Genomic DNA, 56,009 nt, shown 5'->3' with positions numbered 1-56,009 from the left:
TCAGCGCACCGATCCGCATCATCAGCCCGCGGTCGTGGCCGCCGACGAAGAAGCCGGATGCCAGGCCGACCAGGACGGTCACGACGGCGAGGATGAAGATCGTCGCTCCGGACGACACGTTGAGCAGCCCCTGCAGCGCGAAGTAGCAGATGATCGCGACGAGGACGTTGATCCCGGCGACCAGCCACGCGCGGCGGTTCTTCGTGCCGGCGAGCAGCGCGACCATGGCGAGGCCGATGCCGGCGCTGAACAGGATCACGAAGACCGGGCCGAGCGACGGGTTGGTGAACCAGCCCGTGGCCTGCATGAGGAGCAGCATGCCCGCGGTCACGACGGCGCTGATCGCGCCGACCATGAGCCGTCGCTTGAGGACGCCGCCCACGATGAGCTGGATGACGAGGCCGACGATGACCGCGATGAGCACCAGCGTCACCGGTGGGATCTTCGGGTCGACCAGGAAGTTGTTGTAGTCCAGCGCGATGAACGACTTCAGGAGCACGGCCATCAGGAAGGACGGCAGCGAGTACAGGAAGAAGCTGACCAGCGTGATCGAGTAGTCGAAGCCCGAGTAGACGCGGAGGGCCGTGACGACGCCGAGGCCGATGCCGAAGACGATCGCCAGGATGAACGAGAACGTCACCAGCTGGATCGTCGAACCGACGGCCTGCGGGAGGAGCTCCGCGACGGGCTGGTTGCTGAACGTGGTGCCGAGGTCGCACTGGCCGATCACGCACTTGCCGACGCCGGTGATCCAGATGCCCCAGCGGAGCGGCGGGATGACGTCGAGGTGCTGTGCCGCGGTCCGTGCAGCGATGAGCTGGTCACGGTTCGGCGAGTTGCTGCTCTGGAGGTCCTGCAGGGGGTTCCCCGCGATCGCCGCCAGGTTGTACATGATGAACGACGCGGCGATGAGGATGAGGACCGAGACGAGGATCCGTCTCGCGATGAAACTCACCATGGGCGATGGGTGCCTCTCCGGTGTGGTGGATCGTACTGCTGGTCGTCCGATCGGGCGGCCCGAGCAGCAAGAGTACTGGGTCCCGCGTTGCGGTCTTCTTCGACATCGCACAGCGGTGGGTGCCGGGGTCTCCGGCGATGGAGGGTGCCGGACAGGGTCCCGGCTCACGGGAGGGCGCCGGACTCGTCGAGTCCGGCGCCCCCTCGTGTGTGGTGCTGATCAGCGACCGGTCAGGATCACTTGGTCCAGTCCCAGACGTTCCAGAAGATGCCCGTCTGGCCGCCGAAGTAGTCGACGCCCTTCAGGTTCGCACCGGTGGCGAACAGCCCCGGGCTCTGGAACAGCGGGAGCCCGTAGGCCTGGTCGAAGGCGATCTTGTCGATCTGCTGCTTCATGTCGTCGAGCTTCGACGCGTCCAGCGTGGTCTGCGTGTCCACAGCCAGCTTCGAGGCCTGCTCGTTGGCGAACTTGTTGTAGTTGCCCGAGTTGTTGGTCTGGAAGAGCTGCGGGATCGCGGCGTTGCCGGCACCCGGGTTGACCCAGCCGAAGATCGACGCGTCGTAGTCGCCGCCCGCGAGGAGCGAGGACCAGTCCGGCGAACCGCCGTCGACGACCTTGATGCCGGCCTTCTTGGCCGAGGCCTGGATCGCCTGGAACGTGTCCACGCGGTTCGGGTTCTCGGTGTTGTAGAGGATCTTGATCGACGGGGTGGCGCCCTTCAGGAGCTGCTTCGCCTTGTCGATGTCGACCTTCGAGTACTCGTCGGAGTCGTTCGCCTTGACGGCGTCCTCGTAGCCTTCCTGGCCCGGCAGGTAGAGCTGCGAGTCGAGAACCTTGGCGTCCTTGTTGATCGGGGTGACGATCGACTGGAGGATCTGGTCGCGCGGGATGGTGAGGAGGAACGCCTTGCGGACGTTCTCGTCCTTGAACACGGACGCGCCGAAGTTCAGGTCGAGGTGGTCGTAGGCGACCTGTGCACCCTCGATGACCTTCACGCCGGAGGCCGCGTCGAGCGCCTTCACCGTGTCGGCGGAGGCCTGCGGCTGGATCGCGTCGACCTCACCGTTCTGGAGGGCCGTGACCTGGGCGTTCGCGTCACCGATGAAGCGGACGACGAGCTTGCCGAACTTGACCTTGTGGTCGCCCGTGTACTCGGGGTTCGGAACGAGGGTCATCGACTGCTTCGGGGTCCACGCGGAGACCATGAGCGGACCGCCGGAGACGAGGAGCTTCTTGTCGCTCGGCAGGCTGGTCTTGTCGTAGCCGGTGTTGACGAAGTCGGCGACCTTCTTGAGGGTCTCGTTCGCCGCGGCGGGCTTGGCCGGGTCACCAGCGGGGGTGTCCTTGAGCGCCTTCAGCAGGTCGTCGGTGGTCGTGCCCGCCTCGTCCGCGACGACGTGCGCCGGGAACTGGATCGGGTTGACGAGGTTCCAGTCGACGTACGGGTCCTTGTACTTGAGCGTGATCGACGTCTTGGTGATGTCGCTCGGGTAGTCCGTCTTGAACGGCGAGGCCGAGGCGAGGGAGAAGTACTGCGTCCCGCTCGTGACCTTGCCGTCGGCGTCCTGCGTGGCCGAGTCGTAGTAGCCGGACGCCTGCGCCCAGCCGAGGAGGAGGTCGTCAGAGGTGATCGCCTTGCCGTCGGACCACTTCGCGTCCTTGTTCAGCGTGTACTTGACCGTCAGCGGGTCGTCGCTGATCTTCTTCATCGTGCCGAGGTCGGTGTTCGGCGTGATCTTGTAGTCCGACCCCAGCGTCACGAACTGCGGCTGGGTCATGTAGTTGATCATGCCGTTCATGTCCAGGTTGCCCTGGGGGGTGTTGTAGTTGAACGACGTGACTTCGTTGACCTGCGCGACGGTGACGGTCTTGTTCGACGCCGAACCGGACTCGTTGGCACTCGGAGAGGTGGTGCAGCCGGCGAGGGCGATCGCTGCCGCCCCGGCCAGGGCGACGGCGCCGAGCAGCTGGCGTCCCCGCTTCTTGGTGATGTTCACTCTGTGATCCTCCTGATGGAATGTGATCGAACGTGCAGGAGGCAGGACCCACGGCGCGTTCCCCAGAACCATAGGTGCGGGTCGGAAGGCGCTCAAAATCTCCGACGAAGTTGTTACACATCGGAAACGTGTGCGGCGGATCGTTGCGTGAGACTGTGGATACTTGCGCCACGAAGGTGCCATGCGCAACGCGTGCGCTTGACCCCGCAACGGATTCTGAACAGTCTTGCGGCAGGCCCCCAAGCCGATGAACGCTCGGGAAACGCCGCGAGGCGATCTGCACCGGCGTCGACCGGTGTCTGGCCGTAGCGTGAACACGTGCTCGCGAACGACATCCACCACCTCCACGTCCCTTCTTCCCCGACCGTCAGCGGCGATCTCCGGCGGGGCGGTGCAGCCTTCGTTGCGGTGTCCCGTCCCGACCTCGAGGCCGATGCCTACCGCAGCACCATCGAGCGGGTGACCGCCGACGGCGCCGTGCGCTGGACGGCCGGCGACCGGGACTCCGCCCCGGTCCTCTCCCCCGACGGCCGCTCGCTCGCCTTCCTCCGCTCCGTCGACGACGAACACGGCGCCGCGCACCCGCAGCTCGCCGTCGCGCCCGTGGACGGCGGCGAGGCCCGTGTCGTCACTGCACTGCCGCTCGGCGCCGGCTCCCCCGTCTGGTCGCCCGACTCCACGCGCGTCGCGGTGACGGCACGCTTCCCCGAGCCCGGCCGCTCCGGCACCGCCGTCCCCGGCGGCGACCGTCGTCCCGCCCCGAGCGCCGAGGCGCCGCGGCTCATCACGCGGCTCGACTTCCACGTCGACGGCACCGGCTACCTGCTCGACAAGCCGCAGCAGCTCGTCGTGGTCGACGTCACGGACCGCGCGGCCTCCCCGGTCGACACCGCCCTGACGAGCGCACCGTGCTCGCTGGCCGCGCCGGCCTGGTACCCGGAGGGCGACGCCCTGCTCGTCGTCGCGCCGCGGGACCTCGGCGAGCGGGAGACCCACGACGACGACCTGTACCGGGTCGACGCCACGGACGGCACGATCTCCCTCGCCGTCCGGACCGAGGGGTCCGTCAGCTCGAGCACGATCGCGGTCGACGGCTCGATCCACTACGTCGGGGCTTCCCACCTCGACGGGCGACTCGTGGGCGAACCCGAGGGCCTCTGGTCGGTCACGGACGGCGCAGCCCCCGTCCGGCGCACCGCCCGCGAGACCGTCGACGTCGCCAGCGCTCCGGTGCTGCACGGCGACGACGTCCTGGTGTCCGTGCTCGACCGCGGCACCGTGACCGTCCGGCGCGTCCCCGCGGGCACGACCACCGCGCTGCAGCTCGACGAGCTCCCGACGGTCCTCGGCGGCCACGTGGTCGTCTCCGGCTTCGACGTCGACGGCGACGTGCTGGTCGCCACCGCGGCCACGACGGACTCCCCCGGCGAGGTGCACGTGGTCGACCTGACCTCCGGCACCGACGACGCGGCGATCCTCACCGACTTCGCGGCCCCGCTCCGCGACCACGCGGCCGCCCCCGGCGTCCGCCGCATCGAGGAACTCACCGGCACCTCGGCCGACGGCACCCCGGTCCACGGCTGGGTCGTCCTCCCCGAGGGCGACGGCCCGCACCCGGTCCTCCGGGTCGTGCACGGCGGCCCGTTCGGACAGGACACCTGGGCGTTCTTCGACGAGGCGCAGGTCTACGCGAGCGCCGGCTACGCCGTCGTCATCGGCAACCCCCGCGGTTCCGGCGGGTACGGCCTCGAGCACGGCCGGGCCGTCATCGGGGCGATGGGGACCGTGGACGTGGACGACGTGCTGGCACTGCTCGACGCGGCCCTCGAACGGCCTGACCTCGACGCCTCCCGTGTCGGCATCATGGGCGGCTCGTACGGCGGGTTCATGACGAGCTGGGTCGCCGCGCACCACGGCGACCGCTTCGTCGCGGCCTGGAGCGAGCGCGCCGTCAACGCGTGGGACTCCTTCGCGGGCAGCTCGGACATCGGCTGGTTCTTCGCGGACGCCTACGTGGGCGCCGACCCGGAGGAGCAGCGTCGCCGCAGCCCGCTGACGTACGCCGACCAGGTCACGATCCCGTTCATGGTGGCGCACTCGGAAGAGGACTGGCGCTGCCCGATCGAGCAGGGTCAGCGGCAGTTCGTCGCGCTCAAGCGCGCGGGCGTCGACGCGTCGTTCCTGGTGTTCCCGGGTGAGGGGCACGAACTGTCCCGATCGGGTCGCCCCTGGCACCGCGTGCAGCGGTTCGAGCACGTGCTCGCATGGTGGGCGAAGCACCTGCCCGTCACGCCGGTCGCCTGACCGGACTGACGACGGACGGGAGGCGCGGTGCCAGCTGGCACCGCGCCTCCTGTCTGCTCGTTCGTCGCGTCGAGGACGCGAATCGCTACGCGAACGCCTCGACCGGCGGGCAGGCGCAGACCAGGTTGCGGTCCCCGTACGCCTGGTCGATCCGCCGCACCGGCGGCCAGTACTTCCGCGCGCTGATGCCCGGCAGCGGGTACACGGCCTGCTCCCGCGTGTAGGCGTGCGTCCACTCGCCCGAGATCACCGACGACGCCGTGTGCGGGGCGTGCACGAGCGGGTTGTCGTCCGCCGGCCACTCCCCCCGCTCGACGGCCGAGGCCTCGGCCCGGATGGCGAGCATCGCGTCGACGAACCGGTCGAGCTCGGCCAGGTCCTCGCTCTCGGTCGGCTCCACCATCAGGGTGCCGGCGACCGGGAAGGACATCGTCGGGGCGTGGAAGCCGTAGTCGACCAGGCGCTTGGCCACGTCGTCCACCGTGATCCCCGTGCTGTCGCGGAGGGGACGGAGGTCGAGGATGCACTCGTGCGCGACCAGGCCGGACTCGCCCGTGTAGAGCACCGGGAACGAGTCGCGCAGGCGGGCCGCGATGTAGTTCGCGCCGAGCACGGCGGCCTCGGTCGCGCGGGTGAGTCCCTCGAGTCCCATCATCCGGACGTAGGTCCAGGTGATCGGCAGGATGCTCGGGCTGCCGTACGGCGCGGCGCTGACCGGGCCACCGGCGTGTGCGTCGCGCTCGGCACCGGGCTCCGTGACGGAGCCGGGTCGGCGGTCGGCGTCCTGTGCGAACGGGTGTCCGGGCAAGAACGGCGCGAGGTGCGACTTCGCCGCGACCGGGCCGACACCGGGGCCGCCGCCGCCGTGCGGGATGCAGAACGTCTTGTGCAGGTTGAGGTGCGAGACGTCCCCGCCGAAGTCGCCGAAGCGGGCGTGCCCGAGCAGCGCGTTGAGGTTCGCGCCGTCGACGTAGACCTGTCCGCCGGCGTCGTGCACGGCGTCGCAGATCTCACGGATGTCGTGCTCGTACACGCCGTGCGTCGACGGGTAGGTGATCATCAGCGCGGCGAGCTGGTCGCCGTGCTGCGTCGTCTTCGCCCGGAGGTCGTCGAGGTCGACGTTGCCGTTCTCGTCGCACGCCACGACCACGACCTTCATGCCGGCGAGGACCGCCGACGCCGCGTTCGTGCCGTGTGCGCTGGACGGGATGAGGCAGACCGTGCGGGCGTCGTCGCCGTGCGCCAGGTGGTACCCGCGGATGGCGAGGAGCCCGGCGAGTTCCCCCTGGCTGCCGGCGTTCGGCTGCAGCGAGACGGTGTCGTACCCGGTGACCTCGGCCAGCCAGGTCTCGAGGTCGCCGATCATGTCGAGGTAGCCGACGACGTCCTCGCGCGGCGCGAAGGGGTGCACGTTCGCGAACTCCGGCCAGGTGACCGCCGCCATCTCGGTCGCCGCGTTGAGCTTCATCGTGCAGCTGCCGAGCGGGATCATGCCGCGGTCGAGCGCGTAGTCCTTGTCGGCGAGGTGCTTGAGGTACCGCATCATGCGGGTCTCGCTGCGGTGCGCGCTGAACACGGGGTGCGTCAGGTAGTCGCTCTCGCGCTGCAGGGCGGACGGGAGGCCCGTGGCCGCGTCGCGCACGGCGGTCTCGGTCGCGGGGACGGTCACGTCCACGGCGCCGAACACGCCCGCCAGGGCGGCGACGTCGTCCGGCGTGGTCGTCTCGTCGACGGACAGCTGGAACGTGTCCTCGTCGACCTGGCGCAGCAGGTAGTCGGCGTCCTGCGCGGCGGCGACGATCGCCCCGGCGCGGCCGGCTGCCCGCAGGGTCAGCGTGTCGAAGTAGGCGTCGTGGACGAGCTCGAGTCCGGCGTCCTGCGCAGCCGCGGCGAGCGCACCGGTCGTGCGTGCGACGCGTCCGGCGATGAAGCGCAGGCCCTCGGGCCCGTGGTAGACCGCGTACATCGAGGCCATGACGGCGAGCAGGACCTGCGCGGTGCAGATGTTGCTCGTCGCCTTCTCGCGACGGATGTGCTGCTCGCGGGTCTGCAGGCTGAGGCGGTAGGCCATCTGCCCGTCGGCGTCGAAGGACACCCCGACGAGCCGGCCGGGCAGCTGGCGCTCGAGTCCGGCGCGGACGGCGAGGTACCCGGCGTGCGGGCCGCCGAAGCCGAGCGGGACGCCGAAGCGCTGGCTCGTCCCCACGGCGACGTCGGCACCGAGGTCACCCGGGCTGGCGAGGAGCGTCATCGCGAGCAGGTCGGCGGCGACGACCGCGATGCCGCCGCCGGCGTGGACCCGCTCGATGACGGACGACGGGTCGACGATGCTGCCCGAGGCGCCCGGGTACTGCACGATGACGCCGAACGCACCGTCGAGCTGGTCGTCGCTCGGGCCGTCGGCAGCGTCGAACGCGCGCAGCGTGATGCCCACGGCGTCGGCACGGTGGTCGAGCAGCGCGCGGGTCTGCGGCAGGAGGTCGGCGTCGATGAGGAACGCGTCGCCCTTGACCTTCGACGCGCGGCGGGCGAGGAGCATGCCCTCGACCACGGCCGTGCCCTCATCGAGCATCGATGCGCCGGCGGTCGCCATGCCGGTCAGGTCGGACACCATCGTCTGGAAGTTGATGAGCGCTTCGAGCCGGCCCTGCGAGATCTCCGGCTGGTACGGCGTGTAGGCCGTGTACCAGCTCGGGTTCTCGAGCACGTTCCGCTGGATCACGGCCGGGGTGTGGGTGCCGTGGTAGCCGAGGCCGATCATGGCGCGACGGACGGTGTTGCGGCCGGCCTTGGCACGGAGTTCGGCGAGCGCCTCGGTCTCGCCCACGGCAGCGGGGATCGACGACCGGGTCGCCGGAGCGGCGTGGATCGACTCCGGGATGGCCGCGCGGACCAGGGCGTCGAGCGTGGGCTGCCCGACGGCGTCGAGCATCGTCTGCTGGTCGGCCGGGGTCGTGCCGATGTGACGGTCGGCGAAGGTGGTCTGCAGGTTCTCGTGCCCCTGGGGCGTGGTCGAGCCGGTCATGCGATGGACGCCCGGTACGCGTCGTGGTCCATCAGGTCCTCGGGGAAGGAGGTGCCCTCGACCTTGATCTTCACGAGCCAGCCGGTGCCGAACGGGTCCTGGTTGACGGTGTCGGGCGCGTCGACGACGGCGTCGTTGATCGCGACGACCTCGCCCTCGATCGGGGCGAACAGCTCGCCGACGCTCTTGGTCGACTCGATCTCGCCGATCTGCTCGCCGGCGGTCGTGGCGGTCCCCACCGCGGGGAGCTCGACGTAGACGACGTCCCCGAGCTGCTCGGCGGCGTGGTCCGTGATGCCGACGGTGACGGTGTCGCCCTCGACGAGCAGCCACTCGTGGTCGGCGGTGTACTGGAGTGCGGTCTGGTCGGTCACGGGATCAGCCTTTCGGAGTGCGGCGGTAGAAGGGGAACGCGGTGACGGTGCTGGGGATGGCCGTGCCGCGGACGTCGATGTGGAGGAGTTGCCCCTCGGTGGCGAGTGACGGGTCGACGAAGGCCATGGCGACGGGGTGACCGAGCGTCGGCGAGAGGGCGCCGGAGGTGATGGAGCCGACGACGACGCCGTCGTGCACGACGTCGTAGCCGGCACGCGGCGCACGACGGCCCTCGGTGACCAGGCCGATCAGCACGCGGGCGTCCTCTGCCGGAGTGACCCCCTCCGCCCCGACGAAGTCGCCGTCCTTCGCGACGACGCGGCCGAGCCCGGCCTGCGCCGGACGGACGTCGGTGCCGAGCTCGTGCCCGTAGAGGGGCATGCCGGCTTCGAGCCGCAGAGTGTCACGCGCCGCGAGTCCGGCCGGCACGACGCCACGGTCGGCCCCGGCCTCGAGGATCGCGTCCCAGATCTCGGTGGCGACCGCGGGGTCGCTGTAGACCTCGAAGCCGTCCTCGCCGGTGTAGCCGGTGCGTGCCACCAGGACGTCGGCGCCGTCGAACAGCGCGTGCAGGACCCGGTAGTAGCCGAGTTCGTCGAGCGGGGTCTCGGGCTGCAACCGGTCCGCGACGACGAGGGCGTCGAGCGTGCCGGCGGCGGCGGGGCCCTGCACGGCGACCAGCGCCGTGGTGTCGGAGTCGTCCGAGACCTCGACGTCGAACCCGTCGGCGCGAGCGGTCAGGGCGTCGACCGCGACCTGTCGGTTCGACGCGTTCGCGACGACGAGGAAGACGTCCTCCTCCGTGCGGTAGACGACGAGGTCGTCCAGGATCCCGCCGTCCTCGGCGAGCAGCAGGGAGTACTTAGCACGGCCGACCGGCATGGCGCCGAACGAGCCGGCGAGCGCGTGGTCGAGGTACGGCACGGCGCCCGGGCCGGTGACGCCGATCTCGGCCATGTGCGACAGGTCGAACACCCCGGCGGCCTGGCGCACCGCGTGGTGTTCGGCCAGGTCGGACGAGTACCGCACCGGCATGCGGTAGCCGGCGAAGTCGGTGAACGTGGCACCGGCGGCTTCGTGCGCGGCTTCGAGGGGGGACGAACGCATGGCGGAGTTCTCCTGGCATCGACAGGACCCGACGACCGTCGTCGGGCGGAACTCCCCCTCTGTCATGTGCCTGAGAGTTTCACCGCGGCCCGTGAGGTCCGGCGGCTTTCACCGTGGGCGAGACGCACTGCGTCTGCTTTTCAGAGTGGCCTGCCCGTGGCGGTGTTGGACCTGAGAGATTGACGGGGAGGTTGCTCCTTCGGTGCCGTGCGTGTGCCGGGGCACTGCACGACGTCTCCCGCGACGGATGGTCGGCCGGTGTTCAGTTGTCCGCGCACGAGCATACCCAGCCCGCGTTACGGGCATGTGTCGTGTGCCACGGTTCGACGTCTCGTAGAATGCCCGGGTGGCAGGACAGCGATCGCGCCCCCGTGGCCAGCTCGAGCAGGCGGTGCTCGACGCGCTCTGGTCCGCCGCCGAGACCTCGGACGCGGGGCTCACGGCCCGCCAGGTGCTCGACGCCTTCCCCGAGCCCCGCCCCGCGCTGACGACCGTCCTCACCGTGCTCGACCGCCTCGGCCGCAAGGGCCAGGTGGACCGCCAGGAGCACGACGACGCCCCGCTGACGTTCCGGGCGTCGAACAGCCGCGAGGAACAGACGGCGTCCCTCATGTCGAACGCGCTCGCCGCGGCGACCGACCGCGAGGCCGCCCTGCTGCAGTTCACCGGGTCCCTCGCCTCCGACGACCTCGACGTGCTCCGCCGCGCGCTCGACGCCCGGTCGCGCTCCTGACGGACCGGTCGCCGTGGTCGTCACCGGAGTCGTCCTCATCGCGCTCGCCCTCGCGGTCGTGGTCCTCGCGCCCCGGTTCCTGACCCGCTCCGCCTGGACCATCGACCGACCGCGCACGGCCCTCGTGTCCTGGTCGGTCGCCGTCCTGCTCGGTGTCGTCGGCTTCATCGCCGGCATCACGCTCGTCGTCCTGGCGAACCGGCCGATCGCCGATCCGTTCGGGCTCGGGGACTCCCCCACGCACGGGCTCAACATCGGGGTCGCCCTGCTCGCCGTCCTCGCCTTCGTCATCGCCGTCCGGGTCCGTCCGGGCCCCGAGCACGAAGCCGTGCGCGAGGCGATGCGCTCCGGCGCGGCACCCCACCGCGAGATCGACGGTACCCCGGTGGCCGTCGTCGAGGCCGAGCACGCACTGGCGTGCGCCGTCCCCGGTCGGTCCGGCGGGGTGCTCGTCAGCACAGGGCTCGCGGACCGTCTGCGGACCGACGAACTGGAGGCCGTGGTCGCCCACGAACGAGCGCACCTGACCCAGCGCCACGCGGTCGCGGTCGGCATCGCCGAGTCGATCGAGCGTGCGGTCCCGTGGGTCCCCGGTGCGCGCGCCATGGCGCGCTCGACGCGCGTGCTCGTGGAGTTCGCGGCCGACGACGCGGCGGCCCGCCGGGTGGGGCGGGACGCCCTGCGTCGAGCGGTGCTCGTGGCGGACGAGACCAGCGCGCTCGGGGCGATCCGCGCCTCCCGTCTGTCGTCCTGAGTAGCCCGTGTCGGAGGCGAGGCATAGGGTGAACGGACCGTGAAGCCACTGACCGAATCAGACATCCGTTCGTCGTTCGTCAACGCCACCCCGGACGAGCTCGCCCAGCTGCCCATCCCCGGCCTGCACGAGACGCTGTGGGACGAACGCGAGTTCCTCGGCTGGCGTGACCCGCAGGCCGCCCGCCGCGGCTACATCGTGTCGTGGATCGACGAGCGCCCGGTCGGCATCGTCGTGCGCTCCGCCGGCGGATCGCTCCGTCCCGGCATCGCCGCGATGTGCTCGTTCTGCCACTCCCCGCAGCCCGCCACGCAGGTGCGGTTGTTCTCGGCGTCACGCGCTGGCGAGTCCGGGCGGAACGGCAACACGATCGGCACCTACATCTGCGAGGACCTCGGCTGCCCGATGCTCATCCGCACGGCGCCGCCGCACCTCAACCCGCCCGCCACCATCGCCATGCGCGGCGAGGCGCTGCTGGGACGCATCCGCAACTTCACCGCGGACATCATGAAGACGGCGTGAGCCGGTTCGGCAGTGCCCGCTGGGCCGTGGTCGAGGAGCTCGGCGACGGACGGTGGCGGCTCACCCTGCGCGACGAGGCCGACGACGAACTCGGCGCCTTCGGTCTCGGGGTCGAGGGGCCGTGGGACCCCGACGTCGAACCGCACGTGGGGTTCGTGCTCGCACAGCTCGGCCTGACCCTGCGCGGATCGCGACCCTGGCGCGAGGACGAGCTCGGGGACCAGCGCGCGCCGGTGCTGCCGCTCAGCTGAGCAGCGCGCGCGTGAGCCGCGCGCGCGACCGCGTCACTCGGTCGCGGCGACGAAGTTCCGCAGGATCTCGCGGTCGTCTCCGGCACGGGACGCCCAGGCCAGCTCGCTCCGGTGTTCGTCGCCGTCGAGCGGGAGGAGCACCACGGTGTCGGGCGCCGCGAGCGTGGCGCTCTCGGGCGCGACCGTGACACCGAGGCCGGCACCGACCAGGTGCAGGACGGTCGCCCACGTGGTGGCCTCCTGCACGACCACGGGCCGACGACCGCCGGACACCACGGGCGCGAGGTTCCGCTCGGTCGCGACGGCACCGGCCTCGGGCGGGAAGAACACGAACGGGTCGTCGAGCAGCTCCGCACCGCGGATCGACGCCCGGCCGGCGAGCCGGTGACCGCGTGGGACGGCCGCGACGAACCGTTCGGTCCGGAACGGCAGGAGCCGGACGGCCGGGTCCGGATCGGGGTCGCGCACGACCGCCAGGTCGAGCTCACCGCGGACGATGCGGGCGAGCAGCTGCGACGAGTACCCCTCGGTGAGTTCGACCCGGACGAGCGGGTAGCGCTCCCGGAAGGCCTGCACGCGCTCGATCGGACCGAGCGGCAGCGCGGACACCACGAAGCCGACGTCGAGCCGACCGACCTCGCCCCGACCGACCCGGACGGTCTCGTCGAGGTCGCGCCGCGCCTGGGCGAGCAGCGAGCGTGCTCGACCCTGCAGCACCCGACCGGCCGGCGTGAGCGCGACGCTCCGGGAGGTCCGGACGAACAGGTCGACGCCGAGTGCCCGTTCGGTGCGGCGGATCTGCTGCGAGAGCGCCGGCTGTGCGATGCGGAGGGACTCGGCGGCTCGACCGAAGTGCAGTTCGTCGGCGACGGCGAGGAACGCCCGCAGCTGCCGGAGGTCGACCTCGGGTGCACGATCCATGCACGCAGCGTATCGATCTGCGCGAACGAGTATTGGACGGAGTACGAACGGCGCTCGAAGATGGGACCATGCCCGACGCCACTGCCTCTGACTCGCTCACCATCGAAGACATCGCCTCCGCCGCCGACGCCGACGCCTTCCGGGCCCTCAACGAGGACTGGATCAGCCGCTTCTTCACCCTCGAGGACGCCGACCGCGCGCTCCTCGGCGACCCGGTCGGCCAGATCGTCGAACCGGGTGGCGCCGCCTTCGTCGCCCGCCTCGGCGACGACGGCCCGGTCATCGGGTGCATCGGGATCGCCCTGGTCGCCCCCGGCGTGTTCGAGCTCGTGAAGATGGCCGTCTCGCCCGACCACCAGGGCCACGGCACCGGCCGGAAGCTCATCGCCGCCGCACTCGACCGGGCCCGCGCGCTCGGGGCGCACCGGGTCGTGCTCGAGAGCAACGCGCGACTCGCCAGCGCCGTGCACCTGTACGAGGCGTTCGGCTTCCGGCACCTCGGCCACGACGAGGTCGCACCGAGCCCCTACGTCCGCGCCGACGTGCACATGGCGCTGGATCTCTGAGCACCCGTCTCGCCGGACACTGACCATCCGGCGCCGCCGTCCGATAGCGTCCGACGAGATGCGGATCCACGAGCGCGCCGAGACCGACCTCGACCCCCTGGTCGAGGTCCTCCGGCGCGCGTACGGCGTCGGCTACCCGACCGACTGGCCGGAGGCCCCGCGCGACTGGATCTCCCCCGACGGACTCCTCGCCGCCTGGGTCGCGACCGACGACGACCGGGTGGTCGGACACGTCGGCGTCGCGGTGCCCGCCCCCGGGCGCATGCCCGAGGTGACCCGGCTGTTCGTCGACCCGGCACACCGGGGCAAGGGCATCGCCGACGCCCTGCTCGACGCCGCCGAGCGGGGCGCCCCCGGCACCCACGTCCGCCTCGACGTGGCCGAGGAGTCGCCGGCGGCCTGGCGGCTCTACGAGCGTCGCGGCTGGTGCCTCACCGGACGCGGACCCGCCGACTGGTGCACCCCGTCGGGCGACTTCCCCACGCTGCGGTACTACGCCAAGCGGGTCGGCTGAGCCGGTACGCTCGCGACATGGCGACACACGAGGTGCAGGCCGTCCGCGAGAGCGGCGCGTGGCAGGTGTTCATCGACGGCTTCCTGGTGACCGAGGTCACGCGGTGGCCGTCCGTCGGGTTCGTCGCCCGCGAGTGGATCGCCCTGACTGAGGAGATCTCCGTGCGGGACGTCGACCTGTCCATCCGTGTCGTCGGACGCAACCAGTACATCGCCTGACACCCCGCCGTCTCAGCGCGCCGCAGCGACCAGGTGCTGCGTCGAGTCCCGACTTCGCCCGTCACCTCACGCGACGTGCCAGACCAACCCCTCCTGCGCGCTCGACGGGTAGGCCGCCGCGATCCGCAGGACCGCCTCGCGCAGGGTCTCGGGTGAGCACGCCAGGTTGAGCCGCGCGAACCCGCGCCCCTGCGACCCGAACCCGAGCCCGGAGTTGAGGGCGACGTAGGCGTGCTCCCGGAGCGGCACGGCGGGGTCGTCGCCGAGCCCGATGCCCCGGAAGTCCAACCACGCGAGGTACCCGGCCCGCGGGCGGGAGTAGACGACCCCCGGCAGGTGCTCGGCCAGGAGCTTGGCGAGCAGCCGCTCGTTCGCGACGATCCGGGCGACCACGTCGTCCAGCCAGTGCGTCGCCACGGTGAAGGCCGCGAGGTTCGCGTGCAGCCCGAGGATGCTCGTGCGGCAGGCGACCTCCTCCCACAGGGTGTCGAGCAGCGTCGCCGTGCGGGGGTCACCGGCGACGATGATCGAGCACTTCACGCCGGCGAGGTTCCAGCCCTTGCTCGCGCTCGTCACGCAGACGCTCCGGGCCCCGGCCGACTCGGCCACCGCCGCGAAGGGCGTGAACGTCACACCGGGGTGGGTCAGGGGTGCGTGGATCTCGTCGCTGATGACGAGGACGTCGTACCGCGCCGCCAGCTCGGCGATCGCGACGAGGTCGGCCCGGTCGTGGACGAGCCCGACGGGGTTGTGCGGGTTGCAGAGCAGGAACACCCCGACACCGTCGGCGAAGGCCCGCTCGAGGCCTTCGAGGTCCAGCCGGTACTGCCCCCACTGCTCACGCAGCGGGACTTCCTCGACCTGACATCGGGCCTCTTCGACGAGCTCGAAGAACGGCGGGTACACCGGCGGCGTGATCGCGACCCGGCCACCGTCGGGCAGTGCGAGCCGCAGTGACTCCACGATCCCGACGCTGACGTCGGTCGCCAGGTGGATCCGCGCGGGGTCGATCTCCCAACCCCAGCGGTCGAGCGCGAACTGCGCGAACGCGGGCGCGAGCGGCCCCGGACCGTCGAGGTACCCGAGGTCCGACTGCTGCACCCGCTCGATGAGCGCCTGCCGGATCTCCGGCGCGACGTCGTGGTCCATCTCGGCGACGAACAGGGGCAGCACGTCGGGCGCGTACCGCGTCCACTTGATGCTCGTCCGGACCCCTCGGAGCGTGCCGACCGGGTCCTGCTCGTCGCTCGCCATGCGTCCCAGCATGCCCCGGACGGGAGGCGCGGCGCGAGTACGGACGTCATCCCGCGTCGTCCACGGGTCCCGCTGCGGCCGGGGGCCGCCCCGTCGGCCTACTGTCGGCTGCATGAGCACGAGCACCGCCGACAAGGCCGTCACCCTCAAGCAACTGCACGAAGCCCCCGAGATCCTCCGGGTCGTGAACGTCTGGGACGCGATCAGCGCGAAGGTCGTCAGCGACCTGCCGGAGACGAAGGCGATCGCGACCGCCGGGCACTCGATCGCCGCCTCGTACGGCTACGAGGACGGCGGGATGCCCCTCGACCTGGCCCTCTCCGGCGCGGCCACCGTCGCCGCCGCCACCGACCTGCCCGTCACTGCCGACCTGGACGACGGCTACGCGGACCCGGCGGAGACGATCCGGCGTGCGATCGCCGCCGGGATCGTCGGCGCCAACGTCGAGGACCGCCTCCGTCCCTTCGACGAGGCCGTCGCCCGTGTCGCAGCGATCACCGCGGCCGCACGAGCCGAGGGCGTCGACTTCCAGCTGAACGCCCGCACCGACGCGATCGCCCGTGGCGGCGACCGTCCGATCGACGAGAGCATCGCCGACGCGATCGCCCGCGGCAAGGCCTTCCTCGACAACGGCGCCGCCCTCGTCTTCGTGCCGGGCGCGATCGAGCGTTCCGTGGTCGAGCGGCTCGTCGAGGGCCTCGGCCACGGCAAGCTCTCCGTGATCGGGCTGCCGGGGGCGCTCCCCGCCGCCGAGTACGAGGCGCTCGGCGTCGCACGGATCTCATACGGGCCGCTGACGCAGCGCGTCGCGCTGCGCGCGCTCCGCGACCTGGCGACCGACCTGTACGGCGGCGGCGTCGTGCCGGAGGACACCCCGACCCTGAACTGAACCCCGTGCGGGCCTGGAGGCGCGGTGCCAGCTGGCACCGCGCCTCCAGGCCGTCGTCCGGTCGGGTGACCGCTACTGTCGTGCCATGAGCCTGGACGTCGACGCGCTGCTGGCCCCGCCCTCCCCCGTCGCGGCGCGCGCGCTCGACGTCGTGCGCGGCTGGTCGTCGCCGGCGCTCGTCAACCACTGCCTGCGCTCGTGGGCCTGGGCCTCGCTGCTCGCGCCGACGATCGACCTCGAGCCCGACCGCGAGCTCCTCTTCGTCGCGACGATGCTGCACGACCTCGGCGTGACACCGTCGTTCGACGCCCACGCCGTGCCGTTCGAGGACGCCGGCGGTGCCGTCGGCTCCGTGTTCGCGCTCGGTGCTGGGTGGGACGCCGGACGTGCCCGACGCGTCGGCGAGATCGTCGAGCGGCACATGTGGACGTCCGTCGATCCCGCGCTCGACGCCGAGGGCCACCTGCTCGAGGTCGCGACCTCGCTCGACGTCTCCGGCGCGGGCTTCGACCGGTGGGACCACTCCGCCCTGCGAGCCGTCAGTGCCGCGGTCCCCCGGCTCGACTTCTCGGCGACCTTCGACGGGCTGATCCACGGGCAGGCCGGGCGGAAGCCGGGCTCCGCGGCTGCCCGACTCGACGGATCAGGGAACGTCGCCGTCGGCGGGGGCCGGTGGGACGAATTCCTCGACGTCTGAGCCGACCCTGGACTTCTCGGAGTGATCCGTGTAGTGTGTTTTGTTGGTGCATTGCAGCGAACCCATCTGACTCGTGCACACCACCCCGTCTCGAAGCCGACTCACCCGAGTCGCATTCCCGCGAGACCCCCGCTCGATCCGAACGGACGAGCTGCACGTTGAAACGCGACGTGCGCGCCCCGCACTCGATGCGTCGCGCCGGACTCAGCCGTCCGCCGACACCGAGTCGCCCTGGGCGCCGAACGACCAGGAAGTACCGCAACACCATGACCAGCAACGAACGAATCACCATCACCGGCACCGCACTCGCGGCGCCGACCGTCTCTCCCGACCGCATCGCCGAGTTCGGTGTGCGCGACGAGCGCTCGCAGCGCGAGTACCTCGTCCGCATCCCGGCCGACGACCTCGGTCTCTTCATCACCCGTGGTGCCCGCGTGGACATCGACGGCGAGGCCGGCTGGACCGTGCCGGGCCGCTCGTGGCGCGGTGAGGCGAGCCGCACGCTCGTCCAGGCGCAGCGTGTCCGCGCCGGAGAACTGGCCCTCGCGGCCTGAGCCACACGCACCAACACACGGAAGCCGCCGAGCAGTGCTCGGCGGCTTCCGTCGTCTCAGTGGGTGCGGTCGTCTCCGCCGCTGTCGGCCGGTTCGCTGTCGCGTGGGCCGCCGTCGTCCGGGCCATCGGCCCCGCGGAAGCGGTGGCCACCGTCGGCGTCGACCGGGAGTTCGTCCCCGACGCGCTGCGCGGCGTCCCGCAGGTGCCGGATGAACGCCCGGTCCTCGGGTTCGAGCTCGTCGTCCGGCGCAGCGCTGAGCGTCAGTTCGCTCGCCGGTCCGAGCAACACGGTGGTCCGGGTGACCGATCCGTCGTCGGCGACCGCCGGGATCGCCACCGTGTCCGTCCTGCTGTTCGCGCCGAGGATCGCCGCGTAGTCCAGGACCGCGTCGGCGATCGCGTCGCCCGTCAAGATCATGCTGCCGTCGTAGTTGATGTACTTCACGATGCCTCCCGCGCCTGACGGTAGGTGCGGCGGGTGCGCGTGTACTCAACATGTGCGTGCAACGGCTAGAACGGGCGCTACGGTCCGATCATGGCCCTGGTCTCACCTGGCAGCCTCATCCGCGCTGCACGAGACGACATCGCGATGTCGCTCGAGGACCTGGCCGTCGGCGTCAGCATCTCCACCGAAGCCGTGCGGCAGTACGAGGAAGACGTCGTGTGCCCGTCACCGCAGGTGCTCGCGCTGATGCTCACTGCCGCGAGACTGCGCTCGAGCATCCCGCTCGCACTCCACGCTCGGAGCATCCTCGCGCTGGCAGAGCGCTACCGCTTGACCGATGTGCGGGTCTTCGGGTCGGCGGTGCACGGCCGCGACACGGAACGCAGCGACATCGACCTCCTCGTCTCCCTTGCCCCCGGCGCGACGCTGTTCGACCTGGGAGGATTCGCTCACGAAGTCGAACAGCTCACCGGGTTCCCCGTCGACCTGCTCGTCGAGGACCACGACCTCGCGCACGATCCGAACTTCGGGCACGTCGTCGACGACGCGGTACGACTCTGATCCGACTACGACCGCATGTGGGGCTGGGAACGATCCATCGAGCTCACGCTACGTCCCGCGCCGCGTAGCGCTGATGACCTGCGAAACACCCACTCAGTGCGTACGCGAAAACCTTCTGGTCGCTGTCGCCTGCCCCTGCGCCTGCCCCTGGACCTGCGCCCTCGCCTCCGCTGCAGTCGCACGCTTCGCCTGGAGGATGATCCTCATGGCCCGGGCACGCGACGCGTCCCCGGTCAGCCCGACGAACAGCCCGTGCATCGTGTTCTTCGTCAACGTCGTCACCGTCATAGCCCATGTCCTGCCGATCGTCTTGGTGGTCGGACAAGCGTTGTCGATCGGGAGCGCGGCGCCAAACATGTTGTACGTGACGAGGTTCAGTAGTCGCCCTTGACGACGAAGTACGAGCCGCGGATCGTGCCGGCGAGCTTCGACTTCTGCCGCGCGAACTTGAAGGCGTCGAGTTCATCGGGCACGTCCATGCCGTCGGACAGCTTGAAGCCGACCGCTCGCTTCCCACCGGGGTCGAGCGTGTAGAGCACGTTCACCGCGAGACCCGACTCGTAGAAGACGTAGGTCCACCGCACGCCGTCGACGAGCACCTCGGTGGCCTCGAGCGGCGGCGAGGCGACGACGATGTCCCGCTCGTCATCGAGCACCCGGGCCACGTAGTCGACCAGGTCCGGGACGTCAGCTGCGGGGTGCGTCGTGAACCGGTGGTCGAACTTGTTCTTGAAGTACCGCGCCTCGTTGGCTCGGAGGCCCGCGAGTGCGTCCGCGACCGGCGAGGACTCGACCCCCACGGTGGACACGTTCTCGAAGTCGACGACGTACGACATGGAGGCCTCCTGGTTGTGCGGCTCAGCGCCAACCTAGTCGCCTCGACTCGACGACTCCGGCTAGTTGTTGAAGCGGAACTCCACCACGTCGCCATCCTGCATGACGTAGTCCTTGCCCTCGATGCGGGCCTTGCCGTGCGCACGGGCCTCGGCGATGGACCCGGCTTCCATCAGGTCGTGGAACGAGATGACCTCGGCCTTGATGAAGCCCTTCTCGAAGTCGGTGTGGATGACCCCGGCAGCCTGGGGCGCCTTCCAGCCCTTGCCGATCGTCCACGCCCGCGATTCCTTCGGTCCGGCGGTGAGGTACGTCTGCAGGCCGAGGGTGTCGAAGCCGATGCGGGCGAGCTGGTCGAGGCCGGACTCGGTCTGACCGGTGGACTCGAGGAGCTCCGCGGCGTCCTCCGGGTCGAGGTCGATGAGCTCCGACTCGACCTGGGCGTCGAGGAAGACGGCCTGGGCGGGGGCGACGAGCGCGGCCAGCTCGGCCTTGCGGGCCTCGTCGGTCAGGATCGCCTCGTCGACGTTGAAGACGAAGATGAAGGGCTTGGCGGACAGCAGCCCGAGCTCGGCGATCGGCGACAGGTCGATCGAGGTCGCGGAGAGCAGCGTGCCCTTCTCGAGCTCCGCCTTCGCCTCGTTCGCGGTCTCGAGCACGATCGGCTCGGCCTGCTTGAGCTTCACGGTCTTCTCGTACCGGGGCAGCGCCTTCTCGATGGTCTCGAGGTCGGCGAGGATCAGCTCGGTGTTGATGACCTCGAGGTCGTCCTTCGGGGAGACCTTGTTCGCGACGTGCACGACGTCGTCGTCGGTGAAGCCGCGGACGACCTGCGCGATGGCGTCGGCTTCGCGGATGTTCGCGAGGAACTTATTGCCGAGGCCCTCGCCCTCGCTGGCGCCCTTCACGATGCCGGCGATGTCGACGAACGACACCGGCGCGGGCACGGTCTTCTCCGAGTGGAAGAGCTCGGCGAGCTGGTCCAGCCGTGGGTCGGGCAGGTTCACCACACCGACGTTCGGCTCGATCGTCGCGAACGGGTAGTTCGCGGCGAGGACCTGGTTCTTGGTCAGGGCGTTGAACAGGGTCGACTTGCCGACGTTCGGGAGACCGACGATTCCGATGGTGAGTGCCACGGGAGGACAGCCTACCGGCGGCCGCCCTGCGGGGCCGACCCGTGCCTCCAGGCCGGCACCGTCAGAACTGGTCCGCCCAGCTCGCCATGGCCGACGCCACGACGCTGGCGAACGCTGCGGACCCACCGGTGGTGACCGCGACGGCGACGGCGGCACCGATGGTGACCAAGCCGACGCCGAGGCCGACCGCTCGTCGCGCCGTGTGCGGCGCTGCGTCGACGACCTCGGACCGGGCCAGCAGCTCGTCGAGGTCTCGTGGTTCACCCATGACCGCAGCGTACGACCGCGGACGGCGCGAGGGAACTGCCGCGTCCGGGGCACACGCGGGCTCGGGACGTGGGAGCGTGGTCGCGACGACAGGGATGGAGGTCCTCGATGTGGTTCGAACGTGACCGGCGCGGTGTGCACTCGATGGGCATGGACGCGCGTGGCCAGCGGCGGTACTTCACCGCGGAGACGATCGCGGCGGTCGAGGACCTGCCGACGGCCGAGCTCGAGGCCCTGCACGACGCACTCGCCGAACTCGAGGCCGACGTCCTCGTCGACTACGACCCGGAGGACGAGGCGATCGACCACGGCGTCGAGGACGACTTCCGGATGGTCCTGCCGCCGGCCGACGTCGCGTTCCCGACGATCACGGCGGACACGGCCGAGGGCTTCGTGGCGGCCGTCACCGCGCACGTCGAGGGACTGCCGAAGCGCTGGCGACTCGATGCCTCCGCGCTCGCGTTCGAGCTGGTCGGCACGACGCTCGCGCCGTACCGGGCGGAGCAGCGGGCCCGGCGGAGCGCGACCTGGCGCCTGACCGCCCGTCGACAGCGGGGGTCTCGCCGGGTCCGCCGTCACTGAGGAGCGGGCGCGGTCCGCCGTCACTGAGGAGCGGGCGCGGTCCTCCGTCACTGAGGAGCGGGCGCGGTCCTCCGTCGCTGAGGAGCGGGCGCGGTCCTCCGTCGCTGAGGAGCGGGCGCAACGCCGACCCGGGTTCCGGCGATGTCGGCGCTGCGTGCGACGATCGGGAACGTGCCGTTGAACTTCACCGCGATCGACTTCGAGACCGCCAACAGCTCGCCCGCCAGCGCCTGCTCGGTCGGACTCGTCAAGGTCCGCGCCGGCAAGGTCGTCGAACGGGCATCGTGGTTCATCCGACCACCGCTCGGGCACGACGCCTTCCTCGAGTGGAACACCCGCATCCACGGCATCGTCGCCTCGGACGTCCTGCACGCGAAGTCGTGGGAGCAGCAGTACCCGGACATCGTCGCCTTCGCCGAGGGGGACGTCCTCGTCGCGCACAACGCCCGCTTCGACATGGGCGTCATCGCGGGCGGCTGCTCGGCCACCGGCATCGCCCTCGCCGAGCACCACTCGATGTGCTCGCTGCAGGTCGCGCGGAAGACCTACACGCTCGACTCGTACCGGCTGCCGATGGCGGCGCGGGCTGCGGGGTATGAGGGCTTCCAGCACCACGACGCAGCGGCCGACGCCGAGGCGTGCGCCGCGATCGTCGTGCACGCCGCAGGACACCACGGGACGGACACGGTCGAGGCGCTGGGCGCGGCCACCCGCGTCACGATCGCTCCGGTGCGGGTCCGGGCCGAGAAGCCCCGCTCGGCGGCGCAGCCACGGCTGTCGAACCGCCCGATGATCTTCGCCGACTAGGACGATCCGGGCGGGGCGACACCCATCGCACGCGCCCGATTGCCGCGGACCCCGGTGGTATTGTCACGACATTCCCTCGGCACCGTTGCCGAACGCACGGCGCCGCACGCCGCACTCCCCGAAGGACCGCGATGACCAACGATGGCCAGCTGCCGTCCGACCTGTTCATGGACCTGGACCGGTCGGGTCCGATGCCCCTGTACTTCCAGGTCGCCTCGCGCATCGAGGAGTCGATCCGCTCCGGCGCGATGCCGCCGGGGGCGCGACTCGAGAACGAAATCGCACTCGGTGAGCGACTGGGGCTGTCCCGCCCGACGATCCGCCGGGCGATCCAGGACCTCGTCGACAAGGGGCTGCTGGTGCGCCGCCGGGGCATCGGGACCCAGGTCGTGCACGGCCCGGTCACCCGCAAGGTCGAGCTGACGAGCCTGTACGACGACCTCGCCCAGGGCTCGCAGGGGCCGGCGACGACGCTGCTCGAACGCAACGACGTGCCGGCGTCGGACGTCGTCGCCGAGGCGCTCGGCGTCGAGCCCGGCACCACGGTCGCGCACATCCGTCGGGTGCGTTTCGCCGAGGACGTGCCGATGGCCATCCTCGAGAACTACCTGCCCCCGGAGTTCCTCGAGATCACCGACGAGGACCTGCAGGCCCACGGCCTCTACCAGCTCCTCCGCAGCCGCGGCGTCACCATGCGCGTCGCGAAGCAGCGGATCGGCGCCCGCGCCGTGACCGACGAGGAAGCGAACCTGCTCGAGATCGAGGACGGCGACCCCGTGCTGACGATGAGCCGGACGGCGTACGACGCCTCGGGGCGTGCGGTCGAGTACGGCGTGCACTGCTACCGCCCGGACCGCTACTCGTTCGAGGTCACGCTCGTCGACAAGTAGGCCGGACGGCCGCAACGGTCAGGCAGGCGACGGCACCCCGAGCTCGACCGTCACGTACTGGGCCCGCCCGAACCCGAAGGACCAGTCCTGCGGTCCGTTCTCGACGTAGCCGATGAAGACGTCCTCGGACGCGACACCGACGGCCGCCAGCGCGTCGTGGATCGCCGCGTAGAGCGCCGTCTTCGCCTCGTCGGTGCGGCCGCGCTGCGTGAAGACCTGGATCACGATGACGCCCTCGGTCCGCTCGAACCCGAGGCCGGCGTCCTCGGCGATGATCTGCTGCGCGGGGTGCTCGGTGATGACCTGGAACCGGTCGCGCAGGGGGATGCCGTAGACGTCGACGATGGCGGTGTGGATCGCATCGGCGATGGCACGGACGGCTTCCGGGGTGCGCCCGGTGGCGAGGTCGATACGGACGAGCGGCATGGTGCCTCCTGCAGTTCGGGACTTTGTCCTGACAAACTAACATGGATCGGACGGTGACCACCAGACAGACGGGAGGCGCGGTGCCAGCTGGCACCGCGCCTCCCGTCCGTCTGGGGCGACCGTCTAGAGCACGGGTGTCGCCGCCGCGTAGGTGAGCGGTCCGTCGACGCGCGCGACGTCGTGCCACGCCCCGTCGGCGAGCGAGGCCTCGGCCGCTTCCACGATCGACGCGGCCGCCAGCCCGTCCGCGACCGACGGCGCCAGCTGCTCACCACGACGGACGCTGGCGACGAACTGCGCCGCTTCGATCGTCTTGAGGTCGTCGTAGCCCATGGCCGTGCCGGCACCCGGCTGGAACCGGGCGAACTCGCCGTCCCCCGGCGCGACGTAGTGGGTCGCGTACCCGTCCACTTCCTGCCCGTCGAGGTACACCTCGAGCTCGTTGAGACGCTGGAAGTCCCACCGCACAGACCCCTTCGTGCCGTAGACCTCGAAGGTGTACTCGGCGTGCGGGCCGCGCATGACCCGGCTGGAGTCCATCGTGCCGACGGCGCCGTCCTCGAAGCGGAACAGCAGCGCGGCGTAGTCCTCGTTCTCGACCGGTCCGAGCTCACCCGTGGCGGCTGCGCTCCGGTCGACGATCCCCGCGCCCGGGCGCGGTCGCTCGGTGATGACGGTCTCGGCGAGCGCGCTCACGCTGGCGATCCGTCCGACCACGTACTGCGCCAGGTCGAGGCCGTGCGACAGCAGGTCTCCGAGGACCCCGGAGCCCGCACGCTCACGCTCGAAGCGCCAGGTCAGGGGTGCGGCGGGGTCCGACGAGTAGTCGGCGAGGAGCGATCCACGGACGTTCGTGATCCGTCCGAGCCGGCCGCTCCGGACGAGCTCGCGTGCCCGTTCGATGGCGGGTGCGTGCCGGTAGTTGAACCCGACGCTCGTGATGACGCCCGCGCGCTGCACTGCTTCGTGGATCTCCCGCGAGTCGCTGGCGTACCGACCCATCGGCTTCTCGATCCAGAACGGCTTGCCCGCTGCGGCCGCGGCGACGGCCATCTCGCGGTGCAGGAAGTTCGGCGAGCAGATCGAGACGACGTCGACGGCCGGATCGGCGAGGACCTCGTGGTAGTCCGCGACCGCGCGCTCGTAGCCGAGGCGTGTGACCGCCTGCTCGCGCGCCGCTTCGATCGGGTCGGCGGCGACGACCAGCCGGGGCTGCACCCCGAGCTCGGGGAAGTGGTCGGGCAGGGCTCGGTAGGCCCGCGAGTGCAGTCGCCCCATCCAGCCGACCGAGATCAGCCCGACGCCGATGGTGTCCAGGCTGGTCATGCGGCCGGGACGAGGATGTCGCGCACGAGGGCGTCGAGCTTGGCGTCCGCGTCGAGGAACTGCCGGAGCGTCGTGACCGTTGCCCCGAAGCGGTCGAACTCGTCGATGGTCATCCCGTCGACGTCGTAGCCGCGGGCGAACTCCGGTGTCGCGGCACGGAGCGCGTCGAGGACGTGTGCGGGGACCTCGTCGTCGATGGCGCCCGGTCGGAACGGGACCGCGTTGTCGTTGATGTCCTTCGACCACTGGAACGGCGGCGAGACCACGAGGTCACCGCCCTGGAACTCCGACCACTGCAGCGCGTTCCGGAAGGCGGCGACGAGCACACGTGAGCGGAACCCGCGCTCCTGGAAGACCCGGTACGCGTTCTTCACCGCGGCGACGCCGGCCCACTCGAGGTACCCGGGGTCGATCATGACGTGGTCGCGCTTGACGACGGTCTTCAGCCAGTCGTCGAACCGGCCGGCCATCAGCGTGACGACGTGACCGAACTCCTGGTCGGGCAGTCCGTCGGCGGCGCGACGGTCGAGGGCCCGCTCGATGGCCTCGCCCACGGCGACGACCTGCGGCACCGTGAACGACACGGTCGCGTTGATCGAGACACCGCGGTACGCGGCCTCCTCGATCGCGGCGATGCCGACCTTGGTCGCGGGGATCTTCACGATGATGTTCGGAGCCAGCCCCGAGAACCGCACCGCCTGCTCGACGAGGGCGTCGCGATCACGGTGGAGGCGCGGGTCGGTCTGCATCGACAGCCGCCCGTTCCGCCCGCCGGATGCCTCGAACGCGGGCAGGAGCTGCGCTGCCGCGGCGATGGACAGTTCCTCGACGGCCTTCCACCCGATCCAGGACTCCCCCGCGGTCGGGTGCTCCTCGGCGATCTGCCGGATCCGGGGCTCCCACGTCGCCGGGTCCTGTTGGATGCACGTGTACGCGATCACCGGGTTGCAGGTCGCACCGACGGCGCCGTACTCGTGGATCGCCGTGGACAGTTCGCGCGGGTCCGCCGAGTCGTTCCAGAGCGCGGTCACGGTCTGCGACGCGGCCTGCAGGGTGACCGGACGCGTGTCGGTGTCCGTGGACGCCGGTGTGGCGAGGGTGTCGGTCATCGGTGGAGTCCCTTCTTGATCGTGTCGAGCTGGAAGCGGGAGACCTCGTCGGCGTTCTCGTCCTCGGCGAAGACGCTCGACACGGCGACGGTGTCCTCGCGGGCAGTGAACCCGACGCGGTCGAGCGCGGCCCAGAACGCGTCGAAGTCGACGTCCGCCTGACCGACCGGCAGGTGCTGGTGCACGCGGACCGGGTTGCCGGGCGGGTTCGTGATGTACCGGAGGCCGTGCGACCGGCGGTGGTCGTACGCGTCGGCGACGTGGACCAACTGCAGCGAGTCACCGGCGGCGTCGATGATCTCGTCCATGTTCCCGCCGTAGTGGAAGGTGTGGCACGCGACGTAGACGAACCCGACGTGCTTCGAGTTCAGGCCTCGGATCACGCGGAGCGCCTCGAGCCCGTCCTCGACGAAGTCGTCGGGGTGCGGGTCGATGAGCACGCGGATCCCGGCGTCCTCGATGATCGGCAGGAGTTCCTCCATCGACCGGTAGAAGGCGTCCTCGGACTCCTCGGGGTGCTCCGGACGACCGGAGAACTCCGTGTTGATCGTGTCGACGCCGAGGCGCTTCGTGATCTCGATGACCCGCTTCCACTTCTGCACCGCGGCCTCGCGGGCGTCGCGGTCGGGGCCGGACCAGCGGAGCACGGGCAGCACGCTCGCGACCTGCACGCCCGCGGCGGAGCACGCGGCGGCGAACGCGTCGACCAGGTCGTCGTCGGCCTTGGGGTGGCGGTAGAACGGGATGAAGTCCTTGTGCGGCGTGAGCTGCAAGTACTCGTACCCGAGGTCGGCGACCTTCTGCGGGAACTCGAGCAGGGACAGGTCGTGGTGGTACGGCGTGGGGTCGAGGGCGATCTTCGGCATCAGGCCCCCGCGGCCGTCGCGAGTGTGGTCGAACCGGTGTCGTAGAACGCCGGCTTGTCCGTGGCGTAGGTGACCTGTTCGAGCGCGCCGGACTGCTGCGCGCGGACCGCGACCTCGGCGACGACGGACGCCGTGTAGCCGTCCCAGGCGCTCGGCCCGTCGATCCCGCCCTGCTTCGCGGCGTCGACCCAGCGCTGGACCTCTTCGTCGTAGGCGGCGCCGAAGCGCTCGACGAACGACGGCGTGACGCCCTGCCCGGAGACCCCCTGCGACACCAGGTTGAGCGACGTCTCGCGACCGATGTACGCGACACCGGACTCGAAGACGGCGTCGGTCGTGACCTGGTACCCGAACTGGGCGTTCACGTTGATCTCGACGATCGCCATCGTGCCGGACTCGGTGGTGAAGAGCACGAACTGGGGCTCCGGCAGGTCGGCCGGCGCCAGGGAGTTCTTCCGCGGCTTCTTCACCTCGACGCTCGTGATCGCCTCGCCCGTGATGAACGGGATGATGTCGATCTCGTGGATCACCGAGTCGTGGATGAGCATCGACTCGCTGAAGTTCGGCGGGGTCGTCGGGTTGCGGTGCGCGTGGTGCAGCGCGAGCAGGGCGCCGTTCGCCCCCGACTCGCGCAGGGCGCGGAGCTCCTGGTAGCCCTTGTCGAACCGGCGCATGAACCCGACCTGGATCTTCGGGCGGTCGGACGTCCCCTGCTCGAGCTCGACGATGCGCAGGGAGTCCTCGGCGGAGGTCGTCAGCGGCTTCTCGCACAGGACGGCGAGTCCGCGCTCGATGGCCGGCACGAGGACCGGCTCGTGCAGGAACCCGGGCGTCGCGACGATCACGGCGTCGATCGGGGTGCGCTCGAGGGCGTCCTCGAACGACGCCGCGGTGATCGCGCCGGGCGCCTTCTCGGCGGCGGCCGTGGCACGCGCGGTGTCGGGGTCGACGATCGCGACGACGTCCGCCCCGGCGATGGTCGAGGTGATGCGACGGATGTGGTCGCTGCCCATGGCGCCCGCGCCGACGACGGCGACGCGGAGGTTGTCAGTGGTGCTCATGGTGTTCTCCTGTGGTGGGTGACGCTGCGTGGACGCGCAGCTGCGTCAGGACGCGCGGGCGGCGGACGTGGAACCGAAGATGTGCTGGAACGTGCGCTCGGCAATCGGACCGGGAGCGTCGACCGAGCAGCCGTACATGTCCTGCTCGACGATGCCGAAGACGTCCGGGTTGATCGCGGCGACGGCCTCGATGATCGGGGCGAGCGCGGGCGTGCCGTGCGGCGGCTCGGTCATGATGCCCTGCGAGACGGCGGTGGCGAACGGCACGTCGTTCTTCAGGACGTCGAACAGCAGGTCGGTGTCGACCTGCTTGAGGTGCAGGTAGCCGATCCGCTCCGGGTGCTCCGCGATGAGCTTGAGGTTGTCGCCGCCGTAGTACGCGAAGTGTCCGGTGTCGAGGCAGAGGTTCGTGTACTCGGGGTTCGTGACCTCGAGGAAGCGCACGGTCTCCTTGTAGGTGCCGACGTGGCTGTCGGCGTGCGTGTGGAACTGCTGGTGGACGCCGTACTCCTCGAGCAGCGCCTTGCCGAGCTGGTCGTGGCCCTTGCCGAGACGCTCCCACTGCTCGTCCGTCAGCGTGCGGGACTCGAGGACCTCTTCGGTGGCGTCCGAGCGCCACAGGTCGGGGATCGTGACGAGGTGCTCGGCGCCGAGCTTCGCCGCCAGGCCCGCGACCGCGACGGCCTGGTCCCACGCGCGCTGGAACTGGTCGTCCCCCTTGTGGAACCCGGTGAACACGGTGCCGGCGGAGAGCTTGAGCCCGCGGGACTCGAGCTCGTCCGACAGCTGCGCGGGGTCGGTCGGCAGGTACCCGTACGGGCCGAGCTCGATCCACTCGTACCCGGCGGCGGACGCCTCGTCGAGGAAGCGCTGCCACGGCACCTGCTTCGGGTCGTCGGGGAACCAGACTCCCCACGAGTCGGGCGCGGTGCCGATGCGGATCGAGGCCGGTGCCGCGTCGGTGGACGGGCTGCCGATGGGGGTGGCGGTGTCGGTCATGACGTCGCTGTCGCTTTCTGTCTCAGAGGGTTTCAACCGAGCAGCGGACGCTGCGCGGCGACCTGCTGCTCGTACTCGGCGCGGGCGGCCTGCGTGCTCTCGAGCGTGGAGGTCTGCGCGACCGGCACGTCCCACCAGCCGTCGCCCTCGGGGGCGTAGACGAGCGGGTCCGAGTTGATGTGCACGAGGGTGGTGTGGTCGTTCGCCTTCGCCTGGCGCACCGCGGCCTTGAGGTCCTCGATGCTGTCCGGGCCGGGCTGCACCTCGATCACGTCGACGCCGTACGAACGGGCGTTCGCTGCCAGGTCGACGGGCAACGGATCGCCGTTGTCGAACGACTGCGTCTCGTCGAGGTAGCGGTACCGGGTGCCGTAGCGCTCGGAGCCGACGGTCTCGGACAGGTGCCCGATCGACGCGTACCCGTGGTTCTGGATGAGCACGACGATGATCTTGATGCCCTCGGCCACCGCGGTGACGAGCTCGGTGTGGAGCATCAGGTAGGAGCCGTCGCCGACCATGACGATGGCGTCGCGGTCCGGGGCGCCCCGCCGCACGCCGATGCCGCCGGCGATCTCGTAGCCCATGCACGAGAACGCGTACTCGACGTGGTAGCCGAGCTCGTCGCGCACCCGCCAGAGCTTGTGCAGGTCGCCGGGCAGTGAGCCGGCCGCCTGGATGACGACGTCGCGCGGGTCGGAGACCGACTGCACGGCGCCGATGATCTCCGGCTGACCCGGCAGGGCGTTGCCGGTCGGCGCGAACGCGCCGTCGACCGCCGCGTCCCACGCCGCCTTCAGCGAGGCGATCTCGTCAGCGTAGGTGGGGGCCACGACGTACGCCGTGTCGGCGGCGAGCGCCGCCGTCAACGCGACCAGTGCCTCCCGGGCGTCCGCGATCACGGGCAGCTGCGTGCCGTGCTTGTAGGCGTCGAACGGCGCGACGTTGACGTTCACGAACGTGACGTCGGGATTCTGGAAGGCGGTGCGCGACGCCGTCGTGAAGTCGCTGTACCGGGTGCCGATGCCGATCACGACGTCGGCCTGGGCGGCGATGGCGTTCGCGGCCGCGGTGCCGGTCGCGCCGATGCCGCCGAGGGACTGCGGGTGGTCCCAGACGAGCGAGCCACCACCGGCCTGCGAGGTGCCGACCGGGATCCCGGTGGCCTCGACGAAGGCGCGGAGCTCGTCGGCGGCGTCCGAGTAGAGGACTCCGCCGCCGGCGACGATCACCGGACGCTCGGCGGCGCGGATCGCGGCCACCGCGCGCTCGAGCGGGCCGCGCTCGGGCAGCGGACGACGGATGTGCCACTCCCGGGGCTGCAGGAACGCGACGGGCACCTCGAGCTCCTCGGCCTGCACGTCCTCCGGCAGGGCGATCGTGACCGCTCCCGTCTCGGCCGGGTCCGTCAGCACGCGCATCGCGGCGAGCGCGATGGAGAACAGCTGCTCCGGCCGCTCGACCCGGTCGAAGAACCGCGACAGCGGACGGAACGCGTCCGTCACCTGCACGGAGGTGTCGTGCGGCATCTCGATCTGCTGCAGCACCGGGTCGGTCGCGCGCGTCGCGAACGTGTCCGACGGCAGCAGCAGCGCGGGCAGCCGGTTCGTCGTCGCGAGGGCGGCACCGGTGAGCATGTTCGCGGCTCCCGGGCCGACCGACGCCGTCGCCGCGTAGGTCGCCCGGCGGCGGTGCATGCGCGCGTAGCCGACGGCCTCGTGCACCATCGCCTGCTCGTTGCGCGCCTGGTGGTACGGCAGCAGGCCCGGCTGCTCGACGTGGAGCTGCTTGATGGCCTGACCGAGACCGGCGACGTTGCCGTGCCCGAAGATGCCGAAGATCCCCGGGATCGTGCGCTCGCGGACGTGGCCGTCGACGGTCCACTGGTTCGCCAGGAACTCGACGAGTGCCTGGCCGACGGTCATCCGGCGCGTCTCGCTCATCGGGAGGACTCCTTCTCGTAGGGCAGTCGTGGGTCGATCGGTTCCGACGCCCACGCCTGGCGGACCCAGCCGTGCGCCGGGTCGTCGGTGATGTTCCAGACGCGCTCCGGGTCGGGCCCGGCCATCACGTTGAGGTAGTACATGTCGTAGCCGGGTGCGGCGACGGCGGGCCCGTGCCAGCCGTACGGCACCAGGGCGACGTCGCCGGTGCGGACCTGGCGGAACTCGTCGATCGCGCGGTCGTCCGAGGCGTACGTGCGGTGCAGCGCGAACGGGTCGGCCGTCGCCGGAGCGATCTGCTCGAGACCGCGGGAGACCGCTGCCTCGTAGTAGTAGATCTCCTCGAGGTTCGACTCCGCACCGGGCACGTTCGTGTCGTGCTTGTGCGGCGGGTACGACGACCAGTTGCCGGCCGGCGTGATCACCTCGCACACGATGAACTTGTCGGCGTCGAGCGCCGCCGGGGTGCCGAAGTTGTGCACCTGCCGGCTCGACTGACCGGCGCCGCGGAGCTCGACCGGCACGTCTTGCCGGCCCACGTACGTGGTCGGCTTGACGGTGTCCGTGGGGGCCTCCGCGACCGCGAACCGGCCGGTGCCGGTGATCGTCGCCGCAGTGCCCGAGCCGAGGTACAGGACGTCGGTCGGTCCGTCGAAGACGCTCGCGCGCCCCTCCAGGTCCTGCTCGCCGTCACCGGCGGCGCCCCGGTACGCGACGTGGAACGACCCTGCCAGCGGCACGACGATGCGCTCCACGGCGTCGGCCGGGAGGCGCAACTCGCCCCCGTCGGTCAGGCTGCCGGTCCGGAGACCGGTGTGCGCCCACCCCTCGATGCGTCCGTCCACCACGTCGGTCCAGCCCGCCTCGGGGCGGGAGCCGGCGGGGACGAACCACTGGTCGTGCTGTTCGTTCGCCATGCTGCGGCTCAGCCGTTCGACGGGAAGCCGAGGTTGATGCCGCCGTGCGACGGGTCCAGCCAGCGGCTCGTGATGGCCTTCTGGCGGGTGAAGAAGCTCACGCCGTCCGCGCCGTACGCCTTGTGGTCGCCGAACAGCGAGTTCTTCCAACCGCCGAACGAGTAGTACGCGACCGGCACGGGGATCGGCACGTTGATGCCGATCATGCCGACCTGCACGTCACGCTGGAACCGACGGGCGGCGCCGCCGTCGTTGGTGAAGATCGCGGTGCCGTTGCCGTAGGCACCCGAGTTGATCAGCTCGAGGCCCTCCTCGTAGGTGGCGACGCGGACGACGCTGAGCACCGGACCGAAGATCTCCTCGGTGTAGACGCGGCTCGTGGTGGGGACCTGGTCGATGAGCGTCGGGCCCAGCCAGAAGCCGTTCTCGTCGCCGTCGGGTCGGACGGTGCGGCCGTCCACCACGACCACTGCGCCGTCCTGCTCGGCGACCTCGATGTACGAGGCGACCTTGTCGCGGTGCTGCTTCGTGACGAGCGGACCCATGTCGCACCCACGACGACCGTCGCCGATGCGCAGGGTCGCCGCGCGCTCGGCGATCTTCTGGATGAGCTCGTCGGCGACCGGCTCGACCGCCACGACGACCGAGATCGCCATGCAGCGCTCACCGGCGGACCCGAAGCCCGCGTTGATCGCGTTGTCGGCCACCAGGTCGAGGTCGGCGTCGGGCAGCACGAGCATGTGGTTCTTCGCGCCGCCGAGGGCCTGCACGCGCTTGCCGTGCTTCGTGCCGGTCTCGTAGACGTACTGCGCGATGGGGGTGGAGCCGACGAACGAGATCGACTCGACGTCGGGGCTCGTGAGCAGCCCGTCGACAGCGGCCTTGTCGCCGTTCAGCACGGTGAAGACGCCGTCAGGCAGCCCGGCCTCCTTGAACTTCTCGGCGAGCCAGATGGCGGCCGACGGGTCCTTCTCGCTCGGCTTCAGCACGACGGTGTTGCCCGCGGCGATCGCGATCGGCAGGAACCAGAGCGGCACCATCGCCGGGAAGTTGAACGGGCTGATGATGCCCACGACACCGAGCGGCTGCCGGATCGAGTAGACGTCGATGCCGGTCGAGACCTGGTCGGAGAAGTCGCCCTTCATCAGGCTCGGGATGTTCGTGGCGAGCTCGACGACCTCTTGCCCGCGGGCGATCTCGCCCAGCGCGTCGTCGATGACCTTGCCGTGCTCGGACGTGATGATCTCGGCGAGCTCGGCCTTGTCGCGGTTCAGGACCTCGCGGAAGGCGAAGAGGATCTGCTGGCGCTTCGCGAGCGACAGGTTGCTCCACGCCGGGAACGCGGCCTTGGCACTCGCGATCGCCGCCTGGATCTCGGACTCGTCGGCGAGGGCGACCTGCTTCGTCGCCGCGCCCAGCGCCGGGTCGTACACGGGCGCCGTCCGGCCCGACGTCGAGTCGACGCGAGCGCCGTCGATCCAGTGCCCGACGGTGGTGGTCGTGTCGGTGAGCGTCATGCGTTGCTTCCTTCCGGGATGGACGAGTCCATGGTGGTGGCGCCCGCGAGCCGAGCGGCTGGGTCGTGGGCATCTGTGGAGAACCCGCCCCGGGCCTCCTGGCTGTGGACGAGACCGGCGGCCACGTCCACGGCGGCGGCGACGTCGCCGTCCGACGGGTAGAGCAGGGTGCGACCGACGACCAGGCCACGGACGCCGGGCAACGCGAGTGCGTCCGCCCACTTCGCGTACGTCTCCATCGGCCGCGACGCGGGGTCGCCGCCGAGCAGCAGGGTCGGCAGCGTCGTCGCCGCCATCACCCGCTCCATGTCGTCGACCACGGGGATCTTCAACCAGCTGTAGGCGCTGGACTCCCCCAGGCCCGCCGCGATCGCCATCGACGTGATGACGGCGTCGGCACTGAGGTCGTTGACGACCCGGCCGTCACGCCACTCGGACATGAAGGGCTCGAGCATGATCGGCAGTTCGAGCGCGGCCGCCTCGCTGACCGCCCGCGCGGTGGCCTCGAGCGTCGGCGCGGTGCCGGCGTCGGCCAGTGCGACCCGGACCAGCAGCTTCGCGAAGTCGAGTCCCGACTCCTTGATGGCCGATGCCGAGTAGGCGGTGTAGCGGTCGTCCATCTCGAACGTCGCGCCGCGCAGCCCACCGCGGTTCATCGAGCCGACCACGACCTTGCCGTCGAGGGCGCCGAGGAGCGCGAGGTCCTCGAGGATGTCCGGCGTCCCGAGGACCCCGTCGACGCCGGGCCGACCGAGCGCCGTGACGAGTCGTTCGAGCAGGTCGTAGCGGTCGGCCATCGCGGACTGGTCGTCCCGCACGGCCAGGGCGCCACGCGCCGGGTGGTCGGCGGCGACGATGAAGAGCTTGCCGTCGTCGGCGAGCAGCTCGCGCTTGCGGCGGGCGTCGAGCGTCCGCTTCACCAGGCCGGGCTGGCTGGCGCGGATGTCCCGGAGGCGCTGGAAGTCCGCGGTGCTGATCTCAGGCATGGACCGTCTCCTCGGTGTGGTTGGTGCCGTCGGCGGGGTTGGCCGCGATGAAGGCGTCGATCTCGTCGCTCGTCGGCATCGCGGTCGAGCACTCGAACCGCGTGGCGACGATGGCGCCGGCGGCGTTCGCGAAGGCGAGGATCCGCTCGAGGTCCCAGCCCTGCAGCAGGCCGTGGGTGAGCGCCCCACCGAACCCGTCGCCCGAGCCGAGCCCGTTCACGACGTCGATGTGGTGCGGCCGGAACTCGACGAACGCGTCGCGGGTCTTCGCGAGCACGCCCTTCGGCCCCTGCTTGACGACGGCGATCTCGACCCCGCGCTCGAGCAGGGCGTCGGCGGCGCGCACCGGATCGGTCTCGCCGACCGCGACCTCGCACTCCTCGCGGTTCCCGACCGCGACGGTGGCGTGCTCGAGGGCGACGGCGACCTCGCGCGTCGCGGCCTCGGGGCTCGACCAGAACATCGAGCGGTAGTCCAGGTCGAGCACGGTGTGCTGCTTCGTGGAGTTCTGCGCGGCGCTGCGCGCTTCGTACGCGACGTGGTGGGCCTGCCGGCTCGGCTCTTCACTGAGGCCGGTCACCGTGGTCCAGAAGACCCGCGCGCGCTCGATCTCGTGCAGCGGCAACGACTTCGCCGTGATCATCAGGTCCGGTGCCTTCGGCGCCCGGTAGAAGTACAGCGGGAAGTCGTCCGGCGGGAAGATCTCGCAGAACGCGACGGGGGTGTTGAGGCCGTCGACCGTGCTGACGAACTCGTTCGCGACACCGAACTCGGGGAGCGTCCGGGCGATGTAGCGTCCGAACGGGTCGTTGCCCGTGCGGGTGATGACGGCGGCGTCCGCGCCGTGGCGGGCTGCGGCGATCGCGACGTTCGTGGCGCTGCCGCCGACGGACTTCGAGAAGGTCGACACGTCCTCGAGCGGGCCCGTCTGCTGGGGGTAGATGTCGACGCTCACGCGACCCATGGTGATCACGTCGTAGGCGTGGGGAGCTCGGTTCGTCATGCGACGTGGTGGACCTTCCGTGCGGCTTCATCGGCGGACGAGCACGACTGTACACCTTGTTTGCCCTAATGTCATGACATGGCAAGAGCGGGCCTGGAGGCGCGGTGTCGGTGGGTCCTGTCAGGGTCACGACATGCAGATCCTCGCCCTGGTCATCGGTCTCGTGATCGGCATCGCCGTCGGTGCGGTCGTCGCCTGGTCGCTCGCGCGGTCGCGCGCCGGCGTCGACGCCGCCTCGGCCCGCGCCACCGCCGAGGCGCTGCGCGGCCAGCTCGACGCCGCCCGACACGACGCCGAGGAACGGCTCGACGCGCAGGACGCGCAGTACCGCCGGCAGGTGGACTCCCTCGAACGTCGGTCCGCCGAACTCGAGCACCTCGTGCAGCGCATGCACGGCGCCGACGCCGCACGGTCGCAGAACGAGTCGAAGGTGCTCTCGGCGCTCAGCCCGGTGGCGCAGACCCTCGACACGATGCGCGCCAAGATCGCCGAGCTCGAGCAGTCCCGCAGCGAGCAGTACGGCGCGCTGTCGGCGCAGCTGCGGTCGGCCGCCGAGTCCGAAGAACGCCTGCGTGCCACGGCGGACACCCTCGCCAGTGCCCTGTCGTCGAACAGCACGCGGGGCGTCTGGGGCGAGACACAGCTCCGCAACGTGGTCGAGGCCGCCGGCCTGCTCGAACGGGTCGACTTCGACGTGCAGTCCTCCGTGACGACCTCGGTCGGCGTCGCGCGTCCGGACATGGTCGTCCACCTGCCCGGCGGCAAGACCATCGCGGTCGACGCGAAGGTGCCGTTCACCGCCTACCTGCAGGCCGCCGAGATCCCCGCCACCGCCACCGGTGCCGAGGGCGCACGGCGCGACCAGCTGATGGCGCAGCACGTCAAGGCGCTCCGTGCGCACGTCGACGCCCTGGCCGCGCGCGAGTACTGGACCGGGTACGACGCCTCCCCCGAGCTGACGGTGGCGTTCATCCCGTCGGAGTCCCTCGTGTCGAGTGCCCTCGCCGCCGACCCGGGGCTGCTCGACCACGCGTTCCGGAAGCGGATCGCCCTGGCCTCCCCCGTGACGCTGTGGTCGGTGCTCAAGACCGTGGCGTTCTCGTGGCAGCAGGACGTCGTCTCGCAAGAGGCGCACGAGCTGTTCCGGGTCTCCCGCGAGCTCTACGGTCGGCTGTCGACGATGGCCGGGCACGTCGACAAGCTCGGGCGATCGATCCGTGGGTCCGTCGTCGACTACAACCGCTTCGTGGGGTCGCTCGAGCGGCAGGTGCTGCCGAGCGCCCGACGGCTGTCACTGCTCGACGAGTCGAAGGTCATCGCCGACCCCGCCTCGATCGAGGACGAGCCGCGGCTGCTCACCGCGCCGGAGCTCGTCGGCGCCTCCGACGCGCACGACGCCGACTGACGCGGCGCCCGGCGCCCGCGGCGCGAGCCGCTCGCCGCACCACGCGCCGCGCGCGGCCGACCCGCCGCTTCGAACCACGGATCCGACGTCGAACCAGCCTTGCAGGCCGGTTCGACGTCGGATTCGTGGTTCGGTGGGCCCGCCGTCCCCAGGCCGCGTCCCGCGTCGCGAGGCGCCGCCCGACAGTCCGAACCGCGGCCCCGGGCGCGACTTGCACCCACACACGAACAACGCGCCCCGTGGTGACGGGGCGCGTTGTTCGTGCAGGGGTGCGACTTGCGTCGGACGCCGACGAACGTCGGACGCCGACGAGCGCCGGCGCTGGCCGGGCCGCGCCCGGCCGCGCGCGTCAGCGGATCAGAACCACTTCTCGGCGCGGTGGTCCGCCTGGATGCGGCGGATCGTGTTCGACCGCGACCGGAGCACGAGCGAGTCCGTGTGGATCACGCCGCGCGAACGACGGACACCGTCCACGAGCACACCGTCGGTGACACCCGTCGCGACGAAGAACGTATTGTCGCCCGTGACCAGGTCGTCCTGGTCGAGCACCTTGTCCAGGTCGTGCCCGGCCGCCACCGCGCGCGAGCGCTCCTCGTCGTCCTTCGGCTGGAGCTTGCCGAGGATCACGCCACCGAGCGCCTTGATCGCGCAGGCCGTGATGATGCCCTCGGGGGTGCCACCGACGCCGACGCACATGTCTATGGTCGACCCGGGCAGCGCGGCCGCGATGCCACCGGCGACGTCACCGTCGAGCAGCAAGCGGGTACCGGCACCCGTGGCACGGATCGCGCGGATGAGTTCGTCGTGGCGGGGACGGTCGAGCACAGCGACGACCATGTCCTCGAGGTCCTTGCCCTTCGCCTTCGCCAGCGCGCGGATGTTGTCGCCGATCGGCTTCTCGAGGTCGAGGACCCCGCGGCCCTCGGGCCCGGCGGCGATCTTGTCCATGTAGAACACGGCCGACGGGTCGTACATCGAACCGCGGTCCGAGACGGCCATGACGGAGATGGCGTTCTGGCGACCGGCGGCGGTGAGCGAGGTGCCGTCGATCGGGTCGACCGCGATGTCGCAGGCCGGGCCGTGCCCGTTACCGACGTGCTCGCCGTTGTAGAGCATCGGGGCGTTGTCCTTCTCGCCCTCGCCGATGACGACCACACCGTCGAAGTTCACCGTGCCGAGGAACTTCCGCATCGCGTCGACGGCGGCACCGTCCGCGAGGTTCTTCTCACCCCGGCCGACCCACGGCTGCGCCCGGATCGCGGCGGCCTCGGTCGCACGCACCAGCTCGAGCGCGAGGTTGCGGTCGGGCTGCAGGAACAAGGAGCCGGTCTCAGTCGTCGGAGTCACACCCTGAGCCTACCGACAGCCGGCCGAGCGGCCGTCCGGACCGGACGCCCGTGAACGCATGTGCACTGCCCCGCGGAACGGGCGCGCGTAACCCGCACCGCGCCTCCAGTGGGTCTGACTACGATCGGCGGGGACATCACCGAAGTCGAAGGAGATCCACGTGCCCATCGCAACGCCGGAACAGTACGCCGAGATGATCGAACGAGCGAAGGCCGGCAAGTTCGCGTACCCCGCCGTGAACGTGTCCTCGTCCCAGACCATCAACGCGGTCCTGCAGGGGCTGCAGGAGGCCGGCTCGGACGGCATCCTCCAGGTGACCACGGGTGGCGCCGACTACTTCGCCGGCCACACCGTGAAGAACCGTGCCGCCGGCGCCCTGGCGATGGCGAAGTTCGCGCACGAGGTCGCCAAGAACTACGACATCACCGTCGCCCTGCACACCGACCACTGCCCGAAGGACGCCCTCGACGGCTTCGTCCTGCCGCTCATCGCCGCGAGCGAGGAAGAGGTCCGTGCGGGCCGCAACCCGATCTTCCAGTCGCACATGTGGGACGGCTCGGCCGTGCCGCTCGACGAGAACATCGAGATCGCCAAGACGATGATCGAGAAGACGCGGAACATCAACGCGATCCTCGAGGTCGAGATCGGCGTCGTCGGCGGCGAAGAGGACGGCGTCGAGCACGAAGGCACGAACGACGCGCTCTACACGACCCCGAACGACGTCGAGAAGGTCGTGGACGCACTCGGCCTGGGCGACAAGGGGCGCTGGATCGCCGCGCTCACCTTCGGCAACGTGCACGGCGTCTACAAGCCGGGCAACGTGAAGCTCCGCCCCGAACTCCTCGGCGAGATCCAGGCAGCGGTCGCCGCCAAGCACGGCACCGGCGAGAACCCGCTCGACCTCGTCTTCCACGGCGGCTCCGGCTCGACCGACGACGAGATCCACGAGGCCGTGCGCAACGGCGTCATCAAGATGAACATCGACACGGACACGCAGTACGCGTTCACCCGGTCGATCGCCGACTCGATGTTCCGCAACTACGAGGGCGTGCTGAAGATCGACGGCGAGGTCGGCAACAAGAAGCAGTACGACCCGCGCGCCTGGGGCAAGGTCGCCGAGACCGCCATGGCGGCCCGCGTCGGCGAGGCCGCGAAGGTGCTCGGCTCGGCCGGTCACACCCAGGGCTGAGACCCACTCCACAGCCTGGAGGCACGGGGCGCGTCCGACGGACGCGCCCCGTTCTGCGTCCGGTCGCCTCCCCTGCATGCCACGATGGGCGGGTGACCGTCGACGCCATCGCCTCCGAGTTCGCCCAGTTCGTCACCGAGTCGCCGACCGCGTTCCACGCGGCCGCGGCCGCCCGCGACCGGCTCGTCGCAGCCGGGTTCACCGAACTCTCCGAGCTCGACGCCTGGCCCGTCGAGGCCGGCGCCTACGTCGTCGTCCGCGACGGCGCGGTGATCGCCTGGCGGCTGCCCGACGGCGCGACGCCGACGACGCCGTTCCGCATCCTCGGCGCGCACACCGACTCCCCGGGCTTCCGCATCAAACCGAACCCGGGCGTCCGGACGGGCGGGTGGGAGCAGCTGAACGTCGAGGTCTACGGCGGTGCACTCCTGTCGACCTGGTTCGACCGCGACCTGCGGATCGCCGGCCGCGTGGTGGACGCCGACGGCGGCGTGCGCCTGGTGTCGACCGACGCCGTGGCCCGGATCCCGAACCTGGCGATCCACCTCGACCGCGGGGTGAACGACGGCAAGGAGATCGACCGCCAGCGGCACACGCTGCCGATCGTCGGCGTGGACGGCGACGCGGGCGGCACCTCGGTCGTGGAGTGGCTGCGCGCACGCCTCGGAGACGATGCCGTCTCGTGGGACCTCTTCCTCGCCGACACCCAGGCCCCCGCCCGCATCGGCATCGAGCGCGAGTTCCTGGCGTCGGGCCGGATGGACAACCTGACGAGCGTGCACGCCGGACTCCGCGGCATCGTGGACGCCCCCGCCGACGGCGACCACATCCCCGTGTTCGCGGCGTTCGACCACGAGGAGATCGGCTCCTCGACCCCGTCCGGCGCCGGTGGCCCGTTCCTCGAGGACGTCCTCGGCCGCGTGCAGGAGGGCCTCGGCGCCACCCGCTCCGAGGCAGCCCGGGCGTTCCGCGCCTCGTGGCTGCTGTCGAGCGACGCCGGTCACCTGGTGCACCCGAACCAGCCGGAGAAGCACGACCCGACGAACCGTCCGCGCCCCGGTGCCGGTCCGCTGTTGAAGATCAGCGCGAACCAGCGGTACATGACCGAGGCGAAGGGCGAGGCCGTCTGGGCAGCCGCGTGCGAGACCGCCGGCGTGCCGTGGCAGCCGTTCGTCAACGTGAACACGATCCCCGGCGGCTCGACCATCGGTCCGATCGCGGCGACCCGGCTCGGGATCCCGACGATCGACATCGGCGTCGGGCTGCTGTCGATGCACTCGGTCCGTGAGCTCGTGCACGTCGAGGACCTCGCGGCGCTGCACGGTGCCGTGGCGGCGTTCCTGGCGGCCTAGAGCGTCACGACGACCTTCTGCGCGGAGACCCCGGCGCGCTGGCGGTCGAGCGCCCCCTGCACGGCGCCCAGGCCCGACCCGACCACGAGGGGTTCGGGCAGCGCTCGGAGGCTGCCGTCGGCGAGCCCGGCCGGCAGCACCTCGGCCCAGAGGCGGCGGCCGACCTCGTCGTCGCGCAGGCTGCTCCCCCAGACGAACGCGGCCCGGATCCCGTGGCGTCGGGCCCGTGTCATGAGACCCGCCATGGTGAGCCCGATGCGGCCGAAGACCGGGAGCATCGCCGGGAACAGCCGACGACGTCCCGCGAGCCCGTCGAGGGACACCGGCGTGCTGGCCAGGGCGAGCACGGTGCCACCGGTCCGTCGGAGCACCTCGATGCACGGTCCGGCGGAGGTCGTCCCGAGCGCGACGGCACCGACGACGCGGCGCCCGGCGATGCCCGCGACGAGTTCGTCCACGGCGCGGTCGCCGTGGTGGTCCACGACGACGTCCGCGCCGAGCGAGCGGACGAGGTCGGCGTTCCGCGGTGACGCGGTGCTGACGACGTCGTAGCCAGCGGACCGCGCCAGCTGCACGGCGTTCATGCCGACACTCGTCGAACCACCCCAGACGACCACCACGCCGCGACCGCCCGTCGGGGCTGGCTCGTCCGCCCCGGGCATCGTCAGGCCGAGGTGTGCGGGCTGGAAGAGCGCGCACGCTGCCGTGCTGGCGCCCAGGGGCAGCACCGCGGCCTCGGTGTCGCTGATCCCCTCGGGCGTCGGGGCGGTCAGGCGTTCGAGCAACGCGGTGTGCTGCTGGAACGCCCCCTCGCGCATCGGGTCCCGCCCGCGGTCGGTGCCGGCGGCCAGGCCGAACACGCGGTCGCCGACGCGGAAACGGGTGACGTCCGAGCCGATCGCGACGACCTCGCCGGCGACGTCGGATCCGAGGACGGCCGGGTAGCGCAGCCACCGGTACGTGATCGACCCGGTGCCCTGCACGACCCAGTCGACCGGGTTCACGGCGACCGCCCGGACGCGGACCACGACCTCGTCGGCCCGGGGCGCGGGCGTGGGCACGGAGTCGACGACGAATGCCGAGCGAGCGGAGCGGAGGACGGCGGCGGAGTGCTGCGACACGGGTGTGCCTTTCTGCAGGAGTGATGACACTGGGTGTCCTCACGGTACCGTGTGACGACACCCGGTGTCATCACCTATGCTGGCGACATGGCGAGATGGGCGCCCGACACACGGGAACGACTGCGCGCCGCGGCGCTCGAGCTCTTCGACGAGCAGGGCTTCACCGCGACGACGGTGCCCGACATCGTCGCCCGCGCCGGCCTGACGAAGCGGACGTTCTTCCGGCACTTCAGCGACAAGCGCGAGGTGTTCTTCGGCGACGACGAGATCCCGGCGATCGCCCGCCGTCTGCTCGCTTCCACGCCCGCGCACGTACCACCGCTCGCGCTCGTGTCCGAGGGCCTCCGGACCCTGGCCGCCGAACGCTTCGAGCCGCAGCGCGACCGGATGCGCTCGGCACGCCGGGTCGTCGACGCGGAACCGGCGCTCCGCGAACGGGACCTCCGGAAGCAGGCCGACCTGCGCGACGCCGTCGAACGGGGGTTCGTCGAGCGCGGTGAGGACCCGCTGACCGCCCGGGTGCTCGCCGGCGTCACGGTCGAGTGGTTCCAGACCGCGCTCGAGGCCTGGCTCGCCGACGACGCGGGCGCACCGCTGACCGACCACCTCGACGCCGTGCTCGCACGGACCCGGCAGGTGCTGGGCTAGCCCCCGGTCATCCGCTGCAGGTAGGCGGCGAACTGCGGGTCCTGGAAGACCACGACGAGCACCGGGACCATGCCGAGCACGGTCGCGACGACCCCGCCGACGAGCGGCACCCAGAACGTCCAGCGCCGCGACCGGAGCCGGCGCACCGACCACCAGGCGACGAGCGCGAACACCACGACGAGCACCACCGCGCGCACGAGCACCGCCGACGAGAGCGCCGCGGGGTTCGACAGGTCGGTGTACTGCTGCTCGACGACCATCCGGATGGTCGAGGCCGTCGTCCCCACGGACAGCGACTCGATGACCGTCCAGAGGCCGACGGCGAGGAAGCCAACGGTCAGCACGAAGTCGATCGGTGAACGACCGAACCGGGCCGCGAGCGGAGCGGGGCGACCGTCGGGACGGGTACCGGCCGCACCGTCGTCGCGGCCGGTCGGGGTGCCCCGTCCGCTGTCGGCCGTCCCGGTGAGCGCTCCACGCTGGGGCGCGCCGGGGCCGCCGCGGCGGTCACGGACGGCGTCCTGCGCGGCCTGCTGCCGGAGCGCCCGCGAACGCTCCTCCTGCTCGAGGCGCTCCTGCTCGACGAGCACCGGGTTGACCCACCCCTCGGGCGCGTACTCGCCGTACTGGGGTGCGGGGCGGCCGTGGACGCGACCCGGCGCCGGAGCGTCGGCCGACGTGGCGGGGGTGCGCCGCGCCTCCAGGCCGTCCGCCCCGTCCGGGACGTGACCCGGCTCGCGGGCGGGCACCGCGGACCAGCCGTCCGGTCGTCCGTCGTTCATCGGTTCCGCCCGCCCAGCCCGCGCGTCGGGTTGCCGGCCGCGTCGGTGCGGAGTTCCTTGGGGAGCGAGAACATCAGGTCCTCGTGGGCGGTGACGACCTCTTCCACCGTGCCGTAGCCGGCGTCGGCGAGCTGCTCGAGGACCTCGGCGACGAGGTCCTCCGGCACGGAGGCGCCGCTCGTGACACCGACGGTGCGGACGCCGTCGAGCCACTCCTGCTGGATCTCCGACGCGTAGTCCACGCGGTGGGCGGCACGTGCGCCGTGCTCCAGCGCGACCTCGACGAGGCGGACGCTGTTCGAGGAGTTCGCCGAGCCGACCACGATCACCAGGTCGGCGGCCGGGGCGACCTTCTTGATCGCGACCTGACGGTTCTGGGTGGCGTAGCAGATGTCGTCCGACGGCGGGTTCTCGATCGCGGGGAACTTCTCGCGGAGCAGACGGACGGTCTCCATGGTCTCGTCGACGCTCAGCGTGGTCTGCGACAGCCAGACGAGGTTGTCCGGGTCGGGGACCTCGAGCGCGGCGACGTCCGCCGGACCGTTGACCAGGATCGTCCGGTCGGGTGCGTGCCCCATCGTGCCCTCGACCTCTTCGTGGCCAGCGTGGCCGATGAGGATGATCGTGCGCTCGGCCTTGGCGAACCGCGTGGCCTCGCGGTGGACCTTCGTGACGAGCGGGCAGGTCGCGTCGATGGCGTGCAGGTCGCGGTCCGCCGCGCCGGCGACCACGGCCGGTGAGACGCCGTGCGCGCTGAAGACGACGTGGGAGCCGCGCGGGACCTCGGCGACGTCGTCGACGAACACAGCGCCCCGCTGCTCGAGCGTCGACACCACGTGGACGTTGTGCACGATCTGCTTGCGGACGTACACCGGTTCGCCGTACTGCTCGAGCGCCTTCTCGACCGCGACGACGGCACGGTCCACACCGGCGCAGTACCCGCGCGGGGCCGCGAGCAGGACCCGCTTCGTGCCGGCGACCGGTTCGTCGCGCAGTCGTCCGCGCGCCGCGAGGACCCGCGGCGGGGCGAGCGGGACCGTGTGGCCGTTGGTGATCGTCACGCCCCCGATGATAGGTGAGCGGAACGCACGCAGGCTGGGCGCGGGTCGCGGGCGCGCGGGGTGTCGGGTCGCAGGCGCCCGGGGTGTCGTCGGGATGGGGCAGCATGGGCGCATGGCGATCGAACAGGGACCCCCGACGGCTGACAACCCGTGGCCCGTCGCACTGCTCGGGGCGAAGATCCGCGACTGGATCGACCGGCTCGGCACCGCCTGGGTCGAGGGCGAGATCACCCAGTGGAACGTCGCCGGCGGCAACGTGTACGGCAAGCTCAAGGACGTCGAGGTCGACGCGACCGTGTCGTTCTCGATCTGGTCGAGCGTCCGTTCCCGGGTGCCGGCGGACATCAAGCAGGGTGACCGGGTCGTCGCCGCCGTCAAGCCGAACTACTGGGTCAAGGGCGGCTCGCTGACGATGCAGGTCGTCGAGATGAAGCACGTCGGTCTCGGGGACCTGCTCGAACGACTCGAGCGGCTGCGGCGGACCCTCGGCGAAGAGGGGCTGTTCGACCCCGCACGGAAGAAGCGGCTGCCCTTCCTGCCGCACCGCATCGGCCTGATCACCGGCAAGGGCTCCGACGCCGAGAAGGACGTCAAGCGGAACGCCCAGCTGCGGTGGCCGCAGGTCGAGTTCCGCACGATACACACCGCGGTGCAGGGCGAGCGGACCGTCGGCGAGGTCACTGCCGCCATCCTCGAGCTCGACGCCGACCCGGACGTCGACGTCATCATCGTCGCGCGCGGCGGCGGCGACTTCCAGAACCTGCTCGGCTTCAGCGACGAGGGACTCGTCCGTGCCGCCGCGGGTGCGTCGACGCCGATCGTCTCGGCGATCGGGCACGAGGCCGACCGGCCGATCCTCGACGAGGTCGCCGACCTGCGCGCCTCGACCCCGACCGACGCGGCGAAGCGGGTCGTCCCCGACGTGGCCGAGGAACTCGCGAACGTCCGGGCCGCGCGTGCCCGGATCGGCCAGCGCCTGTCGTACACGCTGTCGGTCGAGGCCGACCGGATCGCCGCACTGCGGTCGCGTCCGGCGCTTGCCTCGACCGCGTGGCTCGTCGACACCCGTGCCGAAGAGGTCGCGCGCGACCTCTCCCGCGCCCGCGAGCTCCTCGACCGGCGGCTCGAGCGCTCGCACGCCGACGTCGGGCACCTCACCGCGCGGCTGCGGTCGCTGTCGCCGCGGGACACGTTGCGGCGCGGGTACGCCATCGTGCAGACCACGGACGGCGGGGTCGTCCGCAGCGCGGAGGACCTGGCCGGGGCGACGCCGGTGCACGTGACGCTCGGCGCGGGGACGGCGACGGGCACGCTCGAGCCGGACGGTCCGGGGCCGGACGGGGTCTGACCCGGGTCTCGGTCCCCGGACCCGGTTCTGCACAGGTTCCCGCGCGGGCCCGCAGGTCGGTGGGCGCTCGGTAGGATCGAGGGGTGTCATCCCAGCAGGAACCCGAGCAGCCCGACGTCCGGTCGCTGAGCTACGAAGCAGCGCGCGACGAACTCGTGCGCGTCGTCGCCGAACTCGAGCAGGGCTCCGCGACCCTCGAACGCTCCCTGTCGCTCTGGGAGCGGGGCGAGTCCCTGGCCGCACGGTGCGAAGAGTGGCTGGTCGGTGCACGGGCGCGACTCGACGCCGCGCGTGCCGCCTCCGAGTCCGAGGACGGCGCATCCCGATGACCGACCCCGACGGCCGCCCGATCGTCGCCGAGCTCGGACGCCCCGAGACCGCCGAGGAGACCTGGGCCCGGAAGGACGCCGCGCGCACCGCCCGACGACAGCACCAGACGGCGTTCAACCTCGTCATCGCGCTCATCGCGTCGCTCGGCATCGTGCTGTTCCTCGTCGCCGTCGTCGTCCGCCCCGACACCACCGTCGTCGACCGCGCGGTGGACTACCGCCAGGTCGCGTCGCAGGCGAAGGTGCCCGGCGTGACCCTCGCCGCCCCCGTGCTGCCCGACGGCTACTCGTCGAACCGCGCCGACTTCAAGGACAAGACGAGCGACGGCGTGAGCGTCTGGACCGTCGGCCTCATCACCCCCGACAAGCAGTACATCGGGCTGCAGCAGGGCATCAAGGCGAACGACACGTGGGTGTCCAACCAGCTCGACCAGCACGCCGCCACCGGTACCCGCACGATCGCGGGGACGAAGTGGACCGTGTACGACCGCCGGGCCGAGGGCGACGACGCCGGCAACCAGGCGTACTCCCTGGTGTCCACGTTCGGCACGAGCACCGTCGTCCTGTCCGGCACCGCGAACGGCTCGTCGTTCCGCACCGTCGCGACGGCGGTCAGCAAGCAGTTCGCGAGCTGACGAGCACCCGCCGCAGCCCCATCCCGATCACCCGAGCAGATCAGCCCCGAGGAGCACCATGCCCGACCGCGCCGCCTCCACCCCGTCCGACGCCCTCCGCCTCCTCGTCGACGGCAACGCACGCTTCGCCTCGGACAAGCGCCGCACCGGGCGCATCGACCCCGACCGCCGGACGGAGCTCACCGGGTCCCAGGCGCCGTTCGCCACGGTCCTCGGCTGCTCCGACTCCCGCGTGCCGTTCGAGCACGTCTTCGACGCCGGCATCGGGGACCTCTTCGCCATCCGCAACGCCGGGCAGATCGTCGACGACGTCGTGCTCGGCTCGATCGAGTTCGCCGTCGTCGCGCTCGGCACGCCGCTCGTCGTGGTGCTCCGCCACACCCGCTGCGGCGCGGTCGCGGCGGCGCGCTCCGGCGAACCGGTCCCGGCCCCGCACCTGCAGGCCCTCGTCGACGCCATCGCGCCGAGCGTCGAACGCGTGCGTGCCACCGACGCCGAGGTCCCGCAGGAAGCCGTCGGTGCCGCCCACCTCGAAGCGACGCTGCGCCAGGTGATCGAGCGCTCCGGCGCGGTCTCCGACGCGATCGCCGAGGGTAGATTGGCCGTCGTCGGCGCGACCTACGACCTCACCACGGGCGAGGTCGCCATCGACACCGTCGTGGGCCAGGCCTGACCGGCCGACACGACGACCGTCCCGGACACCGGCGGCCACCCCGCCACCGGGACACCCACCAGCCGGCGCGACCGCGGCCGGCGAGCACCCCCAGGAAGGACCACGACGACGTGACCGACACCACCACGAGCACCGCGACCGACGGCGACTACCGCATCGAGCACGACACGATGGGCGAGGTCCGGGTGCCGAAGTCCGCGCTCTACCGCGCACAGACGCAGCGCGCGGTCGAGAACTTCCCGATCTCGGGCAGTGGGCTCGAGTCGGCGCAGATCGTGGCCCTCGCCCGGATCAAGCGCGCCGCGGCGATCGTCAACGGACAGCTCGGCATCGTCGACCCCGCCCTGGCCGACGCCGTCGCGAAGGCCGCCGACGTGATCATCGCCGGCGAGCACCACGACCAGTTCCCCGTCGACGTCTACCAGACCGGCAGCGGCACGTCGTCGAACATGAACATGAACGAGGTCCTGGCGACCCTGGCGACCGAGATCGCCGGCACGCCGGTCCACCCGAACGACCACGTGAACGCCTCGCAGTCCTCGAACGACGTGTTCCCGACCTCGGTGCACGTCGCCGTGACCGAGGCCCTCATCCGCTCGCTCGTGCCGTCGCTCGAGCACCTGGCCGAGGCGCTCGAGGCGAAGGCGACGCTGTGGGCCGACGCCGTGAAGTCGGGTCGCACACACCTCATGGACGCCACCCCGGTGACGCTCGGGCAGGAGTTCGGCGGGTACGCGCGCCAGGTCCGTCTCGGCATCGAGCGCGTGAACGCGACGCTCCCCCGCGTGGCCGAGGTCCCGCTGGGCGGCACCGCGGTCGGCACCGGGATCAACACGCCGAAGGGCTTCCCGCAGCGGGTGATCGCCCAGCTCGCCGATGACACTGGTCTGCCGATCACCGAGGCGCTCGACCACTTCGAGGCGCAGGGGGCGCGGGACGCACTGGTCGAGGCGTCCGGCGCGCTCAAGGTCATCGCGGTCAGCCTGACGAAGATCAACAACGACCTCCGCTGGATGGGCTCCGGCCCGAACACCGGCCTCGGCGAACTGCACATCCCCGACCTGCAGCCGGGTTCGTCGATCATGCCGGGCAAGGTCAACCCGGTCATCCCCGAGGCGACGCTCATGGTCGCGGCGCGGGTGATCGGCAACGACGCCACGATCACGTGGGCCGGTGCCTCCGGAGCCTTCGAGCTCAACGTCGCGATCCCGGTGATGGGAACGGCGCTCCTCGAGTCGATCCGCCTGCTGGCGAACAGCTCGCGCGTGCTGGCCGACAAGACCGTCGACGGGCTCGAGGCGAACCTCGACCGTGCCCGGTCGTTCGCCGAGTCGTCGCCGTCGATCGTCACGCCGCTCAACCGGGTCATCGGGTACGAGGCCGCCGCGAAGGTCGCGAAGTTCGCCGTCGCCGAGGGCGTCACGGTGCGCGAGGCAGTGATCGCGCTCGGCCACGTCGAGCGCGGCGAGGTCACCGAGGAGCAGCTCGACAGCGCCCTCGACGTCCTCAGCATGACGCACCCGAACTGAGCCGACGGCTCGATCTCACGCAGTCAGCGACAGTTCACGTGGCTCGGACCGCGTGAACTGTCGCTGAGCGCGAAGACCCGACCGGCCCCTACACGAGGTCCGGCGAGTCCAGCATCTCCGTCACGAGCGCCGCGATCGCCGACCGCTCCGACCGGGTCAGCGTCACGTGCGCGAACAGCGGGTGCCCCTTGAGCCGCTCGATGACCGAGGCGACCCCGTCGTGCCGACCGACCCGGAGGTTGTCGCGCTGCGCGACGTCGTGCGTGAGCACCACCCGGGAGTTCTGCCCGATGCGGGACAACATCGTCAGGAGCACGTTCCGCTCGAGCGACTGGGCCTCGTCCACGATCACGAACGCGTCGTGCAGCGAGCGGCCCCGGATGTGCGTGAGCGGCAGCACCTCGAGCATGCCGCGCTCGACGACCTCGTCGAGGACGTTGTCCGACACCAGCGCACCGAGGGTGTCGTAGACGGCCTGCGCCCAGGGGTTCATCTTCTCGGACGCGTCCCCGGGCAGGTAGCCGAGCTCCTGGCCGCCCACCGCGTACAGCGGCCGGAAGACCATGATCTTCTTGTGCTGCTGTCGTTCGAGCACGGCCTCGAGTCCGGCACAGAGCGCAAGCGCCGACTTGCCCGTGCCGGCGCTGCCACCGAGGGACACGATGCCGATCTCCGGGTCGAGCAGCGCGTCGATCGCGAGCCGCTGTTCAGCGGAGCGCCCACGCAGGCCGAACACCTCGCGGTCGCCGCGGACGAGCGCCACCGAGCCGCCGGGGATCACACGGCCGAGGGCCGAGCCCCGCTCCGAGTGGATCACGACGCCGGTGTTGACCGGCACGCCCTCGAGCGAGGCGGAGCGGATCTCCTCCTTCTCGTACAGGTCGGACATCTGCTCGCCGGACACCTGCAGGTCCGTGACGCCGGTGTAGCCGCTGTCGACGGCGAGTTCGGCGCGGTACTCCTCCGCCGCCATGCCGATCGACGACGCCTTGACCCGCAGCGGCAGGTCCTTCGAGACCACGACGACGTCGAGTCCGTCGTTCTTGAGGTTCGAGGCGACCGCCAGGATCCGCGAGTCGTTGTCCCCGAGCTGCAGCCCAGAGGGCAGGACCGACTGGTTGGAGTGGTTCAGTTCGACTCGGAACGACCCGCCCTCGCCGATCGCGATCGGGAAGTCGAGCCGTTCGTGTTCGATCCGCAGTTCGTCGAGCAGCCGGAGAGCCTGCCGGGCGAAGTACCCGATCTCCGGGTCGTTGCGCTTGGACTCCAGTTCACTGACGACCACGACGGGCAGGACGACCGCGTGCTCCGCGAAGCGGAACAGTGCCCGCGGATCGCTGAGGAGCACCGAGGTGTCGAGCACGTACGTGCGCTGGGCGACCGAGGTGGACGAGTCCGCGGTGGGGTGCTGCTGGGTTCCGCGAGAGACGTTCTGAGAGGTCACGACCACTCCATCCCCGGGCCGCGCTCGGCCCGGTCCATGTCCTCGAACGCGGCCGTGGAGCGGGTCCCGAAGCACCGACTGTGGCCGCTTCGATCGGGCGCGTTGCCCGATGCCGCCAAGCTACGTCCGACCTCCGACACGGCGCCAGCGACACGCTGTTCCGCGCGTTACGGTCACGTGAACAACGCGACCGTGCCACGCGAGTCGCGTCGCGCCCGAAACGCCCCCACCCGCGGGCCTGGAGGCGCGGTGCCAGCCCGCCCCGTGCCTCCCGTCCGTCCCGGCGCAGTCCACACCGCCGGTCGCCGAAGCGACAGAAACCCGCGGATGTCCCGCAGCGATCTGTCGCTTTCGCGCCCGCGCCCGCGCAGCGCGCTACTGCATCGTCGCGTAGGACAAGCAGGCGTCGCGGAACATGTCGAGCGTCTCGTCCGTCGTCGAGGCGAAGACCGACACCCGTGCGACCCCGAGCCGCGTCGTGGCGGTGACCCCGTGGTTGTGGAACGCCGCGGACAGCGCCGTGAGGCGGCCCTGCGGCGGTCGGAGCACGACGATGCCGGCACGCTCTCGCGGGTCACGGCTGGAGTCCACCGACAGTCCGAACTCGTCGGCGATGTCGAACACGCGCTCGATGCGGTCGGTCACGCGCTCCTGCACGGCCGCGACGCCCACGGCGGTCAGCCGGTCGAGCGAGACCGCCATCCGGGCCTGCGCCACCGGGTCGATGCGCGTCATCTGGAACCCGGCGGCACCGGGGCGGACGGCCGGGACCTCGGTCGGCCAGCCGGTCGTGCCGTGCGGGCCGGACAGCGCCGGGCGCAGCCGGTTCAGTGCGCGGTCGCTGAAGGCGGTGAAGCCGGTGCCCCAGCCGGCGTGCAGCCACTTCTGGCCGCCGGTGGCGACGACGTCGGCGATCTCGTAGGGGGCGTCCACGACGCCGAAGCCCTGGATCGCGTCGACGATGAGCAGGCGGTCGCCGATGACCTCACGGATGCCGGGGAGGTCGGCGAGGTAGCCGGTCTGCCAGTCGACGAGGGACACGGCGACCGCGGTGACCTCGTCGGTCAGACGCGACTCGATGAGCGACGGCGTCATCCAGCCGGCACCGGACTCGATGACGACGGGCTGCACGCGGCCGCCGGTGGCCGAGGCGGCGCTGGCGAGGGCGAGCGGCAGCGACGGGTACTCGTCGGCGGACACGAGCACGCCTCCGGTCAGGCCGAACGCGGTGTGCAGGAGCCCCGGCGTGGTGGCGGTCTGCGAGACGACCTGGTCCTCACGGCGGCCGACGAGCCGGGCGGCGACGGTGCGCACCCGGGCGTCCTGCTCGTCGAGGGTCTCCATCGCTCCGAAGCGCATGTGCTCCTGGATCGTCCCGAGCACGCGCTGCTCCTCGAGGACGGCGGTCTGCACCGGACCGAACGCGGCGTGGTCGAGGTAGCCGGGCTCTTCGGCGAAGCCGGCGGCGTACTCGGCGATGTTCACAGGTGCAACCTTCCGTGGGACGAAAACCCTGTGAGTCTACTGGGATGGCAGATCGCGAGCGAACCCAGGCCGTTCTGCGCAGCGAGCAGCGTCAGCCGTCGGAACGGCGAGCGACGAAGCCCGGCGTCAGCCGAAGAAGCGGCGTGGCCGGGCGTCAGCCGCCGAAGCGACGCGACCGCAATCCGAAGTCGCGCACCGCACGGAGGAAGTCGACCTCGCGCAGGTCCGGGTAGAACGCCTCGACGAAGTAGAACTCGCTGTGCGCGCTCTGCCACAGCATGAAGTCGGACAGCCGCTGCTCGCCCGAGGTCCGGATCACCAGGTCCGGGTCGGGCTGGCCCTGCGTGTAGAGGTGGTCGCCGATGAGCTCCGGCGTGAGGACCTCGGCGAGGGTGTCGAGCGTGCCCCCGCCCTCGCCGTGCGCCTGCACGATGCTGCGCATGGCGTCGGCGATCTCCCGCCGGCCGCCGTAGCCGACCGCCAGGTTGACGTGCAGCCCGGTGTGGTCCGCGGTGCGCCGTTCGGCCTGCTCGAGCGCGGCGACGAGTGCCGGCGGCAGCCCCTCGTTCGCGCCGACGTGCTGGACGCGCCAGTCGCGGTGGTCGGCGAGCGTGCCCGCGAGGTCGGCGATGATGCCGACGAGTTGCTCGAGCTCCTCGCCGCCGCGGCCCGTGAGGTTGTCGGAGGACAGCAGGTACAGCGTCACGACCTCGATCCCGAGGTCGTCGCACCAGGTCAGGAACTCCGGGATCTTCGCTGCGCCGGCACGGTGACCGTGCGCGGCGGACTCGAGCCCGAGCTGCTTCGCCCAGCGTCGGTTGCCGTCCACGATCATGGCGACGTGCTTCGGCTTGGCCGCGTCGTCGATCTGGCGCCGGATGCGACTCTGGTAGGCGCGGTAGAGGATGCCTCGTCCTGCCCACCCGACCTTGCCGCTCACGGGACGAACATAGTGCACCACCCCTGGGGAGCGAGCTGGTCACCGGATGTTCGGCTGTTGCTCGGCTGGCACCCATACGGTCGGACCATGCACGCCGAGCACGACACCGGGACGCTCCCCCACGTCCCCTTCACCGAAGAGGCCGCGAGCACCGCGGCCGACAGCGCCGCGACGAACCGCACCGCGGCGGACAGCACCGAGACCCGGCCGGCGTGGCGCGGCTGGATCCACCTCGGCGCGTTCCCGTTCGCCATCGCGATGGGCATCGTGCTCATCAGCCTCGCCGGCTCCCCCGCCGCGAAGGTCGGCAGCGCGGTGTTCATGGCGACCTCGCTCGCGATGTTCGGCGTCTCGGCGACGTACCACCGCTTCCCCTGGGGTCCGACGGTCAAGCGCGTGCTGAAGCGCATCGACCACACGAACATCCTGCTTCTCATCGCCGGCACGTACACGCCGGTCGCGATCTGCGCCCTGCCCCACACCCTCATGGTCGTGGTGCTCTGGGTGATGTGGTCCGGTGCGGCACTGGGGATCGCGTTCCGCGTGCTCTGGATCAACGCCCCGCGGTGGCTGTACGTGCCGATCTACCTGGTGCTCGGCTGCGCCGCCCTCGGGCTGCTGCCGCAGTTCTTCGCCGCGAGCGTCCCGATGACGGTCCTCATCCTGTCCGGCGGCGTCGCCTACATCGTGGGGGCACTCGTCTACGCGTTCAAGCGTCCGAACCCGTCACCGACGCTGTTCGGCTTCCACGAGGTCTTCCACGCCCTGACCGTCGTGGCCTTCGCCGCGCAGTGGGCCGGCGTCCTCATCGTGGCGCTGCACCCGGTGCGCTGACCGTCGGACGTTCCTTCCCAGAACGGGTGCGATGCCTGGTCGTTCCGGGCGTACTCACCAGGAACGTCCGACCAGGTACGCCCGGTCCGACCAGGAACGCCCGGCTCGACCAGGCACGCCCGGTTCGACCAGGCACGCCCGGTTCGACCAGGTACGCCCGGATCCGGTGGGCGCGCACGAGGCGGACTGGAGGCCCGTGGCGGGCCCGCCCCGCGCCTCCAGGGCGAGGACCGGTCGCGTCAACCGCGCTCGGTGTCGTCCCCGACGTCCGCTCGTCCGTCCTCGGCCGCGCGCCGGGCCGGCTCGTCGGTCGCGACTCCGTCGGCGTCCTCCGCCGTGCCGTTCGCCTCGGCCTCCAGGCGCTCCCGGATCTCCGCGCGGTAGCGGGTCCGGCGGATGCGCCGCGTCATGTCGATCACGAGCAGGATCGTCACGATCGCCACGACGGCGATCGCGATGAAGCCGGCGACGCCGGGCGTCACGTCGACGTCGGGGACGGTCGAGGTCGGGCTCGGGCTGGGGGTGGCGGCGAGTGCCGCCGCGATGGTGCTCACTCGGTGGTGTCCTTGTCGACTGGGATGCCCGCGAACAGGTCGGACTCGGGGAGCTCGGTGGGCACGCGGGCCTCGACGAGCTGGTAGTCCTCGGTCGGCCACACCGTCGCGAGGAGGTCGTTCGGCCAGTAGAAGAAGGCGCTGTCCGGCGGCACCTGGCTGGCGTGCGCGCGGAGTGCGGCGTCGCGGGCGTCGAAGTACTCGTGCACGTCGACGTGCGTGGTGGCGAGGTCGGGCCGGTCGGCGAACCGTTCGACCCACTCGCGGAGCTGCTCGATCGCGGGGCTGTCGGGGTCGCGTTCCTGCAGGGCTTCGAAGATCGTCCGGAAGCGGCGGGGGTTCATGGTGCGCTCGTAGTACAGCTTCGCGACCGCCCAGGGCTCGCCGGCCGAGGGGTACTTCGACGGGTCCGCCGCGTCGCGCCAGGCGGCGACGGAGACCTCGTGCGTCCGGATGTGGTCGGGGTGCGGGTAGCCACCGTTCTCGTCGTAGGTGACGAGCACGTGCGGGCGGAAGCGGCGGATCACGCGCACGAGCGTCTCGGTGGAGTACTCGAGCGGCACCGTCGAGAACGTGCCGGGGCGCACGGTCTCGCCCTTCTCGGCGTCCGGCAGCCCGGAGTCGTGGTAGCCGAGCCAGACGTGCTCGATGCCGAGCGCCGCCTGTGCCGCGGCCATCTCGGTGCGGCGGTACCCGGCCATGTCACGGTGCGCACGGCTCGTGGCGGGTTCGCCGAGCTGCTCGTTGAGGATGTCGCCGGCCTCGCCACCGGTGCACGAGACCACCATGACCTCGTTGCCCTCGGCCGCGTACTTCGCCGCCGTCGCCGCCCCCTTGCTCGACTCGTCGTCGGGGTGGGCGTGGACGGCCATCAGGCGGTACGGCACGTGGGGTTCCTCACTGGTCGTGCGGTGGACGCGGGCAGCACACAGCGACGCGTGAACTACCCTGGGATCAGGATAATCACCCCGGGAGCCCCGAACTGTCCGAACCGCAGCACCCATCGGCACACCAGCCGTCCGCCGGCACCACCGCGACGCTGGACGACCGCTACGGCCGCACGCCCGGCCGTGCTCGTCGGGCGCGGTTCATCGGCGTCGTGGCCGCGGCCGCGGTCGCCCTGGTGTTCCTCGTCTGGGTGATCTGGGCGGGCCCCGGGCAGACCAGCCACGGCCTCGACTCGAGCGACGTCGGGTACCAGGTGGTGTCCGACCACGAGACCGTCGTGCACAGCCAGGTCTCCGTCGACCCGGGCACGAGTGCGAAGTGCGCCGTCCAGGTCCTCGACAAGTCGTTCACCATCGTCGGGTGGCGCGAGGTCCCGGTGCCGGCGTCCGATGAGCGCACCCGCAGCCTCAACACTGCTGTGAAGACCGTGTCCCGCGGTGTCACCGGCTTGATCCACGACTGCTGGGTTCCCTAGACTGCCCTGATTCGCGGACGAGACCGGCCACACCGGCCGGTCTCGTTCCTTGCTGAAGGGATGCACGATGAGCAACGACACGCAGGTCACCTGGCTGACGCAGGAGGCCCACGACCGCCTCACGGCGGAGCTGGCGCAGCTGTCCGGCCCGGCTCGTCAGGAGATCGCGAACCGCATCGAGGCCGCTCGCGAAGAGGGCGACCTCAAGGAGAACGGCGGCTACCACGCCGCGAAGGACGAGCAGGGCAAGATCGAGGCCCGCATCCGTCAGCTCACCGAGCTGCTGAAGCACGCCACCGTGGGCGAAGCGGACTTCGACGGCACCGTCGAGCCCGGCACGGTCGTCACGGCGGTCATCGCCGGCGACGAGTCGACGTTCCTCGTCGGCAACCGCGAGATCGTCGCCGACGGCTCCGACCTGACGGTCTACAGCCCGGTCAGCCCGGTGGGCGCGGCCATCGTCGGCCTGCGCGCCGGCGAGAAGGCGACGTACACGGCACCGAACGGCAAGGAGATCGCCGTCGAGGTGACGAAGGTCGAGCGCTACGAGCCGTAGTCGCGCGCCCTGGGGGCGACCGGCAGACGGACAGGAGGCGCG

General features: G+C 71.2%; 58 protein-coding genes and 1 riboswitch (1 of these 59 running past the window's edge). Of the genes, 27 read left to right on the top strand and 31 right to left on the bottom strand.

The window, feature by feature from the left end; translation table 11 throughout:
- Positions 1-958, bottom strand: the 5' portion of a protein-coding gene (locus BIU96_RS11290) for an ABC transporter permease (RefSeq protein WP_071292697.1). Its footprint begins 566 nt before the window's first position; the window shows 958 of its 1,524 coding nt (coding positions 1-958); it begins with the start codon at positions 956-958; the stop codon falls past the left edge of the window.
- Positions 959-1,194: 236 nt separating this feature from the next.
- Entirely contained in the window at positions 1,195-2,955 is a 1,761-nt protein-coding gene (locus tag BIU96_RS11285; protein ID WP_071292696.1) for an ABC transporter family substrate-binding protein, read from the bottom strand.
- 408 nt (positions 2,956-3,363) lie between these two features.
- Between BIU96_RS11285 and BIU96_RS11280 the strand changes: the two genes are divergently transcribed.
- Positions 3,364-5,259 carry a S9 family peptidase gene (locus BIU96_RS11280; protein ID WP_254786100.1) on the top strand — a complete coding sequence of 632 codons (1,896 nt, stop codon included), beginning with the start codon at positions 3,364-3,366 and terminating at the stop codon, positions 5,257-5,259.
- Between the two features lie 85 nt (positions 5,260-5,344).
- Here the strand turns inward: BIU96_RS11280 and gcvP are convergent, their stop codons facing one another.
- Genes gcvP through gcvT form a run of 3 tightly spaced genes read right to left on the bottom strand, consistent with a single transcriptional unit; the run spans position 5,345 to position 9,766 of the window.
- Positions 5,345-8,284 carry an aminomethyl-transferring glycine dehydrogenase gene (gene gcvP, locus BIU96_RS11275; RefSeq protein ID WP_071292694.1) on the bottom strand — a complete coding sequence of 980 codons (2,940 nt, stop codon included), beginning with the start codon at positions 8,282-8,284 and terminating at the stop codon, positions 5,345-5,347.
- Positions 8,281-8,658 carry a glycine cleavage system protein GcvH gene (gene gcvH / locus BIU96_RS11270; protein ID WP_071292693.1) on the bottom strand — a complete coding sequence of 126 codons (378 nt, stop codon included), beginning with the start codon at positions 8,656-8,658 and terminating at the stop codon, positions 8,281-8,283. The genes gcvP and gcvH overlap by 4 nt, the downstream gene beginning before the upstream one ends.
- A gap of 4 nt (positions 8,659-8,662) precedes the next feature.
- Positions 8,663-9,766 (bottom strand): glycine cleavage system aminomethyltransferase GcvT, encoded by a 1,104-nt coding sequence (gene gcvT, locus BIU96_RS11265; RefSeq protein WP_071292692.1) that lies wholly within the window; start codon positions 9,764-9,766, stop codon positions 8,663-8,665.
- 150 nt (positions 9,767-9,916) lie between these two features.
- Positions 9,917-10,017, bottom strand: a riboswitch (glycine riboswitch).
- A gap of 95 nt (positions 10,018-10,112) precedes the next feature.
- Between gcvT and BIU96_RS11260 the strand changes: the two genes are divergently transcribed.
- Genes BIU96_RS11260 through BIU96_RS11245 form a run of 4 tightly spaced genes read left to right on the top strand, consistent with a single transcriptional unit; the run spans position 10,113 to position 12,026 of the window.
- A complete protein-coding gene (locus tag BIU96_RS11260) occupies positions 10,113-10,499 on the top strand; it encodes a BlaI/MecI/CopY family transcriptional regulator (RefSeq protein WP_071292691.1) in 387 nt (128 codons plus the stop codon).
- A gap of 13 nt (positions 10,500-10,512) precedes the next feature.
- Positions 10,513-11,253, top strand: a complete 741-nt coding sequence (locus BIU96_RS11255) for a M56 family metallopeptidase (protein WP_071292690.1) — start codon at positions 10,513-10,515, stop codon at positions 11,251-11,253.
- Positions 11,254-11,292: 39 nt separating this feature from the next.
- Entirely contained in the window at positions 11,293-11,775 is a 483-nt protein-coding gene (locus BIU96_RS11250) for an FBP domain-containing protein (RefSeq protein ID WP_071292689.1), read from the top strand.
- Complete coding sequence (locus BIU96_RS11245; RefSeq protein ID WP_071292688.1) at positions 11,772-12,026, top strand: hypothetical protein; 255 nt, start codon at positions 11,772-11,774, stop codon at positions 12,024-12,026. Before BIU96_RS11250 ends, BIU96_RS11245 begins: the two co-directional genes overlap by 4 nt.
- 33 nt (positions 12,027-12,059) lie before the next feature.
- On the opposite strand, the gene BIU96_RS11240 is transcribed toward BIU96_RS11245, so the two are convergent.
- Complete coding sequence (locus tag BIU96_RS11240; RefSeq protein WP_071292687.1) at positions 12,060-12,947, bottom strand: LysR substrate-binding domain-containing protein; 888 nt, start codon at positions 12,945-12,947, stop codon at positions 12,060-12,062.
- Positions 12,948-13,015: 68 nt separating this feature from the next.
- Here BIU96_RS11240 and BIU96_RS11235 point away from each other — a divergent pair, with 68 nt between their 5' ends.
- From BIU96_RS11235 to BIU96_RS11225, 3 genes are read left to right on the top strand one after another with little or no spacing between them, the layout of a single operon-like run.
- Positions 13,016-13,513: a GNAT family N-acetyltransferase gene (locus tag BIU96_RS11235; RefSeq protein WP_071292686.1), complete on the top strand. Its 498-nt coding sequence runs from the start codon at positions 13,016-13,018 to the stop codon at positions 13,511-13,513.
- Between the two features lie 58 nt (positions 13,514-13,571).
- Positions 13,572-14,027, top strand: a complete 456-nt coding sequence (locus BIU96_RS11230; RefSeq protein WP_083402828.1) for a GNAT family N-acetyltransferase — start codon at positions 13,572-13,574, stop codon at positions 14,025-14,027.
- 17 nt (positions 14,028-14,044) lie between these two features.
- The gene (locus BIU96_RS11225) at positions 14,045-14,245 is read left to right on the top strand and encodes a hypothetical protein (protein ID WP_071292685.1); all 201 of its coding nucleotides are present in this window, start codon (positions 14,045-14,047) and stop codon (positions 14,243-14,245) included.
- 66 nt (positions 14,246-14,311) lie between these two features.
- Here BIU96_RS11225 and BIU96_RS11220 read toward each other — a convergent pair whose 3' ends face one another.
- On the bottom strand, positions 14,312-15,499 hold the full coding sequence (locus tag BIU96_RS11220) for a MalY/PatB family protein (RefSeq protein WP_071292761.1): 1,188 nt from the start codon (positions 15,497-15,499) through the stop codon (positions 14,312-14,314).
- Between the two features lie 112 nt (positions 15,500-15,611).
- Between BIU96_RS11220 and BIU96_RS11215 the strand changes: the two genes are divergently transcribed.
- The 3 genes from BIU96_RS11215 to BIU96_RS11205 all read left to right on the top strand — a co-directional run bounded on the left by BIU96_RS11215 (position 15,612) and on the right by BIU96_RS11205 (position 17,639).
- The gene (locus BIU96_RS11215) at positions 15,612-16,388 is read left to right on the top strand and encodes an isocitrate lyase/phosphoenolpyruvate mutase family protein (RefSeq protein ID WP_071292684.1); all 777 of its coding nucleotides are present in this window, start codon (positions 15,612-15,614) and stop codon (positions 16,386-16,388) included.
- Positions 16,389-16,473: 85 nt separating this feature from the next.
- Positions 16,474-17,085, top strand: a complete 612-nt coding sequence (locus tag BIU96_RS11210) for an HD domain-containing protein (protein ID WP_071292683.1) — start codon at positions 16,474-16,476, stop codon at positions 17,083-17,085.
- 266 nt (positions 17,086-17,351) lie between these two features.
- On the top strand, positions 17,352-17,639 hold the full coding sequence (locus tag BIU96_RS11205; protein ID WP_071292682.1) for a hypothetical protein: 288 nt from the start codon (positions 17,352-17,354) through the stop codon (positions 17,637-17,639).
- 56 nt (positions 17,640-17,695) lie between these two features.
- On the opposite strand, the gene BIU96_RS11200 is transcribed toward BIU96_RS11205, so the two are convergent.
- Complete coding sequence (locus BIU96_RS11200) at positions 17,696-18,085, bottom strand: hypothetical protein (RefSeq protein ID WP_071292681.1); 390 nt, start codon at positions 18,083-18,085, stop codon at positions 17,696-17,698.
- 90 nt (positions 18,086-18,175) lie between these two features.
- On the opposite strand from BIU96_RS11200, the gene BIU96_RS11195 reads away from it, so the two are divergent.
- The gene (locus BIU96_RS11195) at positions 18,176-18,646 is read left to right on the top strand and encodes a nucleotidyltransferase domain-containing protein (protein WP_071292680.1); all 471 of its coding nucleotides are present in this window, start codon (positions 18,176-18,178) and stop codon (positions 18,644-18,646) included.
- Between the two features lie 374 nt (positions 18,647-19,020).
- On the opposite strand, the gene BIU96_RS11185 is transcribed toward BIU96_RS11195, so the two are convergent.
- The 3 genes from BIU96_RS11185 to BIU96_RS11175 form a co-directional block, all read right to left on the bottom strand.
- Entirely contained in the window at positions 19,021-19,482 is a 462-nt protein-coding gene (locus BIU96_RS11185; protein WP_071292678.1) for a phage tail protein, read from the bottom strand.
- Between the two features lie 60 nt (positions 19,483-19,542).
- Positions 19,543-20,616: a redox-regulated ATPase YchF gene (gene ychF / locus BIU96_RS11180; RefSeq protein WP_071292677.1), complete on the bottom strand. Its 1,074-nt coding sequence runs from the start codon at positions 20,614-20,616 to the stop codon at positions 19,543-19,545.
- A gap of 61 nt (positions 20,617-20,677) precedes the next feature.
- Positions 20,678-20,884 carry a hypothetical protein gene (locus BIU96_RS11175; RefSeq protein ID WP_071292676.1) on the bottom strand — a complete coding sequence of 69 codons (207 nt, stop codon included), beginning with the start codon at positions 20,882-20,884 and terminating at the stop codon, positions 20,678-20,680.
- 107 nt (positions 20,885-20,991) lie between these two features.
- Here BIU96_RS11175 and BIU96_RS11170 point away from each other — a divergent pair, with 107 nt between their 5' ends.
- The 3 genes from BIU96_RS11170 (at position 20,992) to BIU96_RS11160 (ending at position 23,162) form a co-directional block, all read left to right on the top strand.
- On the top strand, positions 20,992-21,465 hold the full coding sequence (locus tag BIU96_RS11170; protein ID WP_071292675.1) for a hypothetical protein: 474 nt from the start codon (positions 20,992-20,994) through the stop codon (positions 21,463-21,465).
- A gap of 171 nt (positions 21,466-21,636) precedes the next feature.
- Positions 21,637-22,272 (top strand): exonuclease domain-containing protein, encoded by a 636-nt coding sequence (locus BIU96_RS11165; RefSeq protein WP_139199967.1) that lies wholly within the window; start codon positions 21,637-21,639, stop codon positions 22,270-22,272.
- A 131-nt stretch (positions 22,273-22,403) separates the two neighbouring features.
- Complete coding sequence (locus tag BIU96_RS11160; RefSeq protein WP_071292673.1) at positions 22,404-23,162, top strand: GntR family transcriptional regulator; 759 nt, start codon at positions 22,404-22,406, stop codon at positions 23,160-23,162.
- An 18-nt stretch (positions 23,163-23,180) separates the two neighbouring features.
- On the opposite strand, the gene BIU96_RS11155 is transcribed toward BIU96_RS11160, so the two are convergent.
- The 11 genes from BIU96_RS11155 to iolC form a co-directional block, all read right to left on the bottom strand.
- Complete coding sequence (locus BIU96_RS11155; protein WP_071292672.1) at positions 23,181-23,588, bottom strand: tautomerase family protein; 408 nt, start codon at positions 23,586-23,588, stop codon at positions 23,181-23,183.
- 123 nt (positions 23,589-23,711) lie between these two features.
- Positions 23,712-24,914: a Gfo/Idh/MocA family protein gene (locus tag BIU96_RS11150; RefSeq protein WP_071292671.1), complete on the bottom strand. Its 1,203-nt coding sequence runs from the start codon at positions 24,912-24,914 to the stop codon at positions 23,712-23,714.
- Positions 24,911-26,023 (bottom strand): transaldolase family protein, encoded by a 1,113-nt coding sequence (locus tag BIU96_RS11145; protein WP_071292670.1) that lies wholly within the window; start codon positions 26,021-26,023, stop codon positions 24,911-24,913. Before BIU96_RS11145 ends, BIU96_RS11150 begins: the two co-directional genes overlap by 4 nt.
- Complete coding sequence (locus tag BIU96_RS11140; RefSeq protein ID WP_071292669.1) at positions 26,020-26,889, bottom strand: sugar phosphate isomerase/epimerase family protein; 870 nt, start codon at positions 26,887-26,889, stop codon at positions 26,020-26,022. Before BIU96_RS11140 ends, BIU96_RS11145 begins: the two co-directional genes overlap by 4 nt.
- Positions 26,889-27,950 (bottom strand): Gfo/Idh/MocA family protein, encoded by a 1,062-nt coding sequence (locus BIU96_RS11135; RefSeq protein ID WP_071292668.1) that lies wholly within the window; start codon positions 27,948-27,950, stop codon positions 26,889-26,891. Before BIU96_RS11135 ends, BIU96_RS11140 begins: the two co-directional genes overlap by 1 nt.
- 45 nt (positions 27,951-27,995) lie before the next feature.
- Positions 27,996-28,949 carry a sugar phosphate isomerase/epimerase gene (locus tag BIU96_RS11130; RefSeq protein ID WP_071292667.1) on the bottom strand — a complete coding sequence of 318 codons (954 nt, stop codon included), beginning with the start codon at positions 28,947-28,949 and terminating at the stop codon, positions 27,996-27,998.
- 32 nt (positions 28,950-28,981) lie between these two features.
- Positions 28,982-30,889 (bottom strand): 3D-(3,5/4)-trihydroxycyclohexane-1,2-dione acylhydrolase (decyclizing), encoded by a 1,908-nt coding sequence (gene iolD / locus BIU96_RS11125; protein ID WP_071292666.1) that lies wholly within the window; start codon positions 30,887-30,889, stop codon positions 28,982-28,984.
- Complete coding sequence (iolB, locus tag BIU96_RS11120; protein ID WP_071292665.1) at positions 30,886-31,806, bottom strand: 5-deoxy-glucuronate isomerase; 921 nt, start codon at positions 31,804-31,806, stop codon at positions 30,886-30,888. Before iolB ends, iolD begins: the two co-directional genes overlap by 4 nt.
- 8 nt (positions 31,807-31,814) lie before the next feature.
- Positions 31,815-33,323, bottom strand: a complete 1,509-nt coding sequence (locus BIU96_RS11115; protein ID WP_071292664.1) for a CoA-acylating methylmalonate-semialdehyde dehydrogenase — start codon at positions 33,321-33,323, stop codon at positions 31,815-31,817.
- Positions 33,320-34,309: a class I fructose-bisphosphate aldolase gene (locus tag BIU96_RS11110; protein WP_071292663.1), complete on the bottom strand. Its 990-nt coding sequence runs from the start codon at positions 34,307-34,309 to the stop codon at positions 33,320-33,322. Before BIU96_RS11110 ends, BIU96_RS11115 begins: the two co-directional genes overlap by 4 nt.
- Entirely contained in the window at positions 34,302-35,312 is a 1,011-nt protein-coding gene (gene iolC, locus BIU96_RS11105) for a 5-dehydro-2-deoxygluconokinase (RefSeq protein WP_071292662.1), read from the bottom strand. The genes BIU96_RS11110 and iolC overlap by 8 nt, the downstream gene beginning before the upstream one ends.
- Before the next feature lie 133 nt (positions 35,313-35,445).
- Between iolC and BIU96_RS11100 the strand changes: the two genes are divergently transcribed.
- Positions 35,446-36,717: a DNA recombination protein RmuC gene (locus BIU96_RS11100; protein WP_071292661.1), complete on the top strand. Its 1,272-nt coding sequence runs from the start codon at positions 35,446-35,448 to the stop codon at positions 36,715-36,717.
- A gap of 357 nt (positions 36,718-37,074) precedes the next feature.
- On the opposite strand, the gene glpX is transcribed toward BIU96_RS11100, so the two are convergent.
- Positions 37,075-38,064, bottom strand: coding sequence for a class II fructose-bisphosphatase (gene glpX, locus BIU96_RS11095; RefSeq protein ID WP_071292660.1), 990 nt, complete (start codon positions 38,062-38,064; stop codon positions 37,075-37,077).
- 160 nt (positions 38,065-38,224) lie between these two features.
- Between glpX and fbaA the strand changes: the two genes are divergently transcribed.
- Together fbaA and BIU96_RS11085 are read left to right on the top strand one after the other, a co-directional pair.
- Entirely contained in the window at positions 38,225-39,253 is a 1,029-nt protein-coding gene (gene fbaA / locus BIU96_RS11090; RefSeq protein ID WP_071292659.1) for a class II fructose-bisphosphate aldolase, read from the top strand.
- A gap of 92 nt (positions 39,254-39,345) precedes the next feature.
- Positions 39,346-40,605: a M18 family aminopeptidase gene (locus BIU96_RS11085; protein WP_071292658.1), complete on the top strand. Its 1,260-nt coding sequence runs from the start codon at positions 39,346-39,348 to the stop codon at positions 40,603-40,605.
- Here the strand turns inward: BIU96_RS11085 and BIU96_RS11080 are convergent.
- On the bottom strand, positions 40,602-41,726 hold the full coding sequence (locus BIU96_RS11080; RefSeq protein WP_071292760.1) for a zinc-binding alcohol dehydrogenase family protein: 1,125 nt from the start codon (positions 41,724-41,726) through the stop codon (positions 40,602-40,604). The two genes, BIU96_RS11085 and BIU96_RS11080, sit on opposite strands and share 4 nt — an antisense overlap.
- A gap of 87 nt (positions 41,727-41,813) precedes the next feature.
- On the opposite strand from BIU96_RS11080, the gene BIU96_RS11075 reads away from it, so the two are divergent.
- On the top strand, positions 41,814-42,374 hold the full coding sequence (locus BIU96_RS11075) for a TetR/AcrR family transcriptional regulator (protein WP_071292657.1): 561 nt from the start codon (positions 41,814-41,816) through the stop codon (positions 42,372-42,374).
- Here the strand turns inward: BIU96_RS11075 and BIU96_RS11070 are convergent.
- Positions 42,371-43,156 carry a DUF6264 family protein gene (locus BIU96_RS11070; RefSeq protein WP_071292656.1) on the bottom strand — a complete coding sequence of 262 codons (786 nt, stop codon included), beginning with the start codon at positions 43,154-43,156 and terminating at the stop codon, positions 42,371-42,373. The two genes, BIU96_RS11075 and BIU96_RS11070, sit on opposite strands and share 4 nt — an antisense overlap.
- On the bottom strand, positions 43,153-44,211 hold the full coding sequence (locus BIU96_RS11065) for a 4-hydroxy-3-methylbut-2-enyl diphosphate reductase (RefSeq protein WP_071292759.1): 1,059 nt from the start codon (positions 44,209-44,211) through the stop codon (positions 43,153-43,155). Before BIU96_RS11065 ends, BIU96_RS11070 begins: the two co-directional genes overlap by 4 nt.
- 118 nt (positions 44,212-44,329) lie before the next feature.
- Here BIU96_RS11065 and xseA point away from each other — a divergent pair, with 118 nt between their 5' ends.
- The 5 genes from xseA to BIU96_RS11040 all read left to right on the top strand — a co-directional run bounded on the left by xseA (position 44,330) and on the right by BIU96_RS11040 (position 48,731).
- Positions 44,330-45,565, top strand: coding sequence for an exodeoxyribonuclease VII large subunit (xseA, locus tag BIU96_RS11060; RefSeq protein ID WP_071292655.1), 1,236 nt, complete (start codon positions 44,330-44,332; stop codon positions 45,563-45,565).
- Between the two features lie 83 nt (positions 45,566-45,648).
- Positions 45,649-45,894, top strand: coding sequence for an exodeoxyribonuclease VII small subunit (locus BIU96_RS11055; protein WP_071292654.1), 246 nt, complete (start codon positions 45,649-45,651; stop codon positions 45,892-45,894).
- Positions 45,891-46,529 carry a DUF4245 domain-containing protein gene (locus BIU96_RS11050; RefSeq protein WP_071292653.1) on the top strand — a complete coding sequence of 213 codons (639 nt, stop codon included), beginning with the start codon at positions 45,891-45,893 and terminating at the stop codon, positions 46,527-46,529. Before BIU96_RS11055 ends, BIU96_RS11050 begins: the two co-directional genes overlap by 4 nt.
- Positions 46,530-46,587: 58 nt before the next feature.
- The gene (locus BIU96_RS11045; protein WP_071292652.1) at positions 46,588-47,202 is read left to right on the top strand and encodes a carbonic anhydrase; all 615 of its coding nucleotides are present in this window, start codon (positions 46,588-46,590) and stop codon (positions 47,200-47,202) included.
- A gap of 110 nt (positions 47,203-47,312) precedes the next feature.
- Positions 47,313-48,731: an aspartate ammonia-lyase gene (locus tag BIU96_RS11040; RefSeq protein WP_083402825.1), complete on the top strand. Its 1,419-nt coding sequence runs from the start codon at positions 47,313-47,315 to the stop codon at positions 48,729-48,731.
- Positions 48,732-48,819: 88 nt separating this feature from the next.
- Here BIU96_RS11040 and BIU96_RS11035 read toward each other — a convergent pair whose 3' ends face one another.
- The 3 genes from BIU96_RS11035 to BIU96_RS11025 form a co-directional block, all read right to left on the bottom strand.
- Positions 48,820-50,181, bottom strand: coding sequence for a PhoH family protein (locus tag BIU96_RS11035; RefSeq protein WP_175477524.1), 1,362 nt, complete (start codon positions 50,179-50,181; stop codon positions 48,820-48,822).
- A 369-nt stretch (positions 50,182-50,550) separates the two neighbouring features.
- Positions 50,551-51,660, bottom strand: a complete 1,110-nt coding sequence (locus BIU96_RS11030) for an aminotransferase class V-fold PLP-dependent enzyme (protein WP_071292651.1) — start codon at positions 51,658-51,660, stop codon at positions 50,551-50,553.
- Positions 51,661-51,814: 154 nt separating this feature from the next.
- The gene (locus tag BIU96_RS11025) at positions 51,815-52,600 is read right to left on the bottom strand and encodes an isoprenyl transferase (protein WP_071292650.1); all 786 of its coding nucleotides are present in this window, start codon (positions 52,598-52,600) and stop codon (positions 51,815-51,817) included.
- 87 nt (positions 52,601-52,687) lie between these two features.
- On the opposite strand from BIU96_RS11025, the gene BIU96_RS11020 reads away from it, so the two are divergent.
- Positions 52,688-53,434: a hemolysin III family protein gene (locus tag BIU96_RS11020; RefSeq protein WP_071292649.1), complete on the top strand. Its 747-nt coding sequence runs from the start codon at positions 52,688-52,690 to the stop codon at positions 53,432-53,434.
- A 239-nt stretch (positions 53,435-53,673) separates the two neighbouring features.
- On the opposite strand, the gene BIU96_RS11015 is transcribed toward BIU96_RS11020, so the two are convergent.
- Both BIU96_RS11015 and mca read right to left on the bottom strand, forming a co-directional pair.
- Positions 53,674-53,988, bottom strand: coding sequence for a hypothetical protein (locus BIU96_RS11015; RefSeq protein ID WP_071292648.1), 315 nt, complete (start codon positions 53,986-53,988; stop codon positions 53,674-53,676).
- Positions 53,985-54,875 carry a mycothiol conjugate amidase Mca gene (gene mca / locus BIU96_RS11010; protein ID WP_254786098.1) on the bottom strand — a complete coding sequence of 297 codons (891 nt, stop codon included), beginning with the start codon at positions 54,873-54,875 and terminating at the stop codon, positions 53,985-53,987. The genes BIU96_RS11015 and mca overlap by 4 nt, the downstream gene beginning before the upstream one ends.
- 212 nt (positions 54,876-55,087) lie before the next feature.
- Between mca and BIU96_RS11005 the strand changes: the two genes are divergently transcribed.
- On the top strand, positions 55,088-55,411 hold the full coding sequence (locus tag BIU96_RS11005) for a DUF4307 domain-containing protein (RefSeq protein ID WP_175477522.1): 324 nt from the start codon (positions 55,088-55,090) through the stop codon (positions 55,409-55,411).
- A gap of 67 nt (positions 55,412-55,478) precedes the next feature.
- Positions 55,479-55,967, top strand: coding sequence for a transcription elongation factor GreA (gene greA, locus BIU96_RS11000; RefSeq protein ID WP_071292646.1), 489 nt, complete (start codon positions 55,479-55,481; stop codon positions 55,965-55,967).
- Positions 55,968-56,009 lie beyond the last annotated feature (42 nt).

The organism is Curtobacterium sp. MCBA15_008 (assembly GCF_001865065.1).
Lineage (GTDB): Bacteria > Actinomycetota > Actinomycetes > Actinomycetales > Microbacteriaceae > Curtobacterium.
The sequence above is the reverse complement of the archived record's forward strand: the minus strand, read 5'-3'. Positions and strand labels throughout refer to the sequence as shown.

Coding starts and splice junctions, on each gene's coding strand:
- BIU96_RS11230 (WP_083402828.1), top strand. CDS start 13,572: ATGCGGATCCACGAGCGCGCCGAGACCGACCTCGACCCCCTGGTCGAG.
- BIU96_RS11185 (WP_071292678.1), bottom strand. CDS start 19,482: ATGTCGTACGTCGTCGACTTCGAGAACGTGTCCACCGTGGGGGTCGAG.
- BIU96_RS11175 (WP_071292676.1), bottom strand. CDS start 20,884: ATGGGTGAACCACGAGACCTCGACGAGCTGCTGGCCCGGTCCGAGGTC.
- BIU96_RS11135 (WP_071292668.1), bottom strand. CDS start 27,950: ATGAGCACCACTGACAACCTCCGCGTCGCCGTCGTCGGCGCGGGCGCC.
- BIU96_RS11210 (WP_071292683.1), top strand. CDS start 16,474: ATGAGCCTGGACGTCGACGCGCTGCTGGCCCCGCCCTCCCCCGTCGCG.
- iolB (WP_071292665.1), bottom strand. CDS start 31,806: ATGGCGAACGAACAGCACGACCAGTGGTTCGTCCCCGCCGGCTCCCGC.
- BIU96_RS11045 (WP_071292652.1), top strand. CDS start 46,588: ATGCCCGACCGCGCCGCCTCCACCCCGTCCGACGCCCTCCGCCTCCTC.
- BIU96_RS11070 (WP_071292656.1), bottom strand. CDS start 43,156: ATGAACGACGGACGACCGGACGGCTGGTCCGCGGTGCCCGCCCGCGAG.
- greA (WP_071292646.1), top strand. CDS start 55,479: ATGAGCAACGACACGCAGGTCACCTGGCTGACGCAGGAGGCCCACGAC.
- BIU96_RS11160 (WP_071292673.1), top strand. CDS start 22,404: ATGACCAACGATGGCCAGCTGCCGTCCGACCTGTTCATGGACCTGGAC.
- BIU96_RS11240 (WP_071292687.1), bottom strand. CDS start 12,947: ATGGATCGTGCACCCGAGGTCGACCTCCGGCAGCTGCGGGCGTTCCTC.
- iolC (WP_071292662.1), bottom strand. CDS start 35,312: ATGACGAACCGAGCTCCCCACGCCTACGACGTGATCACCATGGGTCGC.
- BIU96_RS11195 (WP_071292680.1), top strand. CDS start 18,176: ATGGCCCTGGTCTCACCTGGCAGCCTCATCCGCGCTGCACGAGACGAC.
- BIU96_RS11115 (WP_071292664.1), bottom strand. CDS start 33,323: ATGACGCTCACCGACACGACCACCACCGTCGGGCACTGGATCGACGGC.
- gcvT (WP_071292692.1), bottom strand. CDS start 9,766: ATGCGTTCGTCCCCCCTCGAAGCCGCGCACGAAGCCGCCGGTGCCACG.
- BIU96_RS11150 (WP_071292671.1), bottom strand. CDS start 24,914: ATGACCAGCCTGGACACCATCGGCGTCGGGCTGATCTCGGTCGGCTGG.
- BIU96_RS11100 (WP_071292661.1), top strand. CDS start 35,446: ATGCAGATCCTCGCCCTGGTCATCGGTCTCGTGATCGGCATCGCCGTC.
- BIU96_RS11225 (WP_071292685.1), top strand. CDS start 14,045: ATGGCGACACACGAGGTGCAGGCCGTCCGCGAGAGCGGCGCGTGGCAG.
- BIU96_RS11145 (WP_071292670.1), bottom strand. CDS start 26,023: ATGACCGACACCCTCGCCACACCGGCGTCCACGGACACCGACACGCGT.
- BIU96_RS11050 (WP_071292653.1), top strand. CDS start 45,891: ATGACCGACCCCGACGGCCGCCCGATCGTCGCCGAGCTCGGACGCCCC.
- BIU96_RS11155 (WP_071292672.1), bottom strand. CDS start 23,588: ATGCCGCTCGTCCGTATCGACCTCGCCACCGGGCGCACCCCGGAAGCC.
- BIU96_RS11220 (WP_071292761.1), bottom strand. CDS start 15,499: ATGGCGAGCGACGAGCAGGACCCGGTCGGCACGCTCCGAGGGGTCCGG.
- BIU96_RS11205 (WP_071292682.1), top strand. CDS start 17,352: ATGACCAGCAACGAACGAATCACCATCACCGGCACCGCACTCGCGGCG.
- BIU96_RS11235 (WP_071292686.1), top strand. CDS start 13,016: ATGCCCGACGCCACTGCCTCTGACTCGCTCACCATCGAAGACATCGCC.
- BIU96_RS11170 (WP_071292675.1), top strand. CDS start 20,992: ATGTGGTTCGAACGTGACCGGCGCGGTGTGCACTCGATGGGCATGGAC.
- xseA (WP_071292655.1), top strand. CDS start 44,330: ATGGCGATCGAACAGGGACCCCCGACGGCTGACAACCCGTGGCCCGTC.
- BIU96_RS11020 (WP_071292649.1), top strand. CDS start 52,688: ATGCACGCCGAGCACGACACCGGGACGCTCCCCCACGTCCCCTTCACC.
- BIU96_RS11130 (WP_071292667.1), bottom strand. CDS start 28,949: ATGACCGACACCGCCACCCCCATCGGCAGCCCGTCCACCGACGCGGCA.
- BIU96_RS11075 (WP_071292657.1), top strand. CDS start 41,814: ATGGCGAGATGGGCGCCCGACACACGGGAACGACTGCGCGCCGCGGCG.
- gcvP (WP_071292694.1), bottom strand. CDS start 8,284: ATGACCGGCTCGACCACGCCCCAGGGGCACGAGAACCTGCAGACCACC.
- BIU96_RS11140 (WP_071292669.1), bottom strand. CDS start 26,889: ATGCCGAAGATCGCCCTCGACCCCACGCCGTACCACCACGACCTGTCC.
- BIU96_RS11110 (WP_071292663.1), bottom strand. CDS start 34,309: ATGCCTGAGATCAGCACCGCGGACTTCCAGCGCCTCCGGGACATCCGC.
- iolD (WP_071292666.1), bottom strand. CDS start 30,889: ATGAGCGAGACGCGCCGGATGACCGTCGGCCAGGCACTCGTCGAGTTC.
- BIU96_RS11215 (WP_071292684.1), top strand. CDS start 15,612: ATGAGCACGAGCACCGCCGACAAGGCCGTCACCCTCAAGCAACTGCAC.